Source organism: Pseudorhodobacter sp. E13 (assembly GCF_003991405.1).
Taxonomy (GTDB): Bacteria; Pseudomonadota; Alphaproteobacteria; order Rhodobacterales; family Rhodobacteraceae; genus Pseudorhodobacter.
The window spans coordinates 1-53,637 of record NZ_RPEN01000145.1 but is presented as its reverse complement, the minus strand read 5'-3'; the positions used below and the strand labels follow the sequence as shown (position 1 = coordinate 53,637).

The 53,637-nt window shown below is 61.2% G+C and carries 64 protein-coding genes and 1 tRNA gene (1 of these 65 only partly in view); 40 read left to right on the top strand and 25 right to left on the bottom strand.

Annotated elements, in window-relative coordinates:
• Both aroA and EGN72_RS04305 read left to right on the top strand, forming a co-directional pair.
• A protein-coding gene (gene aroA / locus EGN72_RS04310) for a 3-phosphoshikimate 1-carboxyvinyltransferase (RefSeq protein ID WP_127045416.1) crosses the window boundary here: on the top strand, positions 1–987 show its 3' portion. It extends 357 nt beyond the left edge of the window; 987 of the gene's 1,344 nt are visible here — the last part of the coding sequence; the start codon falls outside the window, past its left edge; the stop codon is at positions 985–987.
• Between the two features lie 3 nt (positions 988–990).
• Positions 991–2,097, top strand: coding sequence for a cystathionine gamma-lyase (locus EGN72_RS04305; RefSeq protein ID WP_127045415.1), 1,107 nt, complete (start codon positions 991–993; stop codon positions 2,095–2,097).
• Between the two features lie 6 nt (positions 2,098–2,103).
• Here EGN72_RS04305 and bchE read toward each other — a convergent pair whose 3' ends face one another.
• Entirely contained in the window at positions 2,104–3,705 is a 1,602-nt protein-coding gene (gene bchE, locus EGN72_RS04300) for a magnesium-protoporphyrin IX monomethyl ester anaerobic oxidative cyclase (RefSeq protein ID WP_127045414.1), read from the bottom strand.
• A 75-nt stretch (positions 3,706–3,780) separates the two neighbouring features.
• Here bchE and EGN72_RS04295 point away from each other — a divergent pair, with 75 nt between their 5' ends.
• From EGN72_RS04295 to EGN72_RS04285, 3 genes are all read left to right on the top strand, one after another.
• A complete protein-coding gene (locus EGN72_RS04295) occupies positions 3,781–4,380 on the top strand; it encodes a d(CMP) kinase (RefSeq protein WP_127045413.1) in 600 nt (199 codons plus the stop codon).
• A 60-nt stretch (positions 4,381–4,440) separates the two neighbouring features.
• Positions 4,441–4,980: a glutathione peroxidase gene (locus EGN72_RS04290; RefSeq protein ID WP_127045412.1), complete on the top strand. Its 540-nt coding sequence runs from the start codon at positions 4,441–4,443 to the stop codon at positions 4,978–4,980.
• Positions 4,981–5,112: 132 nt separating this feature from the next.
• Complete coding sequence (locus tag EGN72_RS04285; RefSeq protein WP_127045411.1) at positions 5,113–5,745, top strand: NAD(P)H-dependent oxidoreductase; 633 nt, start codon at positions 5,113–5,115, stop codon at positions 5,743–5,745.
• A gap of 98 nt (positions 5,746–5,843) precedes the next feature.
• Here EGN72_RS04285 and EGN72_RS04280 read toward each other — a convergent pair whose 3' ends face one another.
• Positions 5,844–6,710, bottom strand: coding sequence for a calcium-binding protein (locus EGN72_RS04280; protein ID WP_127045410.1), 867 nt, complete (start codon positions 6,708–6,710; stop codon positions 5,844–5,846).
• 315 nt (positions 6,711–7,025) lie between these two features.
• On the opposite strand from EGN72_RS04280, the gene rpsA reads away from it, so the two are divergent.
• The 10 genes from rpsA (at position 7,026) to EGN72_RS04230 (ending at position 14,102) form a co-directional block, all read left to right on the top strand.
• Positions 7,026–8,690, top strand: coding sequence for a 30S ribosomal protein S1 (gene rpsA, locus EGN72_RS04275; protein ID WP_127045426.1), 1,665 nt, complete (start codon positions 7,026–7,028; stop codon positions 8,688–8,690).
• A gap of 187 nt (positions 8,691–8,877) precedes the next feature.
• Positions 8,878–9,159 (top strand): integration host factor subunit beta, encoded by a 282-nt coding sequence (ihfB, locus tag EGN72_RS04270; protein ID WP_022704589.1) that lies wholly within the window; start codon positions 8,878–8,880, stop codon positions 9,157–9,159.
• 7 nt (positions 9,160–9,166) lie between these two features.
• Complete coding sequence (locus tag EGN72_RS04265; RefSeq protein ID WP_370323163.1) at positions 9,167–9,529, top strand: lipopolysaccharide assembly protein LapA domain-containing protein; 363 nt, start codon at positions 9,167–9,169, stop codon at positions 9,527–9,529.
• Between the two features lie 3 nt (positions 9,530–9,532).
• Complete coding sequence (locus EGN72_RS04260) at positions 9,533–10,174, top strand: phosphoribosylanthranilate isomerase (protein ID WP_127045409.1); 642 nt, start codon at positions 9,533–9,535, stop codon at positions 10,172–10,174.
• On the top strand, positions 10,171–10,617 hold the full coding sequence (locus tag EGN72_RS04255; RefSeq protein WP_127045408.1) for a GNAT family N-acetyltransferase: 447 nt from the start codon (positions 10,171–10,173) through the stop codon (positions 10,615–10,617). Before EGN72_RS04260 ends, EGN72_RS04255 begins: the two co-directional genes overlap by 4 nt.
• Positions 10,618–10,776: 159 nt before the next feature.
• Positions 10,777–10,968, top strand: a complete 192-nt coding sequence (locus EGN72_RS04250) for a hypothetical protein (RefSeq protein ID WP_127045407.1) — start codon at positions 10,777–10,779, stop codon at positions 10,966–10,968.
• 1 nt (position 10,969) lies between these two features.
• A complete protein-coding gene (gene trpB / locus EGN72_RS04245; RefSeq protein WP_127045406.1) occupies positions 10,970–12,202 on the top strand; it encodes a tryptophan synthase subunit beta in 1,233 nt (410 codons plus the stop codon).
• A 289-nt stretch (positions 12,203–12,491) separates the two neighbouring features.
• Positions 12,492–13,010, top strand: coding sequence for a PepSY domain-containing protein (locus tag EGN72_RS04240; protein ID WP_127045405.1), 519 nt, complete (start codon positions 12,492–12,494; stop codon positions 13,008–13,010).
• A 117-nt stretch (positions 13,011–13,127) separates the two neighbouring features.
• Positions 13,128–13,559: a hypothetical protein gene (locus EGN72_RS04235; RefSeq protein WP_127045404.1), complete on the top strand. Its 432-nt coding sequence runs from the start codon at positions 13,128–13,130 to the stop codon at positions 13,557–13,559.
• A 129-nt stretch (positions 13,560–13,688) separates the two neighbouring features.
• Positions 13,689–14,102: a helix-turn-helix transcriptional regulator gene (locus EGN72_RS04230; protein WP_370323160.1), complete on the top strand. Its 414-nt coding sequence runs from the start codon at positions 13,689–13,691 to the stop codon at positions 14,100–14,102.
• Between the two features lie 6 nt (positions 14,103–14,108).
• Here EGN72_RS04230 and EGN72_RS04225 read toward each other — a convergent pair whose 3' ends face one another.
• The 7 genes from EGN72_RS04225 to EGN72_RS04195 all read right to left on the bottom strand — a co-directional run bounded on the left by EGN72_RS04225 (position 14,109) and on the right by EGN72_RS04195 (position 19,425).
• Positions 14,109–14,507, bottom strand: coding sequence for a group III truncated hemoglobin (locus tag EGN72_RS04225; RefSeq protein ID WP_127045402.1), 399 nt, complete (start codon positions 14,505–14,507; stop codon positions 14,109–14,111).
• A 56-nt stretch (positions 14,508–14,563) separates the two neighbouring features.
• Positions 14,564–15,256, bottom strand: a complete 693-nt coding sequence (locus EGN72_RS04220; RefSeq protein ID WP_127045401.1) for a sel1 repeat family protein — start codon at positions 15,254–15,256, stop codon at positions 14,564–14,566.
• 12 nt (positions 15,257–15,268) lie between these two features.
• A complete protein-coding gene (locus EGN72_RS04215; RefSeq protein WP_127045400.1) occupies positions 15,269–15,646 on the bottom strand; it encodes a DUF2237 family protein in 378 nt (125 codons plus the stop codon).
• Positions 15,647–15,679: 33 nt separating this feature from the next.
• Complete coding sequence (locus EGN72_RS04210; RefSeq protein WP_127045399.1) at positions 15,680–16,831, bottom strand: serine hydrolase; 1,152 nt, start codon at positions 16,829–16,831, stop codon at positions 15,680–15,682.
• A 107-nt stretch (positions 16,832–16,938) separates the two neighbouring features.
• Positions 16,939–17,976: a DUF2332 domain-containing protein gene (locus tag EGN72_RS04205; RefSeq protein WP_127045398.1), complete on the bottom strand. Its 1,038-nt coding sequence runs from the start codon at positions 17,974–17,976 to the stop codon at positions 16,939–16,941.
• Complete coding sequence (gene pth / locus EGN72_RS04200; protein ID WP_127045397.1) at positions 17,973–18,680, bottom strand: aminoacyl-tRNA hydrolase; 708 nt, start codon at positions 18,678–18,680, stop codon at positions 17,973–17,975. Before pth ends, EGN72_RS04205 begins: the two co-directional genes overlap by 4 nt.
• 115 nt (positions 18,681–18,795) lie before the next feature.
• The gene (locus EGN72_RS04195; protein ID WP_127045396.1) at positions 18,796–19,425 is read right to left on the bottom strand and encodes a 50S ribosomal protein L25/general stress protein Ctc; all 630 of its coding nucleotides are present in this window, start codon (positions 19,423–19,425) and stop codon (positions 18,796–18,798) included.
• Positions 19,426–19,612: 187 nt separating this feature from the next.
• Here EGN72_RS04195 and EGN72_RS04190 point away from each other — a divergent pair, with 187 nt between their 5' ends.
• Positions 19,613–20,770, top strand: a complete 1,158-nt coding sequence (locus tag EGN72_RS04190) for an MFS transporter (RefSeq protein ID WP_127045395.1) — start codon at positions 19,613–19,615, stop codon at positions 20,768–20,770.
• A gap of 13 nt (positions 20,771–20,783) precedes the next feature.
• On the opposite strand, the gene EGN72_RS04185 is transcribed toward EGN72_RS04190, so the two are convergent.
• The 6 genes from EGN72_RS04185 to EGN72_RS04160 all read right to left on the bottom strand — a co-directional run bounded on the left by EGN72_RS04185 (position 20,784) and on the right by EGN72_RS04160 (position 26,614).
• A complete protein-coding gene (locus EGN72_RS04185) occupies positions 20,784–21,950 on the bottom strand; it encodes an alpha-hydroxy acid oxidase (RefSeq protein WP_127045394.1) in 1,167 nt (388 codons plus the stop codon).
• A 93-nt stretch (positions 21,951–22,043) separates the two neighbouring features.
• A complete protein-coding gene (locus EGN72_RS04180; protein ID WP_127045393.1) occupies positions 22,044–23,435 on the bottom strand; it encodes a glutamine synthetase family protein in 1,392 nt (463 codons plus the stop codon).
• A 108-nt stretch (positions 23,436–23,543) separates the two neighbouring features.
• The gene (locus EGN72_RS04175) at positions 23,544–24,908 is read right to left on the bottom strand and encodes an aspartate aminotransferase family protein (protein ID WP_127045392.1); all 1,365 of its coding nucleotides are present in this window, start codon (positions 24,906–24,908) and stop codon (positions 23,544–23,546) included.
• A gap of 24 nt (positions 24,909–24,932) precedes the next feature.
• Positions 24,933–25,220, bottom strand: coding sequence for a putative quinol monooxygenase (locus EGN72_RS04170; protein WP_127045391.1), 288 nt, complete (start codon positions 25,218–25,220; stop codon positions 24,933–24,935).
• A gap of 101 nt (positions 25,221–25,321) precedes the next feature.
• A complete protein-coding gene (gene trpA, locus EGN72_RS04165) occupies positions 25,322–26,113 on the bottom strand; it encodes a tryptophan synthase subunit alpha (protein ID WP_127045390.1) in 792 nt (263 codons plus the stop codon).
• 93 nt (positions 26,114–26,206) lie between these two features.
• Positions 26,207–26,614, bottom strand: coding sequence for a VOC family protein (locus EGN72_RS04160; RefSeq protein ID WP_158623135.1), 408 nt, complete (start codon positions 26,612–26,614; stop codon positions 26,207–26,209).
• Positions 26,615–26,729: 115 nt separating this feature from the next.
• Between EGN72_RS04160 and ychF the strand changes: the two genes are divergently transcribed.
• Complete coding sequence (gene ychF, locus EGN72_RS04155) at positions 26,730–27,827, top strand: redox-regulated ATPase YchF (protein WP_127045388.1); 1,098 nt, start codon at positions 26,730–26,732, stop codon at positions 27,825–27,827.
• A 188-nt stretch (positions 27,828–28,015) separates the two neighbouring features.
• On the opposite strand, the gene EGN72_RS04150 is transcribed toward ychF, so the two are convergent.
• On the bottom strand, positions 28,016–29,245 hold the full coding sequence (locus EGN72_RS04150) for a hypothetical protein (protein WP_127045387.1): 1,230 nt from the start codon (positions 29,243–29,245) through the stop codon (positions 28,016–28,018).
• Positions 29,246–29,425: 180 nt separating this feature from the next.
• On the opposite strand from EGN72_RS04150, the gene EGN72_RS04145 reads away from it, so the two are divergent.
• Positions 29,426–29,872 (top strand): YtoQ family protein, encoded by a 447-nt coding sequence (locus EGN72_RS04145; protein WP_127045386.1) that lies wholly within the window; start codon positions 29,426–29,428, stop codon positions 29,870–29,872.
• A 62-nt stretch (positions 29,873–29,934) separates the two neighbouring features.
• A tRNA-Ser gene (locus tag EGN72_RS04140) sits at positions 29,935–30,024 on the top strand.
• 294 nt (positions 30,025–30,318) lie between these two features.
• On the opposite strand, the gene EGN72_RS04135 is transcribed toward EGN72_RS04140, so the two are convergent.
• Genes EGN72_RS04135 through EGN72_RS04115 form a run of 5 tightly spaced genes read right to left on the bottom strand, consistent with a single transcriptional unit; the run spans position 30,319 to position 34,000 of the window.
• Positions 30,319–30,774 (bottom strand): hypothetical protein, encoded by a 456-nt coding sequence (locus EGN72_RS04135; protein ID WP_127045385.1) that lies wholly within the window; start codon positions 30,772–30,774, stop codon positions 30,319–30,321.
• 1 nt (position 30,775) lies between these two features.
• Positions 30,776–31,780: an HIT family protein gene (locus EGN72_RS04130; protein ID WP_199743693.1), complete on the bottom strand. Its 1,005-nt coding sequence runs from the start codon at positions 31,778–31,780 to the stop codon at positions 30,776–30,778.
• 32 nt (positions 31,781–31,812) lie between these two features.
• Positions 31,813–32,226 (bottom strand): hypothetical protein, encoded by a 414-nt coding sequence (locus tag EGN72_RS04125; protein ID WP_127045384.1) that lies wholly within the window; start codon positions 32,224–32,226, stop codon positions 31,813–31,815.
• Complete coding sequence (locus EGN72_RS04120; RefSeq protein ID WP_127045383.1) at positions 32,226–33,548, bottom strand: recombinase family protein; 1,323 nt, start codon at positions 33,546–33,548, stop codon at positions 32,226–32,228. Before EGN72_RS04120 ends, EGN72_RS04125 begins: the two co-directional genes overlap by 1 nt.
• Entirely contained in the window at positions 33,545–34,000 is a 456-nt protein-coding gene (locus EGN72_RS04115) for a DUF2924 domain-containing protein (RefSeq protein ID WP_127045382.1), read from the bottom strand. The genes EGN72_RS04120 and EGN72_RS04115 overlap by 4 nt, the downstream gene beginning before the upstream one ends.
• A gap of 559 nt (positions 34,001–34,559) precedes the next feature.
• Here EGN72_RS04115 and EGN72_RS04105 point away from each other — a divergent pair.
• From EGN72_RS04105 to EGN72_RS04030, 16 genes are all read left to right on the top strand, one after another.
• Positions 34,560–35,078, top strand: a complete 519-nt coding sequence (locus EGN72_RS04105; RefSeq protein ID WP_127045381.1) for a helix-turn-helix domain-containing protein — start codon at positions 34,560–34,562, stop codon at positions 35,076–35,078.
• A 104-nt stretch (positions 35,079–35,182) separates the two neighbouring features.
• Positions 35,183–35,419: a hypothetical protein gene (locus tag EGN72_RS04100; protein ID WP_127045380.1), complete on the top strand. Its 237-nt coding sequence runs from the start codon at positions 35,183–35,185 to the stop codon at positions 35,417–35,419.
• 116 nt (positions 35,420–35,535) lie between these two features.
• Positions 35,536–36,258 (top strand): RNA polymerase sigma factor, encoded by a 723-nt coding sequence (locus EGN72_RS04095; protein WP_127045379.1) that lies wholly within the window; start codon positions 35,536–35,538, stop codon positions 36,256–36,258.
• 84 nt (positions 36,259–36,342) lie between these two features.
• The gene (locus EGN72_RS04090) at positions 36,343–36,570 is read left to right on the top strand and encodes a hypothetical protein (RefSeq protein ID WP_127045378.1); all 228 of its coding nucleotides are present in this window, start codon (positions 36,343–36,345) and stop codon (positions 36,568–36,570) included.
• Positions 36,567–37,436: an ATP-binding protein gene (locus EGN72_RS04085; protein WP_127045377.1), complete on the top strand. Its 870-nt coding sequence runs from the start codon at positions 36,567–36,569 to the stop codon at positions 37,434–37,436. Before EGN72_RS04090 ends, EGN72_RS04085 begins: the two co-directional genes overlap by 4 nt.
• 101 nt (positions 37,437–37,537) lie before the next feature.
• Positions 37,538–38,161 carry a hypothetical protein gene (locus tag EGN72_RS04080; RefSeq protein WP_127045376.1) on the top strand — a complete coding sequence of 208 codons (624 nt, stop codon included), beginning with the start codon at positions 37,538–37,540 and terminating at the stop codon, positions 38,159–38,161.
• Between the two features lie 12 nt (positions 38,162–38,173).
• Positions 38,174–39,862, top strand: coding sequence for a DEAD/DEAH box helicase (locus EGN72_RS04075; RefSeq protein WP_127045375.1), 1,689 nt, complete (start codon positions 38,174–38,176; stop codon positions 39,860–39,862).
• A gap of 207 nt (positions 39,863–40,069) precedes the next feature.
• A complete protein-coding gene (locus tag EGN72_RS04070; protein WP_127045374.1) occupies positions 40,070–40,276 on the top strand; it encodes a DUF6511 domain-containing protein in 207 nt (68 codons plus the stop codon).
• A complete protein-coding gene (locus tag EGN72_RS04065) occupies positions 40,273–41,043 on the top strand; it encodes a hypothetical protein (RefSeq protein WP_127045373.1) in 771 nt (256 codons plus the stop codon). The genes EGN72_RS04070 and EGN72_RS04065 overlap by 4 nt, the downstream gene beginning before the upstream one ends.
• Entirely contained in the window at positions 41,040–43,361 is a 2,322-nt protein-coding gene (locus tag EGN72_RS04060; RefSeq protein WP_127045372.1) for an AAA family ATPase, read from the top strand. The genes EGN72_RS04065 and EGN72_RS04060 overlap by 4 nt, the downstream gene beginning before the upstream one ends.
• Before the next feature lie 337 nt (positions 43,362–43,698).
• Entirely contained in the window at positions 43,699–44,235 is a 537-nt protein-coding gene (locus EGN72_RS04055) for a hypothetical protein (RefSeq protein WP_233587024.1), read from the top strand.
• Complete coding sequence (locus tag EGN72_RS04050; protein ID WP_127045371.1) at positions 44,232–44,432, top strand: hypothetical protein; 201 nt, start codon at positions 44,232–44,234, stop codon at positions 44,430–44,432. Before EGN72_RS04055 ends, EGN72_RS04050 begins: the two co-directional genes overlap by 4 nt.
• Entirely contained in the window at positions 44,425–44,811 is a 387-nt protein-coding gene (locus tag EGN72_RS04045; protein ID WP_127045370.1) for a DUF6362 family protein, read from the top strand. The genes EGN72_RS04050 and EGN72_RS04045 overlap by 8 nt, the downstream gene beginning before the upstream one ends.
• A gap of 209 nt (positions 44,812–45,020) precedes the next feature.
• Positions 45,021–45,428 carry a hypothetical protein gene (locus tag EGN72_RS04040; protein WP_127045369.1) on the top strand — a complete coding sequence of 136 codons (408 nt, stop codon included), beginning with the start codon at positions 45,021–45,023 and terminating at the stop codon, positions 45,426–45,428.
• Positions 45,429–45,676: 248 nt separating this feature from the next.
• A complete protein-coding gene (locus EGN72_RS04035; protein ID WP_127045368.1) occupies positions 45,677–46,909 on the top strand; it encodes a DNA modification methylase in 1,233 nt (410 codons plus the stop codon).
• Positions 46,906–47,133, top strand: coding sequence for a hypothetical protein (locus EGN72_RS04030; protein ID WP_127045367.1), 228 nt, complete (start codon positions 46,906–46,908; stop codon positions 47,131–47,133). Before EGN72_RS04035 ends, EGN72_RS04030 begins: the two co-directional genes overlap by 4 nt.
• On the opposite strand, the gene EGN72_RS04025 is transcribed toward EGN72_RS04030, so the two are convergent.
• Genes EGN72_RS04025 through EGN72_RS04015 form a run of 3 tightly spaced genes read right to left on the bottom strand, consistent with a single transcriptional unit; the run spans position 47,130 to position 47,888 of the window.
• On the bottom strand, positions 47,130–47,348 hold the full coding sequence (locus EGN72_RS04025) for a hypothetical protein (RefSeq protein WP_127045366.1): 219 nt from the start codon (positions 47,346–47,348) through the stop codon (positions 47,130–47,132). The two genes, EGN72_RS04030 and EGN72_RS04025, sit on opposite strands and share 4 nt — an antisense overlap.
• Positions 47,349–47,353: 5 nt before the next feature.
• On the bottom strand, positions 47,354–47,593 hold the full coding sequence (locus tag EGN72_RS04020) for a hypothetical protein (RefSeq protein ID WP_127045365.1): 240 nt from the start codon (positions 47,591–47,593) through the stop codon (positions 47,354–47,356).
• A 52-nt stretch (positions 47,594–47,645) separates the two neighbouring features.
• Positions 47,646–47,888, bottom strand: a complete 243-nt coding sequence (locus EGN72_RS04015) for a hypothetical protein (RefSeq protein ID WP_127045364.1) — start codon at positions 47,886–47,888, stop codon at positions 47,646–47,648.
• 124 nt (positions 47,889–48,012) lie between these two features.
• Here EGN72_RS04015 and EGN72_RS04010 point away from each other — a divergent pair, with 124 nt between their 5' ends.
• On the top strand, positions 48,013–48,609 hold the full coding sequence (locus EGN72_RS04010) for a terminase small subunit, Nu1 (RefSeq protein ID WP_127045363.1): 597 nt from the start codon (positions 48,013–48,015) through the stop codon (positions 48,607–48,609).
• Positions 48,494–50,422 carry a phage terminase large subunit family protein gene (locus EGN72_RS04005; protein ID WP_233587023.1) on the top strand — a complete coding sequence of 643 codons (1,929 nt, stop codon included), beginning with the start codon at positions 48,494–48,496 and terminating at the stop codon, positions 50,420–50,422. Before EGN72_RS04010 ends, EGN72_RS04005 begins: the two co-directional genes overlap by 116 nt.
• Here the strand turns inward: EGN72_RS04005 and EGN72_RS04000 are convergent.
• Complete coding sequence (locus tag EGN72_RS04000; RefSeq protein ID WP_233587022.1) at positions 50,410–50,784, bottom strand: GIY-YIG nuclease family protein; 375 nt, start codon at positions 50,782–50,784, stop codon at positions 50,410–50,412. The two genes, EGN72_RS04005 and EGN72_RS04000, sit on opposite strands and share 13 nt — an antisense overlap.
• A gap of 17 nt (positions 50,785–50,801) precedes the next feature.
• On the opposite strand from EGN72_RS04000, the gene EGN72_RS03995 reads away from it, so the two are divergent.
• The 3 genes from EGN72_RS03995 to EGN72_RS03985 are packed head-to-tail and all read left to right on the top strand — an operon-like array spanning position 50,802 to position 53,516.
• The gene (locus EGN72_RS03995; protein ID WP_127045362.1) at positions 50,802–51,017 is read left to right on the top strand and encodes a phage head-tail joining protein; all 216 of its coding nucleotides are present in this window, start codon (positions 50,802–50,804) and stop codon (positions 51,015–51,017) included.
• Between the two features lie 11 nt (positions 51,018–51,028).
• Entirely contained in the window at positions 51,029–52,531 is a 1,503-nt protein-coding gene (locus EGN72_RS03990; RefSeq protein WP_127045361.1) for a phage portal protein, read from the top strand.
• A gap of 4 nt (positions 52,532–52,535) precedes the next feature.
• Complete coding sequence (locus EGN72_RS03985) at positions 52,536–53,516, top strand: head maturation protease, ClpP-related (RefSeq protein ID WP_127045360.1); 981 nt, start codon at positions 52,536–52,538, stop codon at positions 53,514–53,516.
• Positions 53,517–53,637 lie beyond the last annotated feature (121 nt).

The window sequence follows — 53,637 nt, the reverse complement described above, 5'->3', positions numbered from 1 at the left end:
TTCACCGGCGATGCATCCTTGCGCAAGCGCCCGATGGGGCGGGTGACGGACCCGCTCGCGCTGTTCGGGGCGCAGGCCTATGGCCGCAAAGGCGGACGCTTGCCGATGACGGTGGTGGGCGCGGCGCACCCCGTTCCGGTGCGCTATACGCTGCCCGTCGCCTCGGCGCAGGTGAAATCGGCGGTGCTTTTGGCAGGGTTGAATGTGCCGGGGCAAACCGTGGTGGTCGAACCCGAAGCCACGCGCGACCATACCGAGCGCATGCTGGCAGGGTTTGGCGCGCAAGTGCAGGTGGAGAAAACGGCAGAGGGCAATGTGATCACCCTGACCGGCCAGCCAGAGCTGCGCCCGCAGGTGGTTGCCGTGCCGCGCGATCCATCCTCGGCCGCCTTTCCGGTTTGTGCGGCGCTGATCGTCGAAGGGTCGGATATTTTCGTGCCCGGCGTCAGCCAGAACCTGACGCGCAACGGCATTTACACCACTTTGGTCGAGATGGGCGCAGATATCACCTTTGAAAACCCGCGCGAGGAAGGCGGAGAGCCAGTGGCCGATCTGCGGGTGCGCTATTCCACGCTCAAAGGCATCGAGGTGCCGCCCGAGCGCGCGCCGTCGATGATTGACGAATACCCGATCCTGTCGGTGGTAGCGGCCAATGCCACGGGCAAGACCGTGATGCGCGGGGTCAAGGAATTGCGGGTCAAGGAATCCGACCGGATCGACGCCATGGCGCGCGGGCTGGAGGCCTGCGGCGTGACCGTGGAAGAGGATGAAGACACGCTGATCGTGCATGGTATGGGCCCCGGCAATATGCCCGGTGGCGCAACTTGCGCCACCCATATCGACCACCGCATCGCCATGTCCTTTCTTGTCGCGGGCATGGCGAGCCAAAAGCCGATCACGGTAGATGATGCCAGCCCGATTGCCACCTCCTTCCCGCTGTTCGAAGGCTTGATGACGGGCCTTGGTGCCATGTTGGTGCGGGGGTAAGCCATGGACGCGCAGGGCAAAGAGCGTTTCGCCAAACTGCTGCATCACCGCGCAGGCGCGTTGGAAAAAGGCGCACCCGTCGCCCCGCCCATCGTTTCGGCCACCACATACCACCTGCCCGAGGTGGAAGGGGCGAGCCATGTCTATGGCCGCATGTCGATGCCCACATGGGACGCGGTTGAGGCGCAGTTGGGTATTCTGGAGGATGCGCCCTGTGTGGCCTTCCCCTCTGGCATGGCGGCGATTTCGGCAGCCCTTTTCGCCACGCTGACAGATCGCAAAAAGCTGATCATCCCGGCCGATGGCTATTACGTCACCCGTGTCCTTTCGGCGGAATTTCTGGCCGCATACGGCGTCGAGGTGATCGAAGTGCCCACCGCCGGAATTGAAGTGGCCGATGTGTCGGGCGGGGCTGTGGTCTTTATTGAAACCCCGTCGAACCCGGGCCTTGATTGCTGCGATATTTCACTGATCGCGCAGCGGGTGCGCACGGCGGGCGGTCTGCTGATTGTCGATAACACCACCATGACACCGCTGTTGCAGCGCCCCTTGGATTTGGGCGCGGATATGGTGGTGGCCGCCGATACCAAAGCACCGGGGGGGCATTCCGATATCCTGTTCGGCCATGTCGCGACCCGCGATGTCGACCTTGCCGCGCGGGTGCGCAACTGGCGTAAATTGTCAGGCGCCACCCCCGGCGCGTTCGAGGCATGGCTCCTGCATCGCGGCATTGAAACGCTGGAGGTGCGGCTGGAACGCATGTGCGCCAGCGCCCAGATCATCGCGGAACGGCTGGCCGACCATCCGACGGTTCAAAACCTGCGCTATCCGGGCCTGCCGGGCGATCCCTCGCATGCAATTGCCAAACGACAAATGGCAGGTTTCGGCTTTCTGATCGGGTTCGAACTCGCCAGCGCCGAACAGGCCGAGGCGTTCCTCTCCGCCTGTCCCTATATCACCCAGACCACCAGCTTCGGCGGCACCCATAGCGCCGGCGAACGCCGCGCGCGCTGGGGCGATCCGGTGGCCCCCGGCTTCATCCGCCTGTCAGTGGGCGTTGAACCAGTGGAACCGCTTTGGGCCGCGATCAAGGCCGCCTTGGACGGCTAGCGGCGGCTATACCTCCTCCGGCTTTCTTTTCGGCACAAATATCCCACGGGGGGTCTGGGGGGCGTGAAGCCCCCCAGCCTTGCCACAATCCTCTTTACGGGCCTCTTTGCGTGGCGGGCGCGAAACACGGTCCAGCGCGTTTTCGGGCAGTTGCTCCGCCCCCCAGAACTCTGCCACGGTGATACCGGCGCGGGCGCGGAACAGCACAAAATCCCGCCATTCGCGCAACCACACCCCGCGCCCCATCGCCGTATACCAGCGCTGGGCGTGGCGCAGTTCCGCGTCAGGCTGTCGCCATATCCGCCAGAGCGCGCGGGGGCGCAGTTGCAACACCGCCTCGATCAGCTTGACCCAAAGAAACACCCGCCACGCCGGCACGCGCGGGGTTTCCAGCACTTGATGTTTATAGTCCCACAGCCGCAAATCGGTTTGCACCACGCGGCGATGCGCGGATTGGCCATGAAACGGCGTCCAACGGTGCGGGGTGGCATAGACCGACATCACCTGATCGGGATCATAGCGCAGCAAATGCCGCAAGAGGCGCCAGTAATCGCGGTCGGTTTCCTCCTCAAACCCGACGGCAAAGGTGCACAGCCCGATCATGCCATGCGCGCGCAATAACTGGATGGCCTGGGCATCCTTTGCCCGCGTGCCGCCCTTTTTCACCGTGGTCAGCGTGGCCTCATCCGTGCCTTCCAACCCCAGCAGGAACCGCAAGCAACCGGCTTTTTTATACAGCGGCAACAGATCGGCATCGCGCACGATGTCATCGGCGCGGGTGGACCCGATAATCTGAACCTGCACCCCTTCGGCCACCATCGCCTCCAGAAACGCTTTCCACGCGCGCCGGGAGGAGGTGGGGTTTTCATCGGCAAGGTTGATCAGCTCCACCCCGTCCTCGCGCACCAGCCGCGCGATTTCGGCGGCGAATTTTACCGGGTCGCGGTGGCGCCACTTGCTCCAGAATCCGCGCTGGCCGCAATAGGTGCACAGATGCGGGCAGCCGCGCGAAAACTGCATGATGACGGCGCGCTTGCCACCCCAATAGCTGTAATCGGCATGGTCGATCAGCTCCCACCCGATCCGCACGGAGTCCAGATCGGCAAGCATGGTGGCAGGCCGCGTCGCAACGGCCACACCGTCGCGGCGGAAGGCAATCCCTGCCACCTGCGCCACATCGCCTGCTTCAAGTGCCGCGATCAGGGCCGGGGCTGTCACCTCGCCTTCGCCGCGCACGATATAGTCGATCTGCGGGGCCTCGCGCAGCACATCCTGCCAGTGATAGCTGGGAAAAACCCCGCCATAGATGATCGTTACCGAAGGATAGGCCGCGCGGATCTGCGCGGTCAGGTTCAACACGACCGGATGCGCCGAGGTAGACCCGGAATGCCCGATCAGCACCGCATCCGGCGCGCCACTGCCGTGGCCAAGCGCCGCCACGATCTCGGGCAGGGGCGTCGGCGCCATATCGGCATTGATCAGCCGCACCGCATGGCCTGCGTCGATCAAGGGGCCGCCGATGGCCAGCAGCCCAAGCGGGGGCAGCAACTCCCCCGGCACACGGCTGCCGATAGAGCGATGCGGTGGGTTGATCAGAACAAGGCGCACGGGTTACTCCGATGACAAGGGTATCGCTTCAGGGTAAAGCGGGGCCGCGCGAATACAAGCTGTGAAAGGCCCGCTATGAAATTCACCGTTGCCATTGATGGGCCTGCCGCTGCCGGAAAAGGCACGATCAGCCGCGCGGTGGCGCAGCATTTCGGCTTTGCGCATCTGGATACCGGGCTTTTGTATCGGGCGGTTGGCGCAAAAGGTGGTGATCCGGTCGCGGCTGCGCGCAGCCTGTCGCCCCACGATCTGGCGCGCGACGACCTGCGCAGCCTTGAGGCCGGCCAAGCCGCCAGCCGCGTTGCCGCCTTGCCAGAGGTGCGCGCCGCGCTGACCGCGTTTCAGCGTGATTTTGCCCGCCGCGATGGCGGTGCCGTGCTGGACGGGCGCGATATCGGCACGGTGATCTGCCCCGATGCCGAGGTGAAGATTTACGTCACCGCCAGCCCGGAAATCCGCGCGCGCCGCCGCTGGCTGGAACTGGGGGGCGATGCCGCCCCCGAAAGCCTTGCCGATGTTCTGGCCCAAGTGCGCGACCGTGATGACCGCGATATGAACCGCGCCGATGCGCCGTTGAAACCCGCACCGGATGCGGTAACGCTGGACACGTCGGAAATGTCTGTCGAGCAGGCGATTGCCAAAGCCCTTGCACTGATTTCCGCGCGTCTGGCCTAAGCTATTTTCAAACCGAAGGCCGTGGCCCTGCGTATAACCCCCAAAGTGATGGAGGATCGCATGACCAAACCAACCCTGCCCGCCGCCTTGACAGCCGCCGCCCTGACTGTTGCGCTGACGGGTGCCGCCTTTGCCGCCCCGCCCGACGCGCCGTTTCAATCCATCGACGGCGGCACGCTTTCGCTTGCCGATTGGGCGGGCCAGCCGATCCTTTTGGTCAACACCGCCTCGCTTTGCGGCTTCACCCCGCAGTATGAGGCGTTGCAGGCGCTGTATGATACTTATCGCGATCAGGGTTTGGTGGTGCTTGCCGTGCCTTCGGATGATTTCCGGCAAGAGCTGGACAGCGCCGCCGAGGTCGCTGAATTCTGCCAGATCAATTACAACCTGACCCTGCCGATGACCGATATCACCCCGGTCAAAGGCTCTGCCGCGCATCCGGTTTATCAATGGCTGAAGGCCGAGGCAGGTTTTGTGCCGCGCTGGAATTTCAACAAGGTGCTGATTGACCGGAACGGCGCGATTGCAGGCACTTGGCCCTCGAACAAGCGGCCAATGTCGGATGAAATTGTAGGGGCCGTGACCGCCGCGCTGAAGTAAGCGCCGCCAAGCCGTTATGCGATTTTCGCACAGATGTTATGCGCAAAACTGTCTTTAACGCACATCAGCAACGCCATAGCTGTGACAGGCAAGAACAACAGGCGCATTGCTGTGCCGGAAAAGGAAACGACTATGCTGCAAGAGCGTATGAACTGGCGCTATGCCACCAAGAAAATGGACCCGTCGAAAAAGGTGCCGCAGGACAAGCTGGACCGGATTCTGGAGGCGGTGCGGCTTGCGCCCACCTCCAGCGGGTTGCAGCCGTTTGAGGTGATCGTGGTGAAAAACCCCGAGTTGCGCGCCAAGCTGCAAGAGGCGGCCTTCGGTCAGACGCAGGTGACGGACAGCACAGCCGTTTTGGTATTCGCCGCATGGGACAATTACACCGAGGACCGGATCGACAGCGTGTTGAAGCTGACAGAATCCGTGCGTGGCATGAAATCGGACACGCTGTCCGGCTATTATGACCGTTTGAAAGGCATGTATCTGCCGCGTGACGCGCGCACGAATTTCGAACATGCCGCGCGTCAGGCCTATATCGGGCTGGGGCTTGCCGTTACCGCCGCCGCCTTTGAGGAGGTGGACGCTACCCCGATGGAAGGCTTTGACCCCGAGAAATTCGACGAATTGCTGGGCCTTGCCAAGCGCGGTTTGAAAACCGTGGCCATTCTGCCCGTGGGCTATCGCGCGGCCGAAGGCGATTGGCTGAAGGGGGCGAAAAAGGTGCGCCGCCCGATGGATGAATTTGTGACCGTGGTCGAGTAAACCCAAAACCGGCAAGCACACGGCCTGAAAGATCGGGCCGTGTGCCCCTGCCCCACAGGCAATGCGGGGCCGTCTACGCCTTGGGGCTGGCTGCCAGATCAGACCCCGACAAGCTGAATATCGGCAAGGCCGAAAGGCCCGTCGCTCAGGACGGTCAGGGTTGCCACCGCCTCTGTCGCCGCTGCGGTTTCGGCGAAGGTCAGGGTGATTTGTGATGTGTAGGTTCCATCCACTTCGGTCTGTTCAAGCTCTACCACCACGCCCCGGTCGGCGGTTGCGTCATTGCGCTCGATTTCAATGCGCAGGCTGTCTTCATTCGGGTCAAAGTCGCCGATGCGGGCGATCTGCGTGTCCAAAATCTGCGCGTCATCCTGACTGTTTTGCAAATCAAGCACGACATTGAATTCGTCAGACCCGCTGCCCCCCGTGATAAAGGCGCCGCCACGATCTGCCGTGTTCACACCCGCATCCGCGAAAACCTCGATACGGTCGTCACCAGCGCCACCGTCGATCCGGGCCACCGAATCGTTCAACTCTACATCGCTGTCAAAGGTGATGTGGTCATTGCCCGCCCCGCCATACATGCTGGTCGCGTCGATCCCCGAAAGCCGGTCATCGCCATCGCCGCCGTTAAGCGTGTTGCCGACATTGGTGCTGGTCAGGGTGTCATCACCTGCGCCGCCATTGACCGTGATGTCGAAGGGAACGTCGATTGTCGCGGTATCGTCACCACCAAACAGGTTGATGGTTTCTGGTGCCAAATCAGGGTCTTGGCCCGCAGCAAGCGTATCGTCGCCTTCGGTTCCCTCTAGCGTGCCGGACCCGTCAAAGTGAAGGGCTTCGCCCGGTTCTTCGACGGGTGTGGGATCGGTATCGGTGTCGTTGCTGTCATCCTTGCCGAAAACATCAAACACGACAGTCCCAAGAATGGCAGCGCCCAATAGGCCAAGAAGCAATAGTGACATGAAAAACCTCCTACTTTGACACAGTGAAGCTTGCCCCCCGGATGATCGGGGAGTCAATTTTGTTTTGCGCCGCCGCCGTCTGACGCTTTGTCTTTGCCCTGTGCCGCTGGGGCGTGGCGGCTTGCGCCTTTCCCTTGCCAGCAAGGGCCAAACGGCCTATAGAGCGCCCAACCCAAGGGGGATTCTGACGCGTGCCGCATTCCGGCGCGCTTTTGGTTTTCCGCAAAGGCCCCATCCAAAGACCGGCGGAGACAACCGCAAGGCCAGTGAAAAAAGACGAAAAGGAAACTGATTTTAATGGCTACTATGAACTCTATGGAAGAATTCGAAGCACTCTTGGCAGAGAGCCTCGAAATTGACACCCCTCAGGAAGGGTCTGTTGTCAAAGGCAAGGTTATCGCGATTGAAGCGGGCCAGGCCATCATCGACGTCGGCTACAAAATGGAAGGCCGCGTTGATCTGAAAGAATTTGCTGATATCGGCGGCACCGCAGACATCAAGGTCGGCGACGAAGTCGAAGTGTTCCTCGACCGTGTGGAAAACGCACGTGGCGAAGCACAAATCTCGCGCGATAAGGCCAAGCGCGAAGAAGCATGGGACCGTCTGGAGCGCGCCTATGCCGATGAAACCCGTGTTGACGGCGCCATCTTTGGCCGCGTCAAAGGCGGCTTTACCGTTGATCTGGGCGGCGCTGTTGCGTTCTTGCCGGGCAGCCAGGTTGACGTGCGCCCCGTGCGTGACGCTGGCCCGTTGATGGGTATGAAGCAGCCGTTCCAGATTCTGAAAATGGATCGCCGTCGTGGCAACATCGTTGTGTCGCGTCGCGCCATCCTTGAAGAATCGCGTGCGGAGCAGCGTGCAGAAGTTATCGGCAACCTGACCGAAGGCCAAACCGTTGACGGCGTGGTCAAGAACATCACCGAATACGGTGCGTTCGTTGATCTGGGCGGCGTTGATGGCCTGCTGCACGTCACCGACATGGCATGGCGCCGCGTCAACCACCCGTCCGAGATTCTGACAATCGGTGAAACCGTCAAGGTTCAGGTTATCAAGATCAACAAAGACACGCACCGCATCAGCCTTGGCATGAAGCAGTTGCAGTCGGATCCGTGGGATGCGGTTGAAACGCAATACGCCATTGGCACGGTTCACAAGGGCCGCGTCACCAACATCACCGATTACGGCGCATTCGTAGAGCTGGAAGCCGGTGTTGAAGGTCTGGTTCACGTCTCCGAGATGTCCTGGACCAAGAAAAACGTGCACCCCGGCAAGATCGTTTCCACCAGCCAGGAAGTCGACGTCATGGTTCTTGAAATCGACAGCGCCAAGCGCCGCGTTTCCCTGGGCCTCAAGCAGACCCAGCGCAACCCGTGGGAAGTCTTTGCCGAAACCCATCCGGTTGGCACGAACATCGAAGGTGAAGTCAAGAACATCACCGAATTCGGTCTGTTCGTCGGTCTGGAAAACGACATCGACGGCATGGTTCACCTGTCCGACCTGTCCTGGGACCAGCGCGGCGAAGATGCGATCCAGAACTACCGCAAAGGCGACACGGTTCAGGCCGCTGTTACCGAAGTGGACGTTGAAAAAGAGCGTATCTCCCTCTCGGTCAAAGCCCTTGGTGAAGACACCTTCACCGATGCGGTTGACGGCGTGAAGCGCGGCTCCATCATCACGGTCGAAGTGACCGCGATCGAAGAAGGCGGCATCGAAGTGGATTACAACGGCCAGAAGTCGTTCATCCGTCGGTCCGACCTGTCGCGTGACCGTGCCGACCAGCGCCCCGAGCGTTTCGGCGTTGGCGACAAGATCGACGTGCGCGTCACCAACATCGACCCCAAGACCCGCCGCATGGGTCTGTCGATCAAGGCACGCGAGATCGCCGAAGAGAAAGAAGCCGTGGAACAATACGGTTCGTCCGATTCGGGCGCCTCTTTGGGCGACATTCTGGGTGCAGCGCTGAAAGGCGACAAAAACTGATCTAGCGTTGATCCAGTTGATAAATGATGGTTTTGGGGCCCTGCCGAAAGGTGGGGCCCCTTACTTATGTGCGTCTTTGCACGGACTTGCTTGGTTTTCCTATTTGTCAGAGGGCGATTTTTCCCTATAGTCAGAGGATAAAAAAACGGCGGCGCAAAGACCGTCTGTATCACCAGGGGGAAGACGGATGATCCGTTCGGAATTGATCCAAAAGATCGCGGATGAAAACCCGCATCTGACGCAGCGCCATGTAGAGCGTATCGTCAACACGGTTTTCGAAGAGATTATTGAAGCCTTGTCGCGCGGCGACCGGGTTGAACTGCGCGGTTTTGGCGCGTTTTCCGTGAAGTCTCGGGATGCCAGAACCGGGCGAAACCCGCGCACGGGTGAATCGGTGCAGGTAGAGGACAAGAAAGTCCCCTTCTTCAAAACCGGCAAGCTGCTGCGCGACCGATTGAACGGAAGGTAAGGCCCCTATGATCCGGTATCTGCGGTATCTGTTTCTCGCCGGTTTGGCGGTTGTTTTGCTGACGGTGGCGATTGCCAATCGCGGGCATGTCACGCTGAATGCCTTGCCCGCAGATATCGCCGCCTTTGCCGATTTCAACTATGCGCTGTCGCTGCCGCTGTATCTGGTGATTTTCGGCAGCATCATCGTTGGTCTGATGATCGGCTTTGTCTGGGAATGGTTCCGCGAACACCGTATCCGGGCCACGGCCAGCAGCCGCGCGCGTGAAGTCGCAAGGCTGGAGCGGGAGCTGGAAGAGCTGCGTCGCAGCAACCCCGGCCAGAAGGATGACGTTCTCGCATTGCTGGACCGCCCCGCCAAAGCGGGCTGACCCATGGCAGATATTCGCGTCAAGATTTGCGGGCTGCGCTCTGCGGCCGATGTTGCGGCTGTGGTCGCAGCCGGGGCCCATTATGCGGGGCTGAACTTCTTTCCCAAATCCCCCCGGTTTCTGACACTGGACCAAGCGCGCGAGGTGGCCTTCGCCGCGCCGCCCGGCCTTGCCAAGGTCGCGCTGACCGTGAACGCCGAAGATGCCGCGCTTGACGCGATCGTGGACGCGGTGCCGCTGGATATGTTGCAACTGCACGGCCATGAAACGCCGGACCGCGTGGCCGAACTGCGCAGCCGCTATGGCCTGCCGGTGATGAAGGTGCTGGGCGTGGCCGATGAAAGCGATCTGGCCGGCTTGATGGACTATTCGCTGGCCGCCGACCAGTTGATGATCGACGCCAAACCACCCAAAGGCGCTGTGCTGCCCGGCGGCAATGGCATCAGCTTTGACTGGCGCTTGCTGGTGGGGCGCAAATGGCTGAAGCCTTGGATGCTGGCAGGTGGGCTGACCCCTGCAAATGTGGCCGAGGCGATCCGACTGACCGGCGCGCGTCAGGTTGATGTTGCCTCGGGCGTCGAAACCGCGCCGGGCGTCAAAGACGCAGCCTTGATGGCCGCTTTCGTCACGGCGGCAACCGCATGATCCGCTGGCGCGAAGCCCTGCGCACGGATGTGCCCGCCATCGTCGCCCTCTTGGCCGAGGATGCGCTGGGGGCCACCCGCGAAAGCGATGATATGACGCCTTACTATGCGGCCTTCGACGCCATGTCCTATGAATATGGCAACAGCCTGATCGTGGGGGAGGCAGATGGCCGCGTCGTGGCCACCTATCAACTTACCTTCATCACCGGCCTCTCGCTGCGCGCCACCCGCCGCGCCCAGATCGAATCGGTGCGCGTGGCTGCGAAACTTCGCTCCGAAGGGGTGGGGGCCGCAATGATGCGCGATGCCGAAATGCGCGCCCGTCACGCGGGCTGCACCTTGCTGCAACTCACCGCTGACCAAAGCCGTGAAGGCGCGCATCGCTTTTACACCCGCGCAGGCTTCACCGCCTCGCATATCGGCTTCAAGAAACGCCTCGACTAAATCACGCGCATTTATCTAAAATTTGCGCGCGCCGCCCCCCTTCATCTTGGCCCAAATACCTAAATTCCGCCGTGACCCATGCAAACCCACGCAAAAGGTTTTCAACCCGCTTCGGCTGCGCTAGATCATCCTTTGAACCGGCGCAGCAAAAGGCACAACATGGCACGCATCATCAGCTTGGCGATCCGTCTTTGCGGCCTTCTGGCGCTTGGCAGCCTTTCGGGGCTTCTGGGCTTTGGCATGGGCGGCCCCTTGGGTGCGGCTTTGCTTTTCGCCATCGGTGGCTTTATTGGGTTTTTCACGGGGCCAATGTTCTGGCGCCGCATCACAAGATCAAACGGGGGGCAGTGACATGGCCGAAGACGGATTGAACAGCTACATGACCGGCCCGGACGAAGCCGGGCGTTTCGGCATTTTCGGCGGGCGCTTTGTCTCCGAAACCCTGATGCCGCTGATTCTGGAACTGGAAGAGCGGTATGAATTTGCCAAGACCGACCCAAGCTTCTGGGCCGAGATGGACGATCTGTGGAAGCATTACGTCGGCCGCCCCAGCCCGCTGTATTATGCCGAACGCCTGACCAAACATCTGGGCGGTGCCAAAATCTACCTCAAGCGGGATGAGTTGAACCACACCGGCGCGCATAAGATCAACAACGTGCTGGGCCAGATCATCCTGGCGCGCCGCATGGGCAAGACCCGCATCATCGCGGAAACCGGTGCCGGGCAGCATGGCGTGGCCACGGCCACGGTATGCGCCAAGTTCGGGTTGAAATGCGTGGTCTATATGGGCGCGCATGATGTCGAACGCCAAGCCCCCAACGTGTTCCGCATGCGGCTTCTGGGGGCCGAGGTGGTGCCGGTGACATCGGGTCGCGGCACGCTGAAAGACGCCATGAATGACGCGCTGCGCGATTGGGTCACCAATGTGCGCGATACGTTTTATTGCATCGGCACCGTGGCTGGCCCAGCGCCTTACCCGGCGATGGTGCGCGATTTCCAATCGATCATCGGCAAGGAAACCCGCTGGCAACTGGCCGAGCAGGAAGGCGATGGCCGCCTGCCGGATACCGTGATCGCAGCCATTGGTGGCGGGTCCAACGCGATGGGTCTGTTCTATCCCTTCCTTGATGATCCATCGGTAAACATCATCGGGGTCGAGGCTGGCGGCAAAGGCGTGGATGACCGGATGGAGCATTGCGCCTCGCTGACCGGGGGTCGGCCCGGCGTGCTGCATGGCAACCGCACCTATCTGCTGCAAGACAATGACGGGCAGATCCTCGAAGGCTTCTCGATCAGCGCGGGGCTGGATTACCCCGGCATCGGGCCGGAACATGCCTGGCTGCATGACACGGGCCGCGCGCAATATGTCTCGATCACCGACAAAGAGGCGCTGGAGGCGTTCCAGCTTTCCTGCGCCTTGGAAGGCATCATCCCGGCGCTGGAACCCAGCCACGCGCTGGCCCATGTGATGAAGATCGCGCCGACCCTGCCTGCCGACCATATCATCGTGATGAACATGTGCGGACGTGGTGACAAGGACATCTTTACCGTCGCCAAGCACCTTGGCTTTGACATGAAGATCTGAGGTCAGACATAAACCAAATGCCGATCCGTCGGTTTCAGGCCCGCACCGCGCCAACGGTGCGGGCTTTTTCATGATCTCAACCTATCCAACGGGCCTTGGGCGGCGTTCTAAACCGAAGTTTATGCCCACAAACCCAAAGCCGATAGCGCCGCCTCTAAACTTCGGGGAAATATACCTCTGTGCCAAACGCTGCCTTTGTGTGGGTGTCGCCGCTAATGGCGTCTTAATCACAGCGACCTTGCCGCCGACATGATGGGTCGAGGGTCGGACAGAAAGAGGAGACGAAGACATGATGAAACGTGTTTTGGCCCTGACGTTGGGCGCCGTTCTTGCGGGGCAAATGGCATATGCAATCACCGCAGACGAGATTGTGACGGACCTGCAAGCTGAAGGGTATACCCGCGTCGAGGTGCGTGTCGGGCCCACCCAGATCAAGGTGGAGGCCATTCGCGGCACCAACAAGATCGAACGGATCGTCGACAGCGCCACGGGCAATGTTCTCAAAAGCGAAAGCTACATGGTCGACAGCGGTGAAAACACCCGGCCCGGTGTCAGCATCCGCACGCGCGACCGCGATTTTGTCCGGGTCGCGGACGGTGGGCGCGACATCAGCAGCAGCGATGATGATGACAACAGCACCGCTGACCGCAACGATGACGATGACAAAGACAGTGACCGCAGTGATGATCGGGACGGGGGCGACGCCTCTGATTCCGATGATGACAGCGACCACGATGCGGGCGATGATCACGACGACGATCATGGCGGGTCGGACGATCATGATAGTGACGACGGCGATGACGATTGATCGCGACGACAGTTGACTTTGCGACGCCCCGGCCTTGCCGGGGCGATTGGCGTGGCATCCAGATGGCAAGCTGCGCGAGACGTGGTGCAGCACAGGTGCTGACCGAAAGGGCCGGAAATGAACCGACGGAAACTTCTTGGGCTTGGTGTCGTCGCGCTGCTGTCCGCAGCGATGCCGGCGCTTGCCGATAGCCTTGCCGACAATGTGGTCGCGCAACTAAAACGGCGTGGGTTCAAGCGGATCACGGTTGGCCGCACGTTTCTGGGGCGCACGCGTATTGTGGCTGTCGGCAACGGTGGCCGCCGAGAGATCATTCTGAACCCAAGAACGAACGAAATACTGCGTGACTTGTGGATCGCAGAGGCCGCGGGTTCTGGTGGCGGGTCATCGGGCGGCGTTCTTTCGAATGGTGGCGCATCGGGGGATGACGATGATGATCACGACGACAAAGACGACGACGACGACGACGACGACGACGATCACGAAGACCGCGATGACAAATCCGGCAAGGGTGACGGGGGCGGCGATGATGATGACGACGACGACTGACCGCACAGCGAGGCAGGACACGTGAAAGAACGTCTCACACTTTTCATCATTTTCGCGGTTCAGGCCGCTTGCGCGATTTTTTTCGTCTCGGATATTTTGTCGTCTCTATTTGGATTGCGTTCCAAGCCCTTGGCCTGGGAGTTGCGCGAGTTGCTGGAGATCGGGGCCGCCACAGGCTTGGTTCTGGGGCTTGTGCTGGGGGCTTGGGCGCTGCGAACGTCCTTGGTGCAGCGCCGTCGCGCCGAAGAGAAACTTCGGCGGGCATCGGGTGCCTTCATGGCCCTGTTGGAAGAACGGTTCGCCGAATGGGCCTTGACCCCGGCAGAGCGTGACGTTGCCCTGTTCGCCATCAAAGGAATGTCCACCATGGAAATCGCGGCACTGCGCGGCACCAGCGAAGGCACGATCAAGGCGCAGACCAATGCGATTTACCGCAAGGCGGGCGTTGGCGGGCGGCCGCAACTGTTGTCGCTATTCATCGAAGATCTGATGGCAGAGGATTCGAAAATACGACCCGCCGATGTGCCAAAGGACGCGGCCTGACCGCCCTTAGCGCAAGATCGGAGGCCCGTTCGAAATACCGTGATTGGCAAGCCCCATCCGCAGCCCGCGCCCGATGCGGTGCGCAAGGGCAGACCATTGCTGCGCGGTGTCTTCGGGCAATGTTTCGGCCAAGGTGGCATCAAACTGCGCCAGCCATGCGTCAAACATGCCGGGGCGCACATTGCCTGCGGCCTGATGCACCTGCATCGGATTGCCGTCATAGCCGCGTTCAAACAGAATGGCGTTGCGCCAGAACCGGGCGATCTTGGCCTCATGCGTGGGCCAATCCTTGATATGCACCGCAAAGACCGCGCCCAGCATCGGATGCGCCCGCACCCGCGCGTAAAAGCGTTCGACCACAAGGTCGATCTGATCCGGGGTGATGGGAAAACGTGCCAAGCTCATGCATCAAGGGTTAGGCCGTGGCGGGCATCAGGGCAAGCGCCTTGCTGTCGCAGGGGTTAGTCTGCCGCCATGGCCTTCAGCTTGTCTTGGGCGAAAACGCAGGCGGCAAATTTGGGGCTGGAGGCCAGGTCGCAGGCTTGCAGGAACAACCGTTTCGCCTGTGCCGGATCGGCGGAAACACCTTCGCCCAATTGATAGGTCTGGCCCGACATGGCGCAGCCCCAGCTATCGCCTTCGGCACAGGCCTGTTCGAAGCTGCGAAAGAGGCAAGGCACCAGAGCCACATCACCGCTTTGCATCGGGTCCCCTGCGACCGTGCGGTTTCGCAACCCCGCGCCGCGATTGGTGCAGCCGCCCGCCCGCCCCAAGGCGCAGGCCAAAGCATAGGTCTTGCGTGATGCGACGCGCGCGCCCTCCTCGTCCCGAAACTCCAGCACGCGGGCCATATGGGTGCAGGCGCGCGCGTCATCTTCTTGAAGGCACAGGCTTTGGCACCGCCCGAAATTTTCCTTGCAGAAGGCATAGGTGATTGAACTGTCGCCGCGCAGCAGCTTGCGCCACAGGCTGGTCTGGCTGGCATAGATATCAGCGGGGCAAGCGGCATAAAGCGCGTCGATGCCGTTGGTTGCGCTGATGCCTGCGATGGATTGCGTGATCAGGTCGCCGGGAATATCCGCCACCTTCACCTCCTCGGCGTGAAGCGGCCCTGCGGCCAGAAGGCTGATCGTGATGCAAAGCGCCCGGATCATCGCGCGGCCCTGTTACGGCAAGGCGTGGCGCTGCAAGATATCCAGCGGAACGATATCCAGTGTGCGGATATGGGTGGCGGCCAGATTGACCTTTGGCGCAGCCCCTTCATCATGCGCTTGCAAAAAGCGCCCGGCGCAAAGGCACCAGCGATCCCCCGGTTTCAACCCGGCAAAGCCGTATTCGGGACGGGGGGTCGAAAGGTCATTGCCCAGATATTTCGACAGGGCCAGAAACTCTGCCGTCATCACCGCGCATACCGTATGGGCCCCGTGATCGGCGGGGCCGGTATCGCAGCAGCCGTTGCGGAAGAACCCGGTCAGCGGCGTAGAGGAGCAACCCTCCAGCGCAGTGCCCAATACATTGATCGAGGCGGCTTTGGCGTCAGTCATCCGGTTCGTCCTTTCGTCTGGTTCGGTGCAGGCCTAGCGATAGGCCGAGGCGATTTTGCGAAACATCGCGATATTGCTTTCATAGGCACCCGGTTCGCGAAAGCCCCGATCCGCCGAATTCACCGCGATCACCACGCCTGTGGCACGATTGACGTAAATATACTGCCCATAGATCCCGCGCGCCAGAAATTCGCCCGGCTCTGCCCCTTGCGGCACCCACCATTGATAGCCATAGCCAATCGCGCCATCAGCCGTATTGGCCTGCGGTGCGGTGGAAAGATTGACCCAGAGTTCGGGCACGATCTGGGTATTGCCGCGCCGCCCCATGTCCAGAAACAACTGCCCCATCCGCGCATAATCCCGTGTGATCAGGTTCAGCCCGCCCAGCACGAAGGGTTCGCCCAGACCATCGGTGACGTAATAGGAGGCGGCCTCCAGCCCCATCGGGCCGATCAGCTTTTCCTGCATCAGGTCCACAATGCCGCGCCCGGTGGCACCCCGGATCACCATGCCGATCACATGCGTGTCGATCGAGACATATTGCCATACCTCCCCCGGCGCGCGTTCGCGTTCGGTCAGGCCAGCGGCAAAGCCATCCATGGATTGTCCCAGCGCCAGCACGCGGCCCATTTTGTTGATATCGCTCCAGAAATCGAGGTAATCTTCGTTGAATTTCACCCCCGATTGCATGGTCAGCACATCGCGCACTGTCACCCCGTCATAAGCGGTGCCGACCAGTCCCGGCACATATTGCGTCACCAGATCATCCAGCGACTGAATGGCCCCTTCGGCCTGCACGATGCCAAATAGCGCCGACAGATAGCTTTTGGCGACCGACCACGAAATGCGCTTGTCATCGGGGCCGGTGCCAAGGCGGTAAGTCTCGGCCACCAGCGCGCCGTCGTGCAAAACGACCATTGCGGTGACGCTGCGCGCCTCTTGCCAAGCCTCCAGCCCATCAATGGCGGGCATGGGGGCGCCCTGCGGCAGGGGCATGACAGGCGGGGCCACCGCGATGCTGCGGGTCAGGAACGCCGCGTCCATATGGCTGAAATTCTGGACAATCTGTTCGGGTTTGAACAGGCCAAGCACCGCTTGCAGCCGGCCAATCTCCTCTCGTTTCCAGATCGCGACTGCGGCGATGATCAGCAGCAGCACGCCAAGGAATTTGCCGATTTTGCGCATTGGTTCCCCCGTTGGTCTTTGCGAAAGGGGACCACAGGCGCGGGCGTGGCGCAAGGCTGGGCTTGGGTGTGGACGTTACGTCAAGGCGGCGGGGTCAGGGGACGGGATCAGGCGGCGGGGGCTTGCCAATCCACCCAGCGGCCATGGAAATCCACGCGCCCCAAGGCGATAACCCGATTGCCCGGCCACAGCCGCAGCACCAGTGCCGCCCCTGGCTCTTGCCCGTCACTTTCCATCGACAGATGCGCCAAGGGGGCGGCATCCGTGGCCCGCGCGCCTGCGGCTTGCAGCAGCGCCTCGCCCCGCGCTTGAAGGGCTGCGGGGAAATACTGCCAGGCTACGGTATGATAAATCAGGTGCAAGCGCCCCGGCATCGGGCTTGCCAGCCGGGTTTCCAACCATGCCACGGCATCGCCGCGCTCTACCGTGATACCCTGCGCCAGATCTATCGCGGTTTGGGTCAGTGCCATGCGATGCGGCTGGTCAGCCCAGATGTAAGAGCGGATGCGCAAGCCGTCGGCGGTCACATCCAGTGGGTTCAGATCGACGGCGCGGCGTGCCACCACCACAGGCTGGCTGCGGGGCGGCACATCCCCGCGCCAGTCCGGCGTCAGGCGCAGCGGGCTGGACGGGTCGCCAAAGCACGCGCCAATATCCAGCACATAATGGTCCCAGTTCAGGTTCAACCCCGCGCTCGCCCCCAGTTCCGACAGCGCCATGGGCAGGCCATACTGCGCCGCCAGCCAATGCCCGGCGGCGATCAACGCGGCAGAGCGGCGCACCTCATTGGTTTGCGGCGCGCTGTCCAGCCATGTCAGCAGGTGATCGGGTTCTGCATCAAGGCTGTCCAGCAAAACGGCCAGCATCTCGATATCGGTATAGCGCGCGGGGTCGGCATAGAGGCTTTGCAGCGCAATCGGCCGCCCCTGCAAGGCCAAAGCATGCAGGCCCCCCGCCAGCCGCAACCCCAGCGCATCACCGCGGGCAGAAGGCTCCCCCACCCAGCCCAACACCCGGTCGGCAACCGCTGTGCCGGGTTCCAGCCCTTCGGCCAGCAGGCGCAGCAATCGCGCGGTAAAGGGAGAGCCGAGGGCGGCACAGGCATCGGCTTGCGTGCGAAAACTGTCGCGGACGCGGGCGCTCACTTGAACCGGTCCGCGAGTTTTTGCAGCATGCTGCGGCTGTCGGGTGCCTGCTCTGCTACGGGGGCGGGTTTCACGGCGTCTGCGGGCTTGTCCTTGCCTGTCTGTTGGTCGGTTTGCTGGCCAGTTGACGGGCGCGGCGGGGCGGTGCGCAGGGCCACCGCATTGGAAAACTTCGCGCCATCGCCTGCGGCCAGATAAGGCGCGCCGTCCGACAGCCCGCGCAGCAGGTCATCAAGCCAGTCCTGATCGGCCTTGGCAAAATCATGCAGAACATAATTGGCAACCGCGTCCTTATGGCCGGGATGCCCGATGCCCAGCCGCACGCGGCCATAGGCCTCGCCGATATGGGCATGGATGGACCGCAGGCCGTTATGGCCCGCATGGCCGCCGCCTTGCTTCTGGCGCATCTTGCCGGGGGCGAGGTCCAGCTCATCATGAAACACGATCACATCGGCGGGGGTGATCTTGTGAAAGGTCATCGCAGCTTGCACCGCCTCACCCGACAGATTCATGAAGGTTTCGGGCTTCAACAGCAGCACCCGTTCTGCCCCCAGCCGGCCATCGGTGGCCAGCCCCTTGAACGCCTTTTTCCAGGGGCCAAAGCCATGGTCGGCGGCGATCCGGTCCAGCGCCATGAAGCCGATATTATGCCGGTTCCCTGCATATTTCGCACCGGGATTGCCCAAGCCCACAAACAGTTTCATCACATGCGCCCTTTTGCCTTTGGCGTCTGGATATCACCCGCCGCGCCGTATCAAAATGAAAAAACGCGGCAGGCCAGAGGCCGCCGCGTTTTCAAACCTCACCCTATGGGTCAGATTATTCTTCTTCGCCTTCTTCGGCGCTGTCTTCGGCTTCGTCGTCACCCGACGAACGCAGGCTGGACGGGGCCGAGATGTTGGCGATCACGAAGTTCCGGTCGATGGTCGGCTTGGCGCCGTTCGGCAACGTGATGTCGTTGATGTGGATAACGTCACCCACGTTCAAGCCGGTCAGATCAACGGTGATATGGTCCGGGATGTTGGACGCATTCACTTCCAATTCAACCTCGTTGCGCACCACAACCAGCGTGCCGCCCTTTTTCAGGCCCGGTGCTTTTTCGTGGTTTTCAAAGGTCACGTGGATGAACAGGTTGATCCGGCTGTTGGCGCGCAGACGCATGAAATCCACATGCAAAGGTGTATCCTTTACAACGTGACGCTGAACGTCACGGCAGATAACGCGCACGTCCTTTTCGCCTTCAACCTTGAGGTTGAACAGCGTGGACAAGAAGCGGCCAGCTTTCAGGTGCTTGATGAGGTAGTTATACTTCATGCTGATGGCCAGCGGCTCTTTGCCGTCACCATAAACAACACCGGGTACCAATTGATCACGACGAGCTTGGCGGGCGGCCCCCTTGCCTGTCCCCGCGCGAACCTCGGCTACAAGATCCGGGATCTCTTTTGCCATTGTAATTCTCCATATGTTAAGCCCACCGCCCTCCAAGGGTGTGCGGTGCGACGGGGGGGCTATAGCGGGGAATCACCGCAGGGGAAAGGTGAAATCGCGCCGGATCGCCGGGGAATCGTGGCAAAAAGCAGGTCTTGCCGCCCTTTGGCATCGGCGCTAGGACCACAGCAGCGATCTGGAGCGTGATATGTCCTTCCCGGCCACCCTTGTCGCCAGCCGTCCGGCGCTGGCAAGTTTTGCGGCGATGGGCGTGCTGTGGGGCAGCTATGCCGCAACCTTGCCGGATATCAAGACCATGTTGGGCGTGGATGAAGCGGGCTTGGGCCTGCTGATCCTTGGTGCGCCAATCGCGGCGGTTCTGGCGATGCTGTTGGCCCCTGCCACGGGTGTGGCGCTGGGGCGGTTTGCCTTGCCGCTTGCCAGTCTGGCGATGGCTTTGGCCTTCATGCTGCCGGGGCAGGCCCCCGTTGCGGGTGGGTTGATGCTTGTGGCCTTTGCCGCAGCGATGGCGCTGTGCGGGGCGACAACGGGAACGCTGGATGTGCTGATGAATGCGCGCGTGGCCGCGATGGAAAACGCGCGCGGCCATTCGCTGATGAACCTGTGCCACGCCGCTTATTCGCTGGGCTATGCCGGATCGGCGTTGATCAGCGGCGGTTTGCGGGCCGCCGCTTGGGGGCCGGGGCAGGTGATGCTGGTCGCCGCCCTTCTGGCGCTGGCGCTGGGGCTGGCCTCGTATGAGGCGGATGGCCGGATAGACGGGCTGGCCAAACCCAAGGACGCAAACGCCGCTGGTTTGGGCCGCGTGGCAGTGATTGGCGGCGCTATCGTGCTGATCGCCTTTTTGTCCGAGAATGCCGCCGAAAGCTGGTCTGCGCTGCATGTCGAACAAACGCTGGGCGGCAGCCCGGCCCAAGGGGCGCTGGGGCCTGCGGCGATGGCACTGACCATGGCGGTGGCGCGGCTGGCAGGCCAAGGCGTGATTGCACGGATCAGCCCGCAGCGCCTGATGACCGCGGGCGCGGTGGTGGCAGGCTTGGGCGCGATGATTGCGGCTTTGGCTGTAAACCCGGCGATGGCCTATGCCGGGTTTATCGTTCTGGGTATTGGCGCGTCGGTCGTGGCCCCGACCGCCTTTACGCTGGTCGGGCAAATGGCGCCGCCCGAGGCACGGGCGCGCGCTGTGGCACGGGCCACGCTGCTGGGCTATTTCGGCTATTTCTTCGGCCCGCCGATGATCGGCTTTATCGCCGCCAGCTTTGGGCTGCGGGCGGCGTTTGGCTTTACCGCCGTGGCATTGCTGGCGGTGGTGGCGCTGGCCCCGCTGCTGCGCAAAGCGGGATAATCACGGGGTGGGGTTATTCCACCCAGTCGCCTTCAAACCCTTTGGGGATCAACAGGTTGTGCCGCCCAAGGTCACTGATCGACCGTTCGCCCACCAGCCCCATCGTCGTGATCAACTCTTTCTGGATCACCTCCAGTGCCTTGGTCACGCCGGCCTCACCCATCGCGCCCAAACCATTGACAAAGGCGCGCCCGATATAGGTGCCCTTCGCCCCCAGCGACAGTGCCTTCAGCACATCCTGACCCGACCGGATGCCGCTGTCCATATGCACCTCGATCTTGTCTCCGACCGCATCGACAATGCCCGGCAACGCCCGGATCGACGAAAGCGCGCCATCCAACTGCCGCCCGCCATGGTTGGACACCACAATCGCATCGGCCCCCACGGCCAGCGCATTGCGGGCATCCTCGGCATCCATCACGCCTTTCAGGATCACTTTGCCGCCCCACATTTCCTTGAACTTGGCAATCCGCTTCCAATCCAGGCTCTCGTCAAAGGCCTCGGCGGTCCAGGATGACAGGCTGGAGGGGTCCGAAACCCCTTTGGCATGGCCCACGATATTGCCAAAGAACCGCCGCTTGGTTTGCAGCATCTCCAGCCCCCATGGCACCTTGGTCATCATATTCGCGATGGAAGCGGGGGTAAGTTTCGGCGGCGCGGACAAGCCGTTTTTCAAATCCTTGTGCCGCTGCCCCATGATCTGCAAATCGACCGTGATCACGATGGCTGAACAGTTCGCCGCCCGCGCCCGTTCGAACAAACGGTTCATGAAATCATCGTCTTTCAAGGTGTAAACCTGAAACCAGAACGGCTTGGTGGTGTGTTCGGCCACATCCTCGATCGAACAGATGCTCATGGTCGACAGGGTAAAGGGCACGCCCATCTTTTCTGCCGCTTTCGCCGCCAGAATCTCGCCGTCGGCGTGCTGCATCCCCGTCAGCCCAACCGGGGCCAAGGCGACCGGCATCGCCACCTTTTCGCCAATCATCTCACTGGCCGTGCTGCGCCCCGACATATCCACCGCGACCTTCTGGCGAAGCCGCAGTTGCGCGAAATCCGATGTGTTCTCGCGAAAGGTCTGCTCGGTATAGCTGCCGCTTTCCGCATAATCGTAAAACATCTTTGGCGTCCGCTTTTTGTGCAGCCGCTTGAGGTCGTCGATACAGGTAATCACGGGCATGGGGGCCTCCGTTGGGTGTGGTAAGTTTTCCTTACCAATATTCACAGCCCAAGGCAACTGTCTTGGCAGCAAGCCCCCAAATGCGCGCGCAGGTTACACGCTATGCAGATACAGGTCGTAATCCACGTCCGAAATGGTCTGCGCCACCCGCGCATATTCGGCCGCTTTGATGGCGACAAAAGTGCGGTGCATATCCTCGCCCAAGGCATCCCGCAGGAAGCGCGACTCACGCGCTGCCTCAATCGCGCCGCGCCAATCGACCGGCATATCCCCCGCCTCGGCCCCGTCATAGCCGTTGCCCGTGGTTTCCGGCCCCGGATCGACGCGATGCGCAAGCCCCGCGCGAATACCAGCCAAGACAGTGGCGGCAACCAGATAGGGGTTGGCATCCACCCCCGCCGGGCGATGCTCAATCCGCCGCGCCTTGATGTCGCCTGCCGGAATCCGCAAAGCGACAGAGCGGTTGTTCACCCCCCAAGACGGGCTGACCGGCGCATAGGATTGCCCAACGAACCGCCGCCATGAATTGGCATGCGGGGCAAAAACCAGCATGGACTCTGCCATCGTCGCCCGCAGCCCGCCAATCGCATGCAGAATGGTGGGCGACCATTCGCCCTCAACCGCTTCGACAAACACGTTGCGCCCGGATTTATCCAGCATCGACACATGAAAATGCATGCCAGAGCCTGCATATTGCTCCACCGGTTTGGCCATGAAACAGGCTGTCACCCCATGCGCGCGCGCCTGCGCCCGCACGATCCGCTTAAGCCGCATCAGATCATCGGCGGCCTGCATCACATCCTCGCGGTAATGCAAGGTCAGCTCATACTGCCCCGGCGCGTATTCGGAGATCATCGTCTCGGCCTTGATCCCCGCCGCCGCCGCCCCGGCGTAAATATCGGAAAACAAGGGCAACATGCCATGCAGATGGTCCACCGAATAGACTTCGGTCTTGGCACTCGCCCGTCCGTCCAACACATCGCGCGCAGGTTGCACCCGGCCATCAGGGCCGCGATCATTGGCCAGCAAAAAGAACTCTAACTCAAACGCCCCTGCCGGCCGCAAGCCTTCGGCGGCCAACGCATCCACCTGCCGCTGCAAAGCGTGGCGCGGGTCCGAAGTCATCGGCTTGCCGCTCAGATCATACATGCTCATCAGCACTTCGGCGCGCGCGGGCTTGGTGCCATGCAATGGCACCAGCGTGCCCGGCACCGGCCAGGCCCGCAGATCGCCATCCCCCTGATCCCAGATCAAACCCGTCTCATGCACATCCTCACCACAAATATCCAATCCCAGAATGGAAATCGGCAAATGCCGCCCGGATTTGTAAAAGCCCAGCAATTCATGCCGCCGGATAATCTTGCCACGGCCAATCCCATTGGCGTCATGCAACACCAGATCAATCGCCTCAATCTCCGGATGCGCCGCCAGAAAGGCCTCCGCCTCGGCCACGCCCGACCCCGAGGGGCTTACATCAACGCTCATCGCTTCCATCCTTCGCATGGGGGCCGCAAGCCGCCCTTCTTTCATCTTGGTCCAAATACCTTGGGGGGTCAGGGGGGCAAAGCCCCCCTGCGCCTGCCGCCCATACCCCTATGAGAACAAACTGTCCAACACCTCGGAAAAGGCCGCGATCAACCTGTCCACCTGCCGCTTTTTGGTGGCGGGGCTGATCAGCATCATGTTGTGAAAGGGCGCAATCAGACAACCACGGTTCACCAGCGCCAGATGCACGGCGCGTTCCACAGCGGGGCAATGCGCCTCCATCGCCTCGGTGCCATTGCGCAAGGGGCCGGGGGCGCAGATAAACTCCACCCGCGCACCAACGCGCACCACATGCCACGGTGCTCGCACCGCATTGATCGCGGTCGTCAAGCCCGCTTCCAGCCGGGCGGCCAGCTTTTCCATATGGTCATAGGATTTGCGGGTCATCACTTCGCCCAGATTGGCGCGCAGGGCGGCAAATTGCAGCGGGTTGCCCGACAGGGTGGTGCCCATGCCCGAATGGCCCGGCACGCGACCGGCATCGTAATCGGCAAAGCGGCGGGCCAGATCGGGCGCAAGGCCCCAGGCCGCACAGGCCACGCCCCCGGCAATGGATTTGCCGATCACAAACATATCGGCCCGCAATCCGTTGCCCTTGGCCCAGCCCCCCAGCCCGCTGGAAACGGTATGGGTTTCATCCATGATCAACAGCGTGCCTGCCGCATCGCAAGCCGTGCGCACCGTGCGCCAGAAGTTCGGGTCTGGCAGCACCATGCAGCAATTGGTCATCACCGGCTCGGCCAGAACGGCGGCCACATCGCCTTCGGCCAAAGCCGCTTGCAGCGCCGGGAGGTCGTTGAACTCCACTACCACCGCATGGGCCGCGGGGTCCGCCACCTGCCCGACCATGCCTGCGCGCGTCACGGTCTTGTCACCCTCCAGCGTGACCATCACATCCTCGACCGTGCCATGATAACAGCCGTTGAACACCAGAATCTTTGGCCGCCCCGTCACCGCACGCGCCACCCGGATGGCGCAGCGATTGGCGTCGGAGGCGGTCGTCGCGATCTGCCAGCGGAAATTGCCAAAACGCTTGGTCAGCAAGCGCCCGGCTTCCAGCGCATCAAGGCTGGGCAGCATATAGGTCAGCCCTGACTTGGCCTGCCGCGCCACCGCCTTGGCCACCGGCTCGGGGGAATGGCCGAACAGGCTACCGGTATCGCCAAGGCAGAAATCATCCAGACCAAAGCCATCCACATCGGTGATCCGCGCGCCCTTGGCGCTTTCGACCAGCAGCGGAAAGGGCATCGGCCAATCCCGCATCCAATGCATCGGCACCCCGGCCAGAAACGCCCCTTCGCCCATGTTCAGCGCATGTTGCGTATTGGGGCGGCTGGTGGCAAAGCGGGTGGCTTCGCGGGTTGCAAAGTGGCGCAGGTGGTCAGTCTCTATCCCGGCGATAAGGGTGGTCATGGTGGCCCTATGGTTCTGCGCGGATCAGCCGACCCGCGTCATCTCGTTCAAGGTCAGGCTTTCGATCCAGCCTTTGGTGGCCGCGTTATAGGCCGCCAAATGTGGCGCTTTCATGTGGTCCAACCATAAATCGCGGGTTTCCCAGTTTTCGTAAAACATGAAAAAGCCGGGTTTGTCATTGTCGCGGTGCATATCATATTGCAGGCAGCCCGCCTCTTGCCGGGTCGCGGCGATCAGCTTGTGCATTTCCGCGATCAGCGCGTCCTCTTTGCCGGGGACAGCCTGTATTTGGGCAAGAATGGTCAGAACCATGACAGAGACTTTCGCTAAAAGGGGGGCGGGGGCGGTGGGTTGCCACCCACCCTACGCCCGGAAATGGAAGCCGGAAACAGACCCCGAAGGCAGACCCCGGATCAACCGCGATGCGCGCCAGCGGCAAGGGCCGCCACACGGGCCAGCACCTCGGCCACGGGTTTACCCTCGCCAATGTCTTTCACGATGGCAGAGCCGACAACGCAACCATCCGCGATCCCGGCAATCGCCTCGGCGGCCTCGGGCGTGGTGATGCCAAAGCCGACGATGACCGGCAGGTCCGTCCTGGCCTTGATCCGGGCCACTTCGGGGGCGACATCCGCCGCCTCGGGCGCCGCCGCCCCTGTGATCCCGGTGATCGAGACGTAATAGACAAAACCGCTGGTGTTTTGCAGCACCTTCGGCAAGCGCTTGTCATCGGTGGTCGGCGTGGCCAAACGGATGAAATTGAGCCCTGCCTTTTGCGCTGGGATACATAGTTCGTCATCTTCCTCGGGCGGCAGGTCGACGATGATCAGCCCATCAATTCCGGCCGCTTTGGCTTGGGACAGGAACAGATCCACCCCCCGGCTGTAGATCGGGTTGTAATAACCCATCATCACGATCGGGGTCGTATCATCGCCCTTGCGGAAGTCGGTCACCATGGCCAGCGTCTTGTCCAGCGTCATGCCGCCTTCCAGCGCGCGCTGACCGGCAAGCTGGATCGTCGGGCCATCCGCCATCGGGTCGGTGAAGGGCAGACCAATCTCGATGATATCCACCCCCGCCCCCGGCAGGCCCTTCATCACCGCAAGCGAGGTTTCCACATCCGGGTCGCCCGCCATGATATAGGAAACGAATGCCTTCTTGCCCGAAGCCTTCAGGGCGGCAAATTTCTGGTCAATCCGGGTCATCGTGGCGTCCTTATAAATGTCACCGCCCGGTTTGCCGAAACGAGGCGCGGAAATCAATGCCTCACGTGGTTTTGGGCCGCCGCAGGCCGCGTTTCACATCGCGCCGGGGACCGAGATCATCCAATGCGTGCCGAAACGGTCCTTGCCCATGCCGAAACCGGGCGACCAGAAGGTGGGGGCGAAGGCCATGATTTCCTCTCCGCCTTGCATCAGCCGATCAAACACCGCTTTGGCCGCCGGGGCATCGGGTTCAAAATGGCTGACGGTGACCGAGGCTTGCGGTGCCCCTTCGGTGCCGGGCGGGTAGTCCGAGGCCATCATCATGCCCATCGACGCCATCAAAAGCGCATTCATCACCAGCGGGCTTTTGGCCAGTTCGGGCGGCGCGTCCGGCATCTCGCTATAGCGGCGGATCGTCAGCTTGCCGCCGAAAACCTCGGCATAAAATGCCATCGCCTCGGCGCAATTGCCTTGAAAATGCAGATAGGGTGTAAAGCTCATCTCAAATCCTCCTGCCCGCAGCATGGCACAGCCGGCCGGCTGCGCAAAGCGTCCTGCTTGCGGATTGCAGGGGTTTTGGCCTATGAGGGCCGGGAAACCGGATGGAGAGAAGAGCATGGGATTTCGCATGGGGATCGTCGGGCTGCCGAATGTGGGCAAGTCTACCCTTTTCAACGCGCTGACCCGCACGGCGGCGGCGCAGGCGGCGAACTTTCCGTTCTGCACGATTGAGCCGAATGTCGGCGATGTGGCGGTGCCAGATGCGCGGCTGGAAAAGCTGGCGGCGATTGCAGGCTCCAAGCAGATCATTCCCACACGGATGACCTTTGTCGATATCGCGGGGCTTGTGCGCGGGGCCTCCAAGGGGGAGGGGTTGGGCAACCAGTTTCTGGCCAATATCCGCGAATGTGACGCGATTGCCCATGTTCTGCGCTGCTTTGAAGATGATGACATCACCCATGTCGAGGGCAAGATCGACCCCGTGGCCGATGCCGAGACGATTGAAACCGAACTGATGCTGGCCGATCTGGAATCGATTGAGCGGCGTTTGGCGAACTTGGCCCGCAAGATCAAAGGCGGCGACAAGGATGCGGGCGATCAGGTGCGGCTGCTTCAGATGGCGCAAAAGGTGCTGGAGGATGGCAAGCCCGCGCGGTCGGTCGAGGTGGCCGAGGATGACAAGCGGAACTGGAAGCTGCTGCAACTGCTGACCTCCAAGCCCGTGCTGTTCGTGTGCAATGTCGAGGAATCTTCGGCGGCGAACGGCAATTCCCAATCCGCCCGCGTGGCGGAAATGGCGGCCAAGCAAGGCGCGGGCATGGTCGTGATCTCGGCCCGGATTGAGGAAGAAATCAGCCAGCTTGCCGCCGATGAAGCCGCGATGTTTCTGGAGGAAATGGGGCTGGAAGAAGCGGGGCTGGATCGCCTTATTCGGGCGGGTTACCAGCTTTTGGGCCTGCAAACCTATTTCACCGTCGGCCCCAAGGAAGCGCGGGCCTGGACGATCCCGAAAGGCACGCTGGCCCCGCAGGCGGCGGGGGTCATTCATGGCGATTTTGAGAAGGGCTTCATCCGCGCTGAAACCGTTGGCTATGACGATTATATCGCCGGAAACGGCGAGGCCGGGGCCAAGGAAGCGGGCAAATTCCGGGTGGAAGGCAAGACCTATCTGGTGAAAGACGGCGACGTGCTGCACTTCCTGTTTTCCGGCTGACCAGTGATGCTCCGCAGGTATGAATCGCGCGCGATTCATATTCTAAGGCACTGAAAACCAAAGGTAACGGGATTTATTTTAACCGAATTTTAACGCGGTCGCACAAGCGGTGTGGCCGCGTTTTTATGTTCTGTTGGGGGGAGTCGGGGTGATTTGGGGTGGTGGGGTGCACCCCCACCTTACTGGATTTAGATTATGAGGGAGTAAGCAATCCACAACAAAATGGCTGTGGGCAGGATGACTGCAACACTCGCGCGGGCATAGCCCCAAAGCGTGGCCCGACCGATGGTGCGAAGCATTTGGTCAATCTCAATTTCCGCAAACGGTTTTGTGACGGGCTGCGCCGCAAGTTTCGCGGCGACTGGGTGCAGTAGCCGTGACTTTTGCGTCCAGACAGCCCCCAAACCTGCGATCAGGTGCACAAGCGTCGGGACCAATGTCGTAGCGGCCATCAAGTAAAGGGTGATGCCTTGCTTTGGATCGGCGTGGATGCTGGCCCAAAAGGCGCGCCAGTCAAGCGGAGCGGTGGCGGGGCTAAGGGCGGACCATATCTCTAGCGCGCCGACAAGGGCAGCGAGAAGCAACAGCAAGCAACACGCTGCCAAAGCCAGATCCAGCAGCATTTGGGCGAGGATGATCCAGACGACGGGCCTTTGCGCAAGAACCCTTGCCAGAAAAAAGCGGGTGATGGCGAGTGACAGCAGGTCGGCCGCAGCGTTCAGGACGGGAAGGAGGACGTAGAGGAGAAAGATCATCAAAGCCGCGTCAATATCGGCAGCGACAACGGCAAAGGCAACGGCAACGGCAACGGCAGCGACAACGGCAAAGGCAAAGGCAAAGGCAAAGGCAAGAACTTCAACCAACACCCGGCCCACCTTCGATAGAAAACTGGGCCGGGTGTTGGGATCGTCAAGCGGTTTGAAAAGCTTATTAACCACAAACTGCGAAAAACTTTCTTCGTTTTTAACAATATTCAAGGCTGTGGCAGCCCCTGCGGCAAACAGCACCAAGCGCAATGCGCGTTCAAACCCCGAACCAGTATCGCGAAAAATCGAAATTCCGGCTGGTGCCCAAATGTTGAACAGGCCCCAACCGATCAGCAAGGCCAGCAGCGGGTAAACAAAGGCGAGGGTTAAGCAGGTGCCATAAGCACGCCAAGACAAAAGGCGTTCGCCATACCAGCGGTTGGCAAAGCCCAAGACGCGATCCAGTGACTGGAAATAAGCATCACTGCCGCTGCTTTGGTAGGTCTGCGCAAGAGCGGACCATGAGGCCGGATCGCGCAGCATTTTCTCGGTAGGGACGGCGCGAAAGTGGCTGGCTAGAAAGCCGATTGCCAAGATCAGCAGCGGGAATGCAACACCCAGCAATGCCAGCCCGCCGCTGTTGTCGTTTGCCCATGTCCAAAGATCACTCATTATGCATTGCCTTAAAGGGTCTTTCGCAATGGGTAGCGTGGTCAGTTATGCGGGGGCACGTGTTTTTGGCGCAGGTGACATTGGGCTGGCCGGTTGTTTGTTGACACTTCTTCAAACAGCGAGCAGTCGCTGGTTGGCCCGGGGCGCGGGGGCTGTTAAGGTCGCGCAAAGGCGGAGGGGATGATGAAGGTTTATCTGGCGGGGGAAATTCATTCCGATTGGCGGGCCGAGGTGGCTGCGGGCTGCGAGGGGTTGGATGTGGTGTTCACCGGGCCGGTGACGGACCATGCCGCCTCGGATGATTGCGGGGTGGCGATCATGGGGGCGGAGGCCGACAAGTTCTGGAATGACCACAAGGGCGCCAAGCTGAACGCGATCCGCACGCGCAGGGATCTGGCGGCGGCGGATGTGGTGGTGGTTCGCTTTGGCGACAAATACAAGCAGTGGAATGCGGCCTTTGACGCGGGACAGGCGGCAGCGATGGGTAAATCGCTGATTGTGATGCACGGGGCCGAGCATCAGCATGCGCTGAAAGAGGTGGATGCGGCGGCCTTGGCGGTGGTGGAACGCCCCGAGCAGGTGGCGCAGATTTTGCGCTATGTGCTGGAGGGGCGTTTGCCCGCGTAATTCAGCCCGCGCGTGTTTTCACCCTTGCCCAGAGGGCGCGGCGTTGTTAAATGGGCATCGTCGGAGGCGTGGCTGAGAGGCCGAAAGCACTCGGTTGCTAACTGAGCGTACGGGAGACCGTACCGTGGGTTCGAATCCCACCGCCTCCGCCACCTACACTTGCCGAAACTGTTGATGGGCCCTTGCGGGGGCCTTTTTTGTTTTGGTTTCAAAGGGGTTTACGCTGACAGGCCGCCCCATAGAGACTGCGAAACCACAAAGAATTGGTCTCCAAACGCAGTTTGTCTCTAAACGAGCGCCCCAGCCCTGCAATGGGACGCTTTAGAAAAGATGAATATCTGCAGTGACTTGCAGATTAAACACGCCCGCCCTTTTCGAAAACGTGACTGATACCACAAAACGATGCGAATGCTTGGGTCGGTCACAGGGCGCTCGCCTTGGCCGCATCAGAGGGGATTGAGATAAGGCTTTACGCCGAAGACTGCACCGCGGCGTGCAGCACGTTCTAACTCGTAGGCGTCTGCTGACGTTTCGACCAATGCATAGGCATAATCGAGGTGGTCGTGGATGAATGTCTTTGTGCGTGCATCCAGCGTCAGCGCGCCGCTTGCGAACAGTGAAAGTTCGTCCGCTTTGAGCGAGGGTATAACGAACCGGTTCGCCACGTAGACACAGAACTGGTCGCCAGACAGCCTACCGCTTGCATGACTATTGAGGCGGGTTACTAGTCCGTACCTCTTGGGCGCGGCCTTTCCCTTGCTGTCGATCTCTCGCCCAGACATGCCGCAATAGATGAGTTCGTCGTCCCTCCAAATTGCATAAACACCTGCGGCAACCGCGGGCACGCTAAGGTTGGGCCAAGACGCAAAACGAAACCGCGGGGAAAACCGATCTCTGCTCATCCTAATACTTTTGCCTGTCTGGAATCACCCCACGAACGCCACCTCGGGGGTCAGCGACGTCGCCCTTCCTGCGCGGGATGAGGTGGACATGGACATGGAAGATGGTCTGGCCGGCCTCAGCGCCTGCGTTGATGCCGACATTGAAGCCTGTGACAGTGGGATCTGCCGCGAGGATTTGTTCGCGTTGTGCCCCGAGCATTGATTGCATCGCGTTCAATTCGGGCTGGTAGAGGTCAAAGTAATCGGCCACGTGCCGCTTTGGGATGACCAACGTATGCAATGGGGTAACCGGAAATCCATCGCGGATCGCGTAGCAGAGCTCGTTTTCGGCGACGACCCTGTCGGGATCGATCCTGCAAAACAGGCAGGCTTCGTCTCTGACGCCGTAGGAGGTCAGAACGTCACGGAAATCGGTGTCGTCCCTGTCACGCTTGTTCGTGTTGCATGTGACGCAGAGCGTTTGAAAATTGCTCAAATCGTCGCTGCCGCCTTTGGCGCGCGGCACGATATGGTCGACATGCAGGGCTGCCTGTTCTTCGTGGGCCCCACATAGCTCACAGCGGTGCTTGGCACGCTTCAGCACCTCATAGCGTACTGAACCGGGGACATAGCCATCCGAAAGCCCGCGGTGCCCCCAAATTCCATCTCCACGTTGGTCAACGTACCCGGACAGGCGTTGCTGGCATAGGTCGACGAGCGCGGTGACCTCGTGGTTGGACAGTTCGTTGCTGGCCAACCTGTATCCGACAATCCGCCGCCCATCCTTGATCGGCTGGATCAAGCCATTTTGCGTGAGGACTTTGCCGACCATGTTCTTGGTGCGGATTTCATAATACTCGACCTGCGAGCGATCGTAGCTCAGCAGAGCCTTTGCAATATCCTCGGTCGATGCGGTGCCGCCCTTTTCCAGCAGAACCTGAAGCATGACCGGCTGGTACACATGCGACATCCGCATCTGGTCACGGATGTAGGTCTCAAGCTGTTGAAAGGTCAGGTTTGTGCTCATGGGCCGAACGTGGCCGATAAGCCAAAGGAAATCTAGCCTTGGTCATGTCTTGACGCGTCGGAAGCTTCGCCGAACACAATCGCTGCCTGTTCGTGCCACGGCAACGATGTGCAATCCACCAGTTGCATCACGGTCGCTGACATGAGCTCCCGCTTGAAGATCAGCCGTTTCAGCACCTCTGGCGCAAGATATGCAAGGCGAAGCTGCCGACTGATATGGCGCTCCGCAAGGTTCACGGCGTTTGCCAGGTCGCGGACAGTGCCGAACTCGCCAGCCTCCATGCGCCGCCGCCATGCCCAAGCGCGGCCGATGGCGCGCAGAATATGCGGGTCTTGCGCTTGATCGTGGCTGGGCAGGTAATCCGCTGGCGGCATGATCTTCGGCCGCCCGTTTTTCCTGCGGATCTTGAGCGGCACGAAGACCTGAATGGTGTCGAACGCGCTCATTACTCTGCCGCCTCAAGCTGTCGTGGGGTCATCATTTCGCGCATGACGCCCGCGATGCCGTCAGTACGCAGGTCGATGACGAGCCCTTCTGCGGTCACTGTGACGCGCCGTACAAGCAACTGAATGATACGCGCCTGTTCAGCTGGGAAAAGCTGTGTCCACAGCTCTGGAAAGTCCCTGAGGGCCGCGATTACATCAGCCTCCGGAATGTCATCCCGGCCCAAGGCAGAGATGACGTTGGCTGCGGTTTCTGGTGTGCGCAGCACCCTGCGGATTTCGGCAACCACCGCCGCCTCGGCAGTATCTGCAGGGAGGCGGCGAGGAATGCCATCCTCGGGCGTCTCCCGGTTCTTCAGAAGATCCATCGACACATAGTAACGATATCTTCGGGTACCCTTCTTGGTGCTGGACGGCGTCATGGCCGCACCCGTTGCAGTGAAGAGAAGTCCCTTCAACAATGCGGACGTTTGCGTCCGAGTGTTGTTTGCCCGCTTTCGGGGGCTTTCACCCATGATGTCATGCACCTGCTCCCAAAGGCGAGTGTCGATGATGGCCTTATGTTCTCCGGCGTATGCCTTGCCTTTGTGAACGGCTTCTCCGCGATAGACCCGGTTGTTCAGCAGTCGATAGAGGTAGCCCTTATCGATCAGCGCGCCTTGTTTGCTGCGGAACCCATCGTTGCGCAGTTCGCGGGCCAGAACGGTGGCAGAGCCTACCTCAACAAAACGCTCAAACACCATGCGGACCTTGGCGGCTTCCTCTTCGTTAACGACCAGCTTGCGGTCGACGACATCATAGCCGAGAGGCACATAGCCCCCCATCCACATGCCCTTCATGCGCGAGGCCTTCACCTTGTCGCGAATGCGCTCGGCAGTGACCTCACGTTCGAATTGTGCAAAACTTAGCAGAATATTCAGGGTCAATCGGCCCATGGATGTTGTGGTATTGAAGCTTTGCGTGACCGAGACGAAGGTAACCCCGTTGCGGTCAAAGACCTCCACCAGCTTAGAAAAGTCCATCAGAGAGCGCGACAGACGGTCGATTTTGTAGACGACAACCACGTCCACGAGGCCGTCCTCGATGTCGGCCAGAAGCTGCTTCAGCCCAGGGCGCTCCAATGTGCCACCTGAGATGCCGCCATCGTCATATTGATCGCGAACCAGCGCCCATCCCTCTGACTTCTGGCTGGCGATGTAAGCCTCGCAGGCTTCCCGTTGGGCATGCAGGCTGTTGAACTCCTGCTCGAGTCCTTCCTCGCTCGACTTGCGGGTGTAAATGGCGCAGCGCAGGCGGCGGGCGGGCTTTGTCACATGTTCCTTCATGCCTCACCCCGTTTCCGCTCTCGCAGCCCAAAGAAGCGATAGCCGTTCCAGCGGGTGCCGGTGATGGCGCGTGCCACGGCGGACAGCGACTTGTAGCGCTGGCCACCCCATTCAAAGCCCTCTTTCAGCACGGTCACGGTGTGGGCGATGCCATCCCATTCGCGGATGAGCTTGGTGCCCACCACGGGGTTACGGGGATCGGCAATCTGTGCCTTACGCGTCAGTGTGCCCTCGACCTCGTCGGCAAGTAAGTCCAGAAGCCGTCGCGTTTGCTTGTCCGGGCCGCCATAGGTCAGTTCCTGGATTCGATAAGCCAAACGGCTTTCTAGGAACGTGCGGCTGTTGTTCGGGGCGGGCGCATCAAACAGTGCCTGCCATTCAGCCTTCAGCTCGTTGACGGTCATGTTTTTTAGGGCTGCCAGTCGCGCCAGGATGGGTTCGTGTGTCGTCATGCGGATCTCCTCCGAGTTGGACCCGCAGTACCGCTCTGTTCGGGGCGGAAGTGTAGGGAACAGTCTCCAGTATTTCGGGAGAGATGGCCGCGTTCGCGCTCCTTGAGGCGCACCACTGCCGTGGCCAGCAGGTCATAGAGTTCGGTGCGGCGTTCATGCGCCGTCATGTGGTCGGGGTGCAGGGGATTGGGTCTGCGCATTCCGGTTTGTGCCTCCCAGCCGCTCGAAGCGAGCAGCATTCGAAGGGAGAAAGCCAAGTGTGCTTGCTAAACGGGACATCGAACGCGGGCGGCTCCCTGGATAAGACGCCAGGTTCCGGTGGCCCTAGTCGAAAAAAACAATTTTGCAGCTAAACACCACTGGTCATATCCGACCATAGGCAATTCTACTGTTTATTTCACTTACGGTTCATGTAGCTAAATTCATGCTACTTCAGGAGCCACCAGTGACTAGTCCCTATAGTCAGCTATGACATGACCCTAGCGTCATGAGTGGCCATAGCGGGGCATCTTGCACGCAGGCCAATGCCGCATCATGTTCTGTCGAAAGGAGATCACAAATGGCCGAGCAGAATCAAGAAAATAGTGGTGGCGATCTTAACGCCGAGCCCGGAAAGGGTGCCAAGTCTATCGCCGCCCGTTGGGGACTGAAAGTCACCAAGATCGGTTACTGTCCGGTCCCCTCGCTCTTGTTGCGGGCGCAGCGGCGGTTGGGTCTAAACCCCTCACAACTCGCGGTCCTTCTCCAAATCATAGAACACTGGTGGGATGCGAGCCGTGCGCCCTATCCGAGCAAAGCTGAGCTCTCGGACCGCCTTGGGATCAGCGAGCGGCAGATCCAGAGATACATCAGTGAGATGGAACAAAGTGGCCTTCTTACCCGCGTTGCCTACTATGGCGACAGTGGGGGGCGGGAGAATAATCGCTACGATCTCTCAGGTCTCGTGAAACGCCTTGCTGAAATCGCGCCGGATTTCATCGCCGAACGCGAGGAGCGAAAGAAAAAGCGCAAGGCTGCTGCCATGCCCGGCGGTGGCAAGCGCCGGACTGCCCGCGTGAAAGCGGAAACTACTCCCTAATCCTCAAAGGCCTTGAGCCACTTGAGAAGTAAGACACGGAGCCGCGAATAGCGCTGCTCCGAACAATCCTCTCATGCCCACAGACGCCCAAAGGAGCGCACATCATGATGTTCGACGACACAGTCAGAAAGGGCAGTGGCTGCGGCCAACGCCATAGCCATCACACTACCGAAGTTTCCAGCAACGCCGATTGGCGGTGCGATCACTGCGGCAAACTTCTTGGAAAGGCCAAGGGTGGACAAATGCACATCCTTCGTAAGCCCTTTGAGCTTTTTGCGAGCTTTCCGGTGACGGCAAGGTGTCCCGGTTGCACTCGGCTGAACCTGCGCAACAGCGGCTAGGCGCGCGCTTACCGACGCTCAGCAGCTCCGAACATTCCCTCTAAACCTAGAGACGCATGACGTCCTGACCTGGCCACGAGAAGGCGCTGGACGCCTGGCCGTAAGGCAGGCGTCCAATGTGTCTCGCATGGCACGAGATCCGTGATCAGCTCACGGTTTCTTCTACTACGTTCAGTTTTCAGCGTGGCTTCGATGCCATCCGGCGTTCGCAGGCCTCGCTGAAACCCTACCGCGATCCAGCATCATTGCTTGACGCGTTGCACCGCAAAACGTGTGACGGCGATGCGAAAAACCGTATCCTCGTCGCATTGATTGAAGCGGCGCAAGCTGATGATCCTTCCGCCGATACGGCGCTGACGTTCCTGTTGTTGGCGCTCTGGCCCGGGCTTGATGCAATCAGGCGGCGGTCGATCTGGCGCAAGCTGGGCGCCCTCGATGAAATCGCCTCCGACGTCTTGGCGCGAACCGTTGACGTTTTGCGCAGCCTGGATCTGGGCCGCGTCAACTGGGTTGCCGCCACGGTTTTGCGGAACGTCGAACGGGATATGATCCGGGCACGCAACCGCGAAGCTGGGCGGGCTAAACTTGGCGGCGACATCGCGCCTGATGAAGTCTCCGCCCACGAACTCGGACTGCAATCGCTGCCCGAGGACGCGGCTCTCCCTGGCCATCTGCATAAACTGCTCGGCGCGGATGCGCTTCTGGTGATCCGCGTTGCCATCGAGGGCTATTCGCAAGTCGAAGCTGGTGTTGAGCTGGGCCTGACTGAGGCCGCTGCTCGCAAACGCTACCAACGTGCGCTTCGCAAACTGCGCGACGCCCTCGCAGACATCCCCTGAGCGCATGTCCCGATCTGGCTCCGCCGTCGGCTTTTCCCACTTGAGCGCCTGGAGCGCCGTCCCTCCAACCGAAAGTGGACATGCATGAACATGACTGCCGATCTATCGCTTGAGAACTACCGCCGCCTCCCGGGGCTGTACCGCCGCTGGGAATTGACAGAGGTCTGCGAGCCCAACCGCAACTATCAGATCGAGGATGCGGGAACCCATGCCGACGGTACGCCGCTTCTGGCGATTTACGTCAGCGAAGCCGCATATGCGGGGACGGACCTGGGCACAAACGAAGTGCTGATGAGTGGAGTGCGCAAATGAGCCTCCCGATCATCAGCGCCGATGAACGACTCGCGCAACGCAAGGGTATCAAGGGCGTCATCTTCGGCCGGTCTGGTATCGGCAAAACGTCACTTTTGTGGACCCTGCATGCCCAGACCACGCTTTTTCTGGACCTGGAGGCTGGCGATCTTTCCGTTGAAGGCTTGGAGATCGATACGCTAAGGCCGCGCACATGGAAGGAGTGCCGCGATTTCGCGGTGTTCATCGGTGGACCAAACCCCGCACTTCGCGACGACCAGCCTTATAGCGAGGCGCATTTCGCGGAAGTGTGCAGCCGGTACGGCGACTCCGCGGTAATCGAAAAGTATCAGACCGTCTTTATTGACTCGATCACCGTGGCCGGCCGGCTCTGCTTTCAATGGTGTCGCGGGCAACCGGAAGCTTTCTCGGACAAAACGGGCAAGGCCGACATTCGCGGTGCCTATGGGCTCCATGGCCGCGAAATGATCGCCTGGCTCACGCATCTGCAGCACGCGCGCGGCAAAAATGTCTGGTTTGTAGGAATCCTTGACGAGAAGCTTGATGACTTCAATCGCAAGGTTTTCCAGCCGCAGATCGACGGCAGCAAGACCGGCCTCGAACTGCCAGGCATCGTCGATCAGGTCGTCACTATGGCTGACATCCCCGATGCAGAGGGCAAGCCGCAGCGGGCATTTGTCTGTCAGACGCTGAACATGTGGGGGTTTCCGGCCAAGGACCGCTCAGGCCGTCTTGAGTTGGTCGAACCCCCGCATCTTGGCCGCCTTATGGAAAAGATCCAGCGCCCGTCCGGGCCGGCTTCTGCGCGGCTCGCATGGCCTGTGGTGACCCCGGCCGATCCCTCGAACGAGCCTGACCGCGGCTGAAAAGCCTGCAGCGGCACCCGGTGTCCCGATCGGGGCTCCGGGTTGGCTTTTCCCATTCGACGCCCCTGAGCGTCCCCCATCAACACACACGGAGCCGCGCAATGACCGGACCATGGAACGACTTCAACTCGGCGCAATCGAACACCAACGTCATCCCGAAAGGCACGATTGCCAAGGTTCGCCTGACCCTGCGTCCCGGCGGCTTTGATGATGCCTCTCAGGGGTGGACTGGAGGATGGGCGCGTCGCGCCACGACCGGCGCCGTCTATCTCGATGCCGAATACACAGTTCTTGAGGGCCTTTATGCCCGTCGCAAGATTTGGTCGCTGATCGGGCTCTACAGCCCGAAGGGACCGGAGTGGGGCAATATGGGGCGTGGCTTGGTTCGGGGCATTCTGAACTCTGCACGCGGCGTGTCTGACAAGGACAACTCTCCCGAAGCTCAGCTCCGCCGCCGGATCAACGGCTTTGGTGATCTTGATGGACTTGAGTTTGTCGCCCGCATTGACATCGGCCAGGACACAAACGGCGACGACAAGAACGAGATCCGCGCCGCCGTGACGCCGGATCATCGGGACTATGCCGCGGTGATGGGTGCGGTAAACCCTCAAACGCCTGTGGCCTTGTCGCAGGGCTATGCGCCCCAGCAGTTCGCCAGTGCCCCCCAAACCATCCAGCCCGCTTCCGCGCCCGGTCATTCCGGTCGGCCGAGCTGGGCGAAGTAAGGGGGGGTGGCCATGCGTTTGCGTCCCCGCCAAAAGACATTCGTCGATCGCAGCTTGGCTGCGCTCGCCGCCCGCGGCAACACACTTGGTGTCGCGCCCACCGGCGCGGGCAAAACGGTCATGCTCTCGGCAGTTACCGGTGAGATGATCGGCGACGGTGCCAAGGCTTGCGTGCTCGCGCATCGTGACGAGCTGACTGCGCAGAACCGCGCCAAGTTCCAGCGCGTAGTGCCGGGTGTCGCCACATCGGTAATTGATGCGAGCGAGAAATCTTGGGGCGGACAGGTCGCCTTCGCGATGGTTCCCACCCTGGCACGCGCCTCGAACCTCGCCGACATGCCGCGCCTTGATCTGTTGGTCATCGACGAAGCCCATCATGCCGTTGCCGACAGCTATCGCCGCATAATTGACCGGGTCCGCGAGGCCAATCCCGATGCCCGCATCTTCGGGGTCACGGCGACACCGAACCGGGGCGACAGGAAGGGACTGCGTGAGGTCTTCGACAACGTCGCCGACCAGGTGCGGCTGGGCGAGCTCATCGCCTCTGGCCACCTCGTGCTGCCGCGCACCTTCGTCATCGACGTCGGCGTGCAAGACGAGCTGCGGTCAGTCCGCAAGTCGATGTCGGATTTTGACATGGCTGAGGTGGCGGGGATTATGGACCGCGCCCCTGTGACCGACGAAGTGATCCGTCACTGGAAGGAGAAGGCGGGCGACCGGCAGACTGTGGTGTTCTGCTCCACCGTCGCCCATGCCGAGCACGTTACCGATGCATTCCGGGCGGCGGGTGTTTCCGCCGCGCTGATTCACGGCGACCTCGCGGCTGAGACCCGCAAGGCGATCCTTGCCGACTACGCCGAGGGCAGCATCCGCGTTATCGTGAATGTGGCCGTGCTGACCGAAGGTTGGGATCACCCGCCCACCTCCTGCGTCGTGCTGCTGCGCCCCAGTTCCTACAAGTCCACGATGATCCAGATGGTCGGCCGGGGACTGCGCACGGTTGACCCGGAGGAACACCCTGGCGTCTTCAAGACAGACTGCGTTGTGCTGGATTTCGGTACCTCAAGCCTGATCCACGGCACACTGGAACAGGACGTCGATCTCGATGGCAGGACAGAGGGTGGCGACGCGCCCACCAAGACCTGTCCCTGTTGTGAGGCGGCGATTCCTCTCGCTTGTACGGAATGCCCGCTCTGCGGCGAGGCCTTCCCACGTGAGGAGGAGGGGGGCGGCGAAAGCAGCGCTGCAGCGCCTTTGTCGGGCTTCATGATGACTGAAATTGACCTACTGGAGCGCTCGAGCTTCGCCTGGGTTGATCTCTTCGGAAACGACGACGCGCTAATGGCTGCAGGCTTCAATGGCTGGGGGGGCATTTTCTGGAAGAATGGCGTCTGGTACGCGATCGGTGGGGCCAAGGGCGTGCGTCCGCATCTTCTTGGCATCGGCGAGCGCACTGTATGCCTTGCCCAGGCTGATGACTGGCTGAACACCCACGAAACCGATGAGAGCGCTTTCAAGACGCGCGGCTGGCTGGGGCAGCCCCCGACTGAAAAGCAACTGAAATACCTGCCACCCGAATGCCGACATGACTTCGGCCTGACGCGCTATCGCGCCTCGGCGCTCATGACATTTGGCTTCAACAAGCAGGGCATCAATCAGCTGATCAGTAGCGCGGCAGCCCCGGCCCGGAGGGCGGCATGATCCATGGCGTTCTCTGCCCCCATCAGCACCGAGGAACGGCGCAGGCTCTGGCACCCGCGTGGGACGCTCTGTGCTGTCTGCCGGCAACCCACCCGTGGTTTTGGCTGGTTCGACCCGGTCCGTTCGAGACGGCCCCGGCCATCGGTCTGGTTCTGCTCAATGCCATGTCAGTCCTTCTGGACGCGATTGGCCAGGGAGCGTTTCGCCATGGTTGATCTCACCGAAGAAGAACGCGCCGCGATCACAGCCACCATGAAGCGCATGGCGCTGCTGATGGACGAGATCGGCTGGGGCACATCGCTGGCCAATCTCTCTGAGGCCCAGGTGCGCTCCCTGATCGAGGAAGCCGTCGAAGGCTTCCGGGAAGCCATGTCCGACATCGCAAAGGCGAACCAGCTGGAGGTGCCATTTTGACCTTGGACTTCAACCACAAGCCCAGCTTTGCCGACCGTGTCAATGAAGTTGTGGACAGCGCGCTAACGGCCGATCAGGCCACGCGGACGCCCCGCGATTATCTTGGAGGGTCCCGCCTCGGTCATGCCTGCGAACGCGCACTGCAATTCGAACTCACGGCAACACACAAGGACGATGGCAAGGACTTCAGTGGCCAGTCGCTGCGCATCTTTGCCATCGGACATGTCCTTGAAGACCTCGCTGTCGCCTGGCTGAGGCAGGCAGGGTTTGATCTCTTTACCCGCAAGGGCAATCGCCCTGATGGTGGTCAGTTCGGCTTCTCGGTCGCGGGCGGACGCATTCGAGGCCATGTCGATGGCATCATTGCCGATGGCCCCGATGGCTTCGAGCTTGGTGTTCCCGCTCTCTGGGAATGCAAAACCATGAACGCGAAGAACTGGCGGGCCTGCGTCAAGGACGGCGTGACCAAGTCGAAACCGGTCTACGCCGCCCAGATCGCGGTCTATCAGGCTTACATGGAAACGAGCGTGCCCGGCATCAGCACCGCGCCTGCGCTCTTCACGGCGATCAACAAGGACACAGCAGAACTGCACCACGAACTGGTGCCTTTCGATGCCGACCTCGCGCAGCGCATGTCCGACAGGGGCGTGCGGATCCTGCAGGCGACTGATGCGGGCGAGTTGCTGCCTCGCATCGTGACCACGTCCGACTTCTTCGAATGCCGCTTCTGTCCGTGGTCTGAGCGCTGCTGGGGGTTGCCCGTATGAGCGACGACAGCATCCTGCATTTCAACCCGTGGATGGACTTCAACGACGGCCCACCGTCCGAAAACCCTTTCGGCTGCGACCCTGACCCTCACCAGATCGCTGTGTTTCTCGACACTGTTTACAGCTGGTGTGAGGGGCTCATCCCGCTGAGGGGGTTTGTCGACAAAGGGCAAGGCCGAGATGGCAAACCGCATAACATCTGGATCTCCGCCGACGACACCGCGCTCGAGAAACTCGCAACCTTCGCAGCCTGGGCAAACCGCGAGGGCGCCGCTGTCTATGTTATCCCGGGCACAGTTGCCGAGCAGGGACAGGCCCGTGCCGCAGATGTTCTGCAGATGCAGGCCATTATTGTTGACCTTGATGCTGGAGACATTCCAGCCAAGCTCGAGCATATTACCCGCCACCTAGGAACGCCCACCGTCGTAATTGAAAGTGGTGGCCGTACGCCTGAAGGGGCGGCAAAACTCCATGTGTGGTGGAAACTGACAGAGCCGGCGGAGGGCGAGGACCTCGCCACCCTGTGCCGCCTGCGGGGCGAAATCGCCGTGAAGGTTGGCGGCGATACCCATTTTCGCTCGGCGCACCAGCCGATCCGGGTGCCGGGCACAGTCTATCATAAGCATGGGCACCAGCGCCTCGTGCAAATCCGTGAACATCGCGACGTCGAGATTGAGCTTTCGGATTTGGCCGAACGGGTCGCCGAAATGCCGCCACTGCCCGGTGTGGGCTTTGCGAGCGACACCATTTCTGCGCCATCCAAACCCGCACTAGAGGCCGTGTTGACGAGGCCTGTACGCGAGGGTGCTGCTGACGACTGGTCACGCTTTCAAGGCGCCAGCGCTGCTATCGGTCATTATGTTCGTCTGGTCCATGAAGGCCGCTTGGGTCCTTTGGAAGGCTGGGAAGCCATCTGCGGCTACAACGCTGCCATGCTGCGCCCGTCCTGGCCGCTGGACCGACTGCAGGCCGAGTCCGAGCGTCTCTGGGCGCTACATGTCAAAAGAAACGGCCCACCGCTCCTGCGACTGCCCCGTGCGGATACACCTGCCGGGCCATTGCCGGCCTTCAGTCTCGGCGCACTGCTGGATGATACCAGCCCGATGCCCGAGGACATCATTGGGCCACGTGTTCTGACGCCTGGCGGTCTTCTTGTGCTGGGCGGCGCGCCCAAGGTGGGCAAGAGTGATTTCCTGATTTCCTGGCTCGTGCACATGGCGGCTGGCGTGCCGTTCCTCGGCTTCACGCCGCCGCAACCGCTGCGCGTGTTCTATCTGCAGGCCGAGATCCAGTATCACTATCTGCGCGAACGCATACATCAGATAGCTTTGCCGGCCGCCGTCATTACCGCCGCGCGCGATACCTTCATCGCCACGCCAAAGCTGAAAATCCTGCTTGATGCAGAGGGCGTCGTCCGTGTGGCCGATGCTATCCGGGCCGCCTTTCCAGAGGCGCCGCCTGACGTCATCGTCATCGACCCGATCCGCAATATCTTCGATGGCGGCCCTGAGGGGGGCGGTGAGAACGACAACACCGCCATGATGTTCTTCCTGAGGGACAGGGTGGAGCCCCTGCGCGAGGCGGTCAATCCGGACGCCGGCATCATTCTCGCCCACCACACCCGGAAAGCGTCGAAGACACAGGTGAAGGAAGACCCTTTCCTTGCGCTCTCGGGCGCAAGTGCGCTTCGGGGTTTCTACACCTCAGGGCTTCTTATGCATCGGCCGGAGGAGGAGAGCAGCGCACGTCGGCTAGAAATCGAACTTAGGAACGGCCCCGCGCTACCAGGCAAGCTCATCGACAAGGTAAATGGTGAATGGGTCGAATTGAACCCGATGAACGAACGCCTGGTGCGGAAGGAAGTGGGCGCACGCTTCGATGCCGAACGCCTGCGCAAGCACGACGTCATCCTTGGCATATTGTTGGATGAGGCCGCCAGCGAACGCCTCTACACTGGAACGCAGTTCGCTGAGAGCTTCGAGAACCAGAGCGGTCTAGGCAGCAAGCACACGATCCGCGAGCGCCTCAGCGTGCTGGCGACCAAAGGTTTCGTGAAATTCCTGCGCGATCCGTCCGAGTTTGGTTACCCCATGACGCGGTCGCGATTTGGCTATCTCTGTGTCGAAGGCATGCAGTTCGGCACGCCCGTCGATCATGTCGATCCGGTCACTGGGGAGGTCACTACCGAGACCCGTCCGGTCCTGCCAAGTCACTTCAAATGCCCTCAGTCTGGGCTTTCTCTGCAGGTCGAAAACCCTACCGTCTGGGTCTACCCAGAGGGGGCCGAAGACGACCCATGTCATATGAGTGAGGCCTAACTCATATGATATCGGCATGTGTGAACTCAACAAAAACAATGGGTTACCGTGTGATATGTCTTCGGCGCCTATGTCATAGCCGAAGACTTCATGAAGTCATTTTATTAAATGATTTCAGTAAGTTGGCCGGCACGGAACAGTTGGGTGCTGAACCCCTATACTACGTATGGGGAGGCCACCCCCTGGGGTTGGCCTCTCCTCCCGTACGTCAGGCCCAATCGCGGGGTCCACCACGTCGTGCAGATTGCAATCTGATCCGACGACGGCGGCCGGTACCGCCAAGCATCAACCGCCGTCGCCTTCCACCCGAGCAGCCAACCAGAAGAGGAGGCCACACATGGCTAACCCGACTCTCGCTAAGGTCGATCCCGACGCAACCCTGAAAACTCCGGCACCCTTTCAGCCGGCCCGAACAACTCTGGCCCTTGATCTGGGCACCACCACTGGATGGGCGCTCTCCGGTCACGACGGCCTGATCACCACAGGCACGGCCAGCTTCAAGCCCGGTCGCTACGATGGCGGCGGGATGCGCTATCTGCGCTTCACCAGCTGGCTGACGGAACTCGACCGGCTGTCCGGTCCGATTTCAGCCATTTGGTTTGAAGAGGTCCGCCGTCATGCCGGAACAGACGCAGCCCACGTTTATGGGGGCCTGATGGCCTCACTGACCGCGTGGGGTGAATTGCGTGGCATTCCTTACGAAGGCGTGCCGGTCGGCACGATCAAGCGCCATGCCACAGGCCACGGCAATGCACCCAAGCAGGCAATGATCGCCGCGGCCCGCGCGCGGGGTTACAGTCCGGCGGACGACAACGAGGCTGACGCGATCGCCATCCTGCACTGGGCTCTGGAGAACCAGGTAGGTGCAGCATGAGGCTCTACCCAAAAGGCTACGGCGGCCAGCGCCGGGATCCGGAACAGGTGAAGCGCGAAGGTTGGCACGAACAGGGCTTACTGGCGGTTAGCGTCAACGACCAACGACTGACCTGGCCGGAGCGTGCGTTGGTCGAACAGCTTGGCGCAAAGCTTTATGGAAAACGCACAGTCGGTGGGGAGATGCGCCATGGCTGATCGCATCTGGACCGCCGAGGATGTTGCGGATCACTTCGAGGAAGCATTCCGCACCCTACGCAAGCTGCCGCCGGTAAAGGTGCAGGGATACTTCAACGCTTGGCCGCAGATCGTGCGGTCGGAAAAGGAGATCCTTGCGATGGAACCTGAGCCTATGCGGGTCTGGCCTTCGACCAGTGCCATTACACGCCTCGAGCAGACCTTCGACTGGGTACTGTGGATCGGCGAGGACGAACGTCGTCTGATCTGGTGGCGGGCAGCCCGTCGCTCCTGGAAAGATATCACCTACGAATTGGGCGTCGATCGCAGCACGGCTTGGCGGCAGCACAAGCTTGCGCTGACCAAGATAGCAGCCCGGCTAAATGCTGCAGTTGCATAAAGTGTTGCAACACTTTTCCTTTCGACGTTTGCAACAAATCCATGCTATCTGAAAGGCATGATGGGGAGAGTGCGTCGAGAAGACGTCTCTCCCCGTTTTTGTACGTGACGACGGCCATCTGCGTCTGGACCATCGCATAGACGATACAGTTGATCTGTTCTTTGCAGGCTGGCATCCAACCTACTGCTCTGGCATAAACTGCAAGAAGATTGGCACAACTCCTGCAGCCTAGATGGACGGAAAAAGAAAAAATGGTCAGCCCGCAAGCTCAGGTTTACTATAAGCGCACCGCCTACAGTCTTTACGCTGTGCTCGGTTTTTATGTAGTTGCCTTGGCTTGGCTCATATACATCAGCATCGTCGTCGGAGAGCTGCAAAATCCGATCGCGATTGTGTTGTGGGGCAGCCTCATCCTGTGGTGCGCTAGGTCTGTCCAGAAACTTTCCGCAAAAGCACGCAAATGGTCGATAGCCCTTTTCCTAATTCACATTGCTCTGGGTGTGTTTTACGTCGTTTTTCCGCTGATTTATGAACTTACTTTTCCTTTGCTTCTCGTAACAGTCATTTCGGGCTTTGGAGTGTTTAACGCTTGGAAAGCAGGGCGCGCATCTTTGTAAACAAAGTTGGCTCGATCTTTCTAAGTGCAGATGACATCTAGGTTTTTTACGGGTCCCTCCTGTTCGTGACTGTATTCGGGGGGGCGAGGCCCGAGGCTTTCCCAGTGACACCCCCAAAAATACCCGTTTCGCTTCGCTTTGAAGCGAACCCCAAGAAAACAAAGACCTGACGGCCTGACACAACCCGCCTGAACCGAAACGGGGATCCGACCCCATTTCGGTTCGAGTGCATCCTCAAGGACATCACCATGGACGTGGTCGACCTGCCGCTTGAGCAGATCATTCCCTATGCGCGCAACCCGCGGCGCAACGAGCAGGCGATTGCGACGGTCGCGGCATCGATCCAGGAATTCGGCTGGCGGCAGCCCATCGTCGTCGACGAGGCGATGGTTGTGCTGGCCGGGCACACGCGATTGGAAGCGGCCCGCAAGCTCGGCTTCAAGACCGCGCCTGTGCATGTTGCGAAAGGGCTGACGGTCAGCCAAGCGCGTGCTTTCCGGATCATGGATAACCGCTCCAGCGAGAACGCCGAGTGGGACAAGGACCTTTTGAACCTTGAACTGGCCGACCTGCTCGAGGCGGATTTTGACCTCGGGCTGACTGGCTTCACCGAGGATGAGCTGAACGCGCTGATGTCGAGCCTCGAGGAAGGCAACGGTCCGCAGGAAGGCGAGGACGATATCCCTGAAACCCCCGAGGATCCGATCAGCCGTCCCGGCGATCTCTGGATCCTCGGCAACCACCGGCTGCTCTGCGGCGACAGCACTGTCGCTACGGATGTTGAGAGGCTCCTTGGCACGGTCAAACCGCTGCTGATGGTGACCGATCCGCCCTATGGCGTGGAATACGATCCCAACTGGCGCAATCAGGCAGGTGCGGCCAAGACCAAGCGCACCGGCAAGGTGCTGAATGATGATCGTGCCGATTGGCGCGAGGCCTGGGCGCTCTTCCCCGGCGATGTCGCGTATGTCTGGCACGGGGCGCTGCATGCCGCCACGGTTGCCGAAAGCCTCGAGGCGGCGGGCTTCACGATCCGGTCCCAAATCATCTGGGCCAAGGATCGGCTTGTCCTGAGCCGGGGTGATTACCACTGGCAACATGAGCCCGCTTGGTATGCTGTTCGCAAGTCCGGCAAGGGCCACTGGGCCGGGGACCGCAAGCAGACGACGCTCTGGCAAATTGCCAACAAGGATCAGGACGAGAAAACCGTGCATGGCACTCAGAAGCCGGTCGAGTGCATGCGCCGGCCGATCCTGAACAACTCGAGCCCCGGGCAGGCCGTCTACGAACCATTCATGGGATCAGGGACGACGCTGATCGCGGCCGAGACGACTGGACGGGTCTGCTACGGCATCGAACTGAATCCGGCTTACGTCGATGTAGCAGTTGCACGTTGGCAGAAGTTCACCGGCAAACAGGCCGTGCTTGAGGGCAGCGACACCACCTTCGAGGCGCTGAAGGCGGAACTTGAGGCCGCATGAAGCAGTCCCGCCTCATGTCGCTAGCCGAGTCCTTCGCCAACGTGATCGTCGGCTATGGCGTCGCCGTCGTGACGCAGATCCTGATCTTTCCTGTGTTCGGACTGCAGACGACCTTGGGTCAAAACCTTGCCATGGGCGGGGTTTTCACAATCGTAAGCCTGGCAAGATCATTCTTGCTGCGTCGGCTCTTCGAGGCCATCCGGGTTGCGGGTGCGCGAGTTTAGATCAGGCCAATGCCTTTCAAGCAGGTCGCCACATCCACCAGTTGGAGAGTTGGCACCACAATCGTGATTGTGAAACTGTCGGCTGAGGTGCTGCAGTGAATGTCGCGCTCCTCCAGCAGGGCCAGTTCGATCTCGTCGAGAATAGCGGAAATGCGGGTGCGGTCAAAATGGTCGGGCAGGTTCCGGATGGTGAGCCGAATGCTGGTGGTTTCCATCGGTTTCACTCCTTGTGCTCGCCTTCGCGGAAGGCCGCGTTGATGATGCACTTCAGTCCATCGGCGTAATGCGTCAGCGTGCCGACATGGCCCCAGTGCACCTCGTCGGGCGTGATGTCGAAATGCTCGGCGCTCAGGGATTGAAGGCGGGCGAGCATGCTGTCGAACTCGACCTTGCGGGTCAGAAAGGCGCACAAAGCGGCGTCCCGATTGCAGCGGGCATTATCGTGCGTGGGTTCGAGCATTCGTGGGCCTTCTTTCTTTAGAGGTTTTGGGCGTTCATACGGGGTGAGTTGTTCAGGACGTGCGGTCACGATATCCGCGGTTTTCGAACACCATCTGCACCGTGTCGGCGTAAACCTCTGCCGCGAGGGGACCGGCCAGCCCCTTGGGCGAAGCGACGGCTGCGCGTTCCAAGGCGGCTTTCCAAAATACCGCGATGTCGCGAACCGTCGCCTCGCAAGGCACCCCGAACTGCGCGAGATATTCTTCGCGCACCCGGTGGAGAACGGACGGTCCGACAGAAAAGGCAGTTGGCATCCTAAGCCTCCTTTTGCGCGTCGCGGGTTGCGTCGCGTTAAGGTCAGGTTCGCTCTGTCGGGGTGATCTATCCAGTATAATCGAAGCAATAACATGGCTTTAATCGGGGATCTTCGATCATCAGATGGCGTCCGCAAGCCAACCCATCGGTGTGATTGCGCGTCTCCTCGATCTTTCGGAACGACGCGTGCAACAACTCAGCCGCGAGGGGGTGATCCCGAAGGCCGAGCGTGGGCATTACGATCTGGTGGGCTCGGTGCGCGGTTACGTGCGCTATCTGCGCGACCAAGCGGCGAGGGCCCAGGCCGGTGCGCCGGATTATGCGGCGGAACGGGCACGCTTCATCCGCGCGCGCGCCGATCTCGCCGAAATGGAGGCCGAAGAAAAGCGCGCCGCTCTGATCCCTGCGGACCAAGTCGAGGAGGCCTGGATCGCGGTGCTGGCCCTTCTGCGCACCCGGCTTCTGGGCCTTCCTGACCGGCTGGTGCCGCAAGCTTTTGAACAATCAACCGTCGGAGACACCCGGAACCTGATCCGTTCGGCCATCCGCGAGGTGCTCGATGATCTCGCAGAGCCAGACATTGAAATCGAAACTGACCCTGAGATTGACGGGCTCGCCGATCCTGAAGCGGACGGTGGTGAAGGCCCTAGCGGTTCTGAAGCCGCCGCCGGACCTGACGATCAGCGATTGGGCAGACCAGAACCGGCGGCTGAGTTCTGAAGCCAGCGCCGAGCCGGGCCAGTGGCGCACGAGCCGCGCCGAATACCAGCGCGGGATCATGGATGCGATCTCGGATCCGGCGGCCGAAACCGTCGTGATCATGTCGAGCAGCCAAATCGGGAAAAGTGAGTCGATCCTCAATATGGTCGGCTACCATATTGATCACGACCCGGCGCCGATCATGGTGGTGATGCCCACCGAGCGGGATGCGGAAACCTGGTCGAAGGACCGCTTCTCGCCGATGGCACGCGATACGCCTTGCCTTCAGGGCAAGATCGCTGATCCGCGTTCGCGGGACGGCAACAACAAGATCCTGCACAAGCGGTTTCCGGGCGGGCATCTGACTATAGTGGGGGCCAATGCGCCTTCGGGGCTGGCGAGCCGCCCGATCCGGCTGCTCTTGTGCGATGAGGTCGATCGCTATCCGTTCAGCGCAGGGGCTGAGGGCGACCCGGTCAACCTCGCGAAGAAGCGGACGGTGACGTTCTGGAACCGCAAGATCGTGCTGGTCTCGACGCCGACGAACAAGGGCGCCAGCAGGATCGAGGCGGCATTCGAGGAGAGCGACCAGCGTCGGTATTGGGTGCCGTGCCCGGCGTGTGGCGCAGAACAGTTGCTGACCTGGGGACAGGTGAAATGGGACAAGGACGAGAACGGCAGCCATCGCCCCGAAACCGCGCGCTACCACTGCGCCGACTGCGACGTCGCGTGGAAGGATGAGACCCGCTGGGCCGCGATCTCCAAGGGCCGCTGGATCGCGGAGGCACCCTTCAATGGGACGGCAGGCTTCCATCTGAACGAGATCTATTCGCCCTGGGTGCGGCTTGAGGCCATGGCCAAGGCGTTTCTATCGGCGCGCGCCGGTGGGGACGAGACGATGAAGACCTTCATCAACACCTCCCTCGGCGAGACCTGGATGGAAAGTGGCGAGGCGCCGGACTGGCAGCGCCTGCAGGGTCTAAAGGAAGATTGGCGTGCAGGCACGGTGCCGGCGGGCGGGTTGTTCCTGACTGCCGGGGTCGACGTCCAGAAAGACCGGATCGAGGTTGATGTTTGGGCATGGGGTAAGGGCCTGCAAAGCTGGCTCATCGATCACATCGTCATCGAGGGCGGCCCGGGCGATCCGGCGTGCTGGCAGAAGCTCTCGGACCTTCTTGGCCGGGCTTGGGCTCACGCCAGCGGTACGCCGATGACCATCGCGCGGCTGGCGATCGATACGGGCTATGAAACGGCGGCCGTTTACGCTTGGGCAAGACAGGTGGGTTTTGGCCAGGTCGCGCCGATCAAAGGTCTTGAGGGCTTCAATAGGGCAAGCCCTGTGACGGGGCCGACGTTTGTCGATGCGACGATCGCGGGCAAACGTCTGCGCCGCGGTGCACGGCTTTGGACCGTGGCAACATCGACATTCAAGGCCGAGACCTATCGCTTCCTGCGGCTTGATCCGCCGGAGGTCACCAGCCCGGCGGATGGGGAGCGGTTTCCTCCCGGCTTTCTTCATCTGCCGGGCTGGGTCGATGCCGAATGGCTGAAGCAACTGACGGCCGAGCAGTTGGTCACGGTCAAGAACAAGCGCGGCTTTGCCAAGCTCGAATGGCAAAAGCTCCGCGAACGCAACGAGGCCCTGGACTGCAGGGTCTATGCTCGGGCCGCCGCATGGATCCTCGGTGCCGACCGCTGGTCGGACGCTCGGTGGGAGGAATTGGAACGGCAACTTGCGGTGGTCACGGCCGTCACATCCGCAGCTCGTACTGTCGCATCAAGGTTCAAACCTGCGCCCCGGCGCAGGAGCGTGCGGTCGAGTTACATGGAGTGATCAGGACCAATGCCTTGCGCCGACAGGGCCAAGCGCCGGCGCAAGGGGCGATCATGCTTGAGATGCCATTCCCGGCGCATCGCCTCGATGCGGTCTGGCAATCGCTCGGCATAGATCAGGCACCACAAGTGCCCGCGCGTCGACTTTGCGCCTTTGCCAGAATTGTGTTGGTCGAGGCGCCGCTCAAGATTGAGGGTCCAGCCCACATAGGTTCGATAACCACGCGCGGTGGCGCTGCCGAGCACATAGACGAAACCGGCCCCGCCATCGCCATCAACGCAGCACTCGGATGGAATCGCAACGGTCGCTGGCGAGACGGTTGGTTCTGACACGAAAGCCTCCGGCTGCAGACGCAGCGTCACGATAGAGGGCGGGCATCATGGCATCAATCACGGACCTTCGCGCCCGGCGTGAAGCCCTTGCGGCACAGCGCGCCTCGGGCGTGGCACGGGTCAGCTACGATGGCAAGACGGTGGACTATCGCAGCCTTGCCGAGATCGACCGGGCTATCGAAGCGCTAGATCGCGACATCGCAGCGGCTGAGGGGCGGCGAATTGTGCGGCAGGTGCGCGTGACAACGGCCAAGGGGCTCTGAAAGAGATGGGGATGTTCGACCTGTTTCGCCGCCCCAAGCCTGGCGGCCCTGAAGCCATGCGCGCCCGGCTTGAAGGCGCGATGGCCAAGCGCCGCTTGCGAGGCTGGAACCCACCGCTCGAGAACATCAACGCCCTGGTCGCTTCTGGCGGACCCAAACTGCTGGCGCGATCGCGCGAACTGGTGGTGACCAACGGCTATGCCGCCAATGCCTGCGAGGCCTTTGCGGCTAACCTTGTTGGGGACGGTATCAAGCCGTCCTCACTCATTACGAATGCGGCTCTACGAGACCAGGTCCAGAAACTCTGGCTCGCATGGACAGACGAGGCGGACGCCGATGGTCTGACCGACTTCTACGGCCTGCAGGCCATGGTCGCACGCGAGATGTTTGTGGCGGGCGAGTGCTTCGTTCGCCTTCGGCCGAGACGGGCGGAAGACGGGCTACTGGTTCCCCTACAATTGCAGCTTCTGCAATCCGAGATGCTGCCCTTTGAGAAAACGGAAACGGATCCAAACGGCAACCGCATTCGCTGCGGTATCGAGTTTGACCTGATCGGGCGGCGGGTGGCCTATCACTTCCGCCGCCGCCATCCGGGGGACAGTACGGATCAACGGTTGGCCGTTCCTGACACCGTCCGCGTGCCGGCTGAGGAAGTGCTGCACATCTACCGTCCCATCGATGCGGGTCAGATCCGGGGCCTCCCGCATGTGGCACCTGCCATGGTGCGGCTCTTCCTGCTCGATCAATATGACGACGCTGAACTCGACCGCAAAAAGACCGCGGCGATGTTCGCGGGCTTCATCACCAAAACGGCCCCCGAAGACCCGATGATGGGTGAAGGGGCAGCTGATCTCGACGGGGCCGCCATTTCGAGCCTTGAGCCCGGAACGATGCAGGTGCTGCTGCCAGGCGAGGATGTGAAGTTCTCGAGCCCGGCCGATGTCGGTGGGGGTTATGAGGCCTTCCAGTACCGTACGCTGCTTGCGGTCTCGGCCTCGCTGGGGCTGCCGTATCACCTCGTCACCGGCGACGTTCGGCAGGCGAACTATTCGAGCCTTCGGGCCGAACTGGTCGAGTTCCGCCGCCGCATTGGCCAGTTGCAGCACGGGGTCATGGCGCACCAACTGTGCCGACCCATTTGGCGGCGATGGGTGGAAACGGCCGTGCTCTCGGGCGCGCTCAATGCTGATCCTGTCATCGCGCGGCCGGTGCAATGGATCCCGCCACGGTGGGATTGGGTCGATCCGCTCAAAGACATCCAGGCGCAGGTCCTGGCAATGGAAGCGGGTCTGACGTCCCGGCGCAAAGTCGTCGAGGCCACCGGCTACGACATCGAAGAGGTCGATCGCGAAAACGCATCCGACGCACAACGCGCGGCCGATCTGGGCCTGACCTATCGCGCCAGCCCCGGCGAAACGCAGGGGGCAAGGGCAACGCCCGTCCAAGAGCCCGACCCAAATTCGAGTGACGGACCGTCCGACAGTAGCGCGGGCCCCGACCTACAACAGGAGTGATCCCATGAAATCCTGGTACACGATCCGTGCCCGCACCTCGGGCACGGAAGTGCTGATCTATGACGAAATCGGCGCCTACGGCGTCACGGCAAAGGGCTTTCTGGCCGAACTCGGTGCGCTGCCCGATGATGCCGCGATCGATCTCCGCCTCAACAGCCCCGGCGGATCGGTCTTTGACGCGGTCGCCATTTACAACGCGCTGAAGCGCCACGCGGGCGACATCACCGTCTGGATTGATGGCATCGCGGCCTCGGCGGCAAGCTACATCGCCATGGCGGGTGACACCATCGTCATGCCTGAAAACGCCTTCCTGATGATCCATGACCCCTCGGGGCTGGTCATGGGCACGGCCGAGGATATGCGGTCAACGGCCGAGGCGCTCGACAAGGTGAAGGGCAGCCTGATCCAAGGCTATGCCGCGAAATCAGGCAAGGCCGACGATGAAATCGCCGCCCTGATGGCGGCTGAGACCTGGCTTGATGCCCAGGACGCGCTGGATCTCGGCTTCATCGACCGCATCGCCGAGCCGGTGAAACTCGCGGCGTCTTTCGATGTTGCCCGGTTTCGCAAGGCTCCCCCGGAAGTGGTGGAAGCGGCAAGTGAAGCAGAAGAGCCTGCGGCTACGGAGCCGCAGACCGAGGGTGTTGCAGACGCCAACACCCTGCCTGACTACGAACACCCGGCTGCGGAAACGCCAACCATGGCTGCAAGTGAGCCCGCAATGGCCGACGCTGCGGCCATCCGCGCCCAGGCAATCGCTCATGCACGCGCAGTTATCGACCTCTGCAGGCTCGCCGGTCAGCCTCAGATGGCTGGGCGCTTCCTCGAGGAGGACGCCGGCCTCGACGATGTCCGCAACCGTCTTCTGGCGGCAAAGGCCGAGGCAACCCCTGACATCACCGCGGCGCATGCCCAGCCCGGACGGGCGGCCACCACAAATCCCTGGGGCGAGGTCATCGCCCGCACCTTCAAGACGAAAGGATAAGCGTCCATGACTGTTGATTGCCACTGAGAATTGACCCGGCAGCGGCCAAAATTGTCACTGAGAATTGACCCATGTGCAACCTTGCCCCGGCTTGAACCAGCTGGGGGCATTTGGAGTGATC

Excerpts from the sequence above, each read along its gene's own strand:
- EGN72_RS04015 (WP_127045364.1), bottom strand. The coding sequence starts at position 47,888 with ATGCCAACTGCCTTTTCTGTCGGACCGTCCGTTCTCCACCGGGTGCGC.
- trpB (WP_127045406.1), top strand. The coding sequence starts at position 10,970 with ATGGCCGAAGACGGATTGAACAGCTACATGACCGGCCCGGACGAAGCC.
- EGN72_RS04100 (WP_127045380.1), top strand. The coding sequence starts at position 35,183 with ATGATGTTCGACGACACAGTCAGAAAGGGCAGTGGCTGCGGCCAACGC.
- EGN72_RS04160 (WP_158623135.1), bottom strand. The coding sequence starts at position 26,614 with ATGAGCTTTACACCCTATCTGCATTTTCAAGGCAATTGCGCCGAGGCG.
- EGN72_RS04050 (WP_127045371.1), top strand. The coding sequence starts at position 44,232 with ATGAGGCTCTACCCAAAAGGCTACGGCGGCCAGCGCCGGGATCCGGAA.
- EGN72_RS04135 (WP_127045385.1), bottom strand. The coding sequence starts at position 30,774 with ATGAGCAGAGATCGGTTTTCCCCGCGGTTTCGTTTTGCGTCTTGGCCC.
- EGN72_RS04115 (WP_127045382.1), bottom strand. The coding sequence starts at position 34,000 with ATGACGACACACGAACCCATCCTGGCGCGACTGGCAGCCCTAAAAAAC.
- EGN72_RS04225 (WP_127045402.1), bottom strand. The coding sequence starts at position 14,507 with ATGAGCTTGGCACGTTTTCCCATCACCCCGGATCAGATCGACCTTGTG.
- rpsA (WP_127045426.1), top strand. The coding sequence starts at position 7,026 with ATGGAAGAATTCGAAGCACTCTTGGCAGAGAGCCTCGAAATTGACACC.
- EGN72_RS03995 (WP_127045362.1), top strand. The coding sequence starts at position 50,802 with ATGGCATCAATCACGGACCTTCGCGCCCGGCGTGAAGCCCTTGCGGCA.
- EGN72_RS04170 (WP_127045391.1), bottom strand. The coding sequence starts at position 25,220 with ATGGTTCTGACCATTCTTGCCCAAATACAGGCTGTCCCCGGCAAAGAG.
- EGN72_RS04240 (WP_127045405.1), top strand. The coding sequence starts at position 12,492 with ATGATGAAACGTGTTTTGGCCCTGACGTTGGGCGCCGTTCTTGCGGGG.
- EGN72_RS04060 (WP_127045372.1), top strand. The coding sequence starts at position 41,040 with ATGAGCGACGACAGCATCCTGCATTTCAACCCGTGGATGGACTTCAAC.
- EGN72_RS03990 (WP_127045361.1), top strand. The coding sequence starts at position 51,029 with ATGTTCGACCTGTTTCGCCGCCCCAAGCCTGGCGGCCCTGAAGCCATG.
- EGN72_RS04030 (WP_127045367.1), top strand. The coding sequence starts at position 46,906 with ATGAAGCAGTCCCGCCTCATGTCGCTAGCCGAGTCCTTCGCCAACGTG.
- EGN72_RS04105 (WP_127045381.1), top strand. The coding sequence starts at position 34,560 with ATGGCCGAGCAGAATCAAGAAAATAGTGGTGGCGATCTTAACGCCGAG.
- EGN72_RS04145 (WP_127045386.1), top strand. The coding sequence starts at position 29,426 with ATGATGAAGGTTTATCTGGCGGGGGAAATTCATTCCGATTGGCGGGCC.
- EGN72_RS04120 (WP_127045383.1), bottom strand. The coding sequence starts at position 33,548 with ATGAAGGAACATGTGACAAAGCCCGCCCGCCGCCTGCGCTGCGCCATT.
- EGN72_RS04035 (WP_127045368.1), top strand. The coding sequence starts at position 45,677 with ATGGACGTGGTCGACCTGCCGCTTGAGCAGATCATTCCCTATGCGCGC.
- EGN72_RS04055 (WP_233587024.1), top strand. The coding sequence starts at position 43,699 with ATGGCTAACCCGACTCTCGCTAAGGTCGATCCCGACGCAACCCTGAAA.
- EGN72_RS04215 (WP_127045400.1), bottom strand. The coding sequence starts at position 15,646 with ATGACTGACGCCAAAGCCGCCTCGATCAATGTATTGGGCACTGCGCTG.
- EGN72_RS04295 (WP_127045413.1), top strand. The coding sequence starts at position 3,781 with ATGAAATTCACCGTTGCCATTGATGGGCCTGCCGCTGCCGGAAAAGGC.
- pth (WP_127045397.1), bottom strand. The coding sequence starts at position 18,680 with ATGAAACTGTTTGTGGGCTTGGGCAATCCCGGTGCGAAATATGCAGGG.
- EGN72_RS04025 (WP_127045366.1), bottom strand. The coding sequence starts at position 47,348 with ATGGAAACCACCAGCATTCGGCTCACCATCCGGAACCTGCCCGACCAT.
- trpA (WP_127045390.1), bottom strand. The coding sequence starts at position 26,113 with ATGACCCGGATTGACCAGAAATTTGCCGCCCTGAAGGCTTCGGGCAAG.
- EGN72_RS04075 (WP_127045375.1), top strand. The coding sequence starts at position 38,174 with ATGCGTTTGCGTCCCCGCCAAAAGACATTCGTCGATCGCAGCTTGGCT.
- EGN72_RS04280 (WP_127045410.1), bottom strand. The coding sequence starts at position 6,710 with ATGTCACTATTGCTTCTTGGCCTATTGGGCGCTGCCATTCTTGGGACT.
- EGN72_RS04195 (WP_127045396.1), bottom strand. The coding sequence starts at position 19,425 with ATGGCAAAAGAGATCCCGGATCTTGTAGCCGAGGTTCGCGCGGGGACA.
- ychF (WP_127045388.1), top strand. The coding sequence starts at position 26,730 with ATGGGATTTCGCATGGGGATCGTCGGGCTGCCGAATGTGGGCAAGTCT.
- EGN72_RS04175 (WP_127045392.1), bottom strand. The coding sequence starts at position 24,908 with ATGACCACCCTTATCGCCGGGATAGAGACTGACCACCTGCGCCACTTT.
- EGN72_RS04235 (WP_127045404.1), top strand. The coding sequence starts at position 13,128 with ATGAACCGACGGAAACTTCTTGGGCTTGGTGTCGTCGCGCTGCTGTCC.
- ihfB (WP_022704589.1), top strand. The coding sequence starts at position 8,878 with ATGATCCGTTCGGAATTGATCCAAAAGATCGCGGATGAAAACCCGCAT.
- EGN72_RS04265 (WP_370323163.1), top strand. The coding sequence starts at position 9,167 with ATGATCCGGTATCTGCGGTATCTGTTTCTCGCCGGTTTGGCGGTTGTT.
- EGN72_RS04090 (WP_127045378.1), top strand. The coding sequence starts at position 36,343 with ATGAACATGACTGCCGATCTATCGCTTGAGAACTACCGCCGCCTCCCG.
- EGN72_RS04020 (WP_127045365.1), bottom strand. The coding sequence starts at position 47,593 with ATGCTCGAACCCACGCACGATAATGCCCGCTGCAATCGGGACGCCGCT.
- EGN72_RS04185 (WP_127045394.1), bottom strand. The coding sequence starts at position 21,950 with ATGCCCGTGATTACCTGTATCGACGACCTCAAGCGGCTGCACAAAAAG.
- EGN72_RS04180 (WP_127045393.1), bottom strand. The coding sequence starts at position 23,435 with ATGAGCGTTGATGTAAGCCCCTCGGGGTCGGGCGTGGCCGAGGCGGAG.
- EGN72_RS04285 (WP_127045411.1), top strand. The coding sequence starts at position 5,113 with ATGCTGCAAGAGCGTATGAACTGGCGCTATGCCACCAAGAAAATGGAC.
- EGN72_RS04250 (WP_127045407.1), top strand. The coding sequence starts at position 10,777 with ATGGCACGCATCATCAGCTTGGCGATCCGTCTTTGCGGCCTTCTGGCG.
- EGN72_RS04150 (WP_127045387.1), bottom strand. The coding sequence starts at position 29,245 with ATGAGTGATCTTTGGACATGGGCAAACGACAACAGCGGCGGGCTGGCA.
- EGN72_RS04080 (WP_127045376.1), top strand. The coding sequence starts at position 37,538 with ATGACCGGACCATGGAACGACTTCAACTCGGCGCAATCGAACACCAAC.
- EGN72_RS04305 (WP_127045415.1), top strand. The coding sequence starts at position 991 with ATGGACGCGCAGGGCAAAGAGCGTTTCGCCAAACTGCTGCATCACCGC.
- EGN72_RS04290 (WP_127045412.1), top strand. The coding sequence starts at position 4,441 with ATGACCAAACCAACCCTGCCCGCCGCCTTGACAGCCGCCGCCCTGACT.
- EGN72_RS04255 (WP_127045408.1), top strand. The coding sequence starts at position 10,171 with ATGATCCGCTGGCGCGAAGCCCTGCGCACGGATGTGCCCGCCATCGTC.
- EGN72_RS03985 (WP_127045360.1), top strand. The coding sequence starts at position 52,536 with ATGAAATCCTGGTACACGATCCGTGCCCGCACCTCGGGCACGGAAGTG.
- EGN72_RS04010 (WP_127045363.1), top strand. The coding sequence starts at position 48,013 with ATGGCGTCCGCAAGCCAACCCATCGGTGTGATTGCGCGTCTCCTCGAT.
- EGN72_RS04260 (WP_127045409.1), top strand. The coding sequence starts at position 9,533 with ATGGCAGATATTCGCGTCAAGATTTGCGGGCTGCGCTCTGCGGCCGAT.
- EGN72_RS04210 (WP_127045399.1), bottom strand. The coding sequence starts at position 16,831 with ATGCGCAAAATCGGCAAATTCCTTGGCGTGCTGCTGCTGATCATCGCC.
- EGN72_RS04220 (WP_127045401.1), bottom strand. The coding sequence starts at position 15,256 with ATGATCCGGGCGCTTTGCATCACGATCAGCCTTCTGGCCGCAGGGCCG.
- EGN72_RS04095 (WP_127045379.1), top strand. The coding sequence starts at position 35,536 with ATGTGTCTCGCATGGCACGAGATCCGTGATCAGCTCACGGTTTCTTCT.
- EGN72_RS04070 (WP_127045374.1), top strand. The coding sequence starts at position 40,070 with ATGGTTGATCTCACCGAAGAAGAACGCGCCGCGATCACAGCCACCATG.
- EGN72_RS04125 (WP_127045384.1), bottom strand. The coding sequence starts at position 32,226 with ATGAGCGCGTTCGACACCATTCAGGTCTTCGTGCCGCTCAAGATCCGC.
- EGN72_RS04045 (WP_127045370.1), top strand. The coding sequence starts at position 44,425 with ATGGCTGATCGCATCTGGACCGCCGAGGATGTTGCGGATCACTTCGAG.
- EGN72_RS04190 (WP_127045395.1), top strand. The coding sequence starts at position 19,613 with ATGTCCTTCCCGGCCACCCTTGTCGCCAGCCGTCCGGCGCTGGCAAGT.
- EGN72_RS04085 (WP_127045377.1), top strand. The coding sequence starts at position 36,567 with ATGAGCCTCCCGATCATCAGCGCCGATGAACGACTCGCGCAACGCAAG.
- EGN72_RS04130 (WP_199743693.1), bottom strand. The coding sequence starts at position 31,780 with ATGAGCACAAACCTGACCTTTCAACAGCTTGAGACCTACATCCGTGAC.